Source organism: Arthrobacter sp. PsM3 (assembly GCF_030433895.1).
In the GTDB taxonomy this organism is placed as follows: Bacteria; Actinomycetota; Actinomycetes; order Actinomycetales; family Micrococcaceae; genus Arthrobacter.
Map to the genome: position 1 here is coordinate 1 of NZ_JARUXE010000022.1, position 55,732 is coordinate 55,732.

Consider the following 55,732-nt stretch of genomic DNA (forward strand, 5'->3'; position numbering starts at 1 on the left):
AACCCTTCGATTAACAGTCGAATGCTCTGCCAATTGAGCTAAGGAGGAATGAAGCAGGTATGACATTAGCAAAGGTTTTCCCGCTTAGGAAATCGGCCCGTCCCCTCCCCCGCGAAACACGCCCATACCCCTCCGGGTATAAAAAAGTCCCCGTCCCGGTGACCCGGAACGGGGACTGCGCGCTCCTCCTGCTGGACTTGAACCAGCAACCCTTCGATTAACAGTCGAATGCTCTGCCAATTGAGCTAAGGAGGAATGAAGCGGATACAAGCCTAGCAAACACCCAGCCGGGAAGTGAAATTGAGCCCCGCGCGGCCGGTCAGGCCTCGGAGCGCAGGGACCGTCTCTGCATTTCCAGCTGCATCAGCTCGCGGTTCAGCCGCTGGAACTCTTCGGGGTCTGCGGACGCGTCCAGGCGCTGCAGCTGACCCATCTTTTCGGCCTTGACGCGGGTGATTTGCAGCTCGAACAGCCGCGCGAGAATGTCCCGGCAGTAGCGCAGGACGCCGTCGGCGGTGCTGGCCGGCAGCGGCACGACGGCCAGCTCGGACACGAGCGGGCGCAGCGGCTCGGGAACTTCCTGGAGCAGCTGTTCCACCCAGCGCACCGGGTCGCCCGCGGAGGCCAGTCCGGTGGCCCGGATGGCCTGGTGGATGGCCAGGTACGCCGGCGTCGACAGCCTCGCCTCGGAGAAACGCTGCCAGGTCTCACCTTCCAGCATCGCCGGCTGCTGCAGGGCAACCTCAAGCGCCTGCCGTTCCATCGCGGCCACGGGGTCGCGGGGGTCGGGCCGGTTGAACGCCGGCAGCGCGGCCGACGGCGGCAAAGGTGCAACTCCCGGGGCGGATCCCCCGCCGGTCACCGAAGCGTACCCCGAGCCCTGACCGCGGCCCGCGGTGCTGCCCTGCGCCTGGTAGTGGCCGTTGCCCGAGCCGCCCACCTGCGGCTGGGCCGCACGCTTGGCGGCCGCGCCCACGGCGCGGCTGACCTCCTCGACCGGCATGCCCAGCCAGCCGGACAGTTCCCGCGCGTAGGCGGGACGGATACCTGCGTCGCGGATCTGGGCGACCACCGGCGCGGACTCCCTCAGGGCGGCGACCCGGCCCTCCACCGTGTCCAGGTTGTGCCGTTTCAGCGCGGCACGGATGGCGAATTCAAACAGCGGCCGCCGGGTGCTGATCAGGTCCCGCACGGCAGCGTCGCCCTTGGACTGGCGCAGCTCGCAGGGGTCGGCCCCGTTGGGCTCCACGGCAACATAGGTCTGCGCGACGAAGCGCTGGTCCTCCTCGAAGGCCCGCAGGGCCGCCTTCTGGCCGGCGGCGTCGCCGTCGAAGGTGAAGATGACTTCGCCGCCGCTGCCGTCGTCGGAGAGCAGGCGGCGGGCAATCTTGATGTGCTCGGTGCCGAACGCCGTCCCGCAGGTGGCGACCGCCGTCGTGATCCCGGCAAGGTGGCAGGCCATTACGTCGGTGTAGCCCTCGACGACGACAATCTGGCGGTCCTTGGCGATGTTACGTTTGGCGAGGTCGATGCCGTACAGGACCTGTGACTTCTTGTACAGCGTGGTCTCGGGGGTGTTCAGGTACTTGGGGCCCTGGTCGTCCTCGTAGAGCTTGCGGGCACCAAAACCGATGGTGTCCCCCGCAATGTCACGAATCGGCCAGATCAGCCGGCCGCGGAACCGGTCGTAAATTCCCCGGCCGCCTTCGGAGAACATCCCCGTGAGCTTGAGTTCGGGATCGGTGAAGCCCCTCCCCCGAAGGTGCTTGAGCAGCGAGTCCCAGCCCTGCGGGGCGTAGCCGACGCCGAACTGGTCCGCTGCCGTGCGGTCGAAACCGCGGTCGTGCAGGAAGTTGCGCCCTTCGGTGGCCCCCGGGGTCAGCAGTTGGGCGCGGAAGTATTCGTCCGCGACCTTGTGGGCGTCGAGCAGGCGCTGCCGCCGGCCGACCTCCTCGCGGTTCGGGCCGGACCCGCCGTCCTCGTACCGGAGCTCGAAGCCGATCCGGGCGGCCAGTTTTTCCACCGCCTCGTGGAACGATGTGTGGTCCAGCTTCTGCACGAAGGAGATGACGTCGCCGTCCTCACCGCAGCCGAAGCAGTGATACCGGCCCACCTGGGGGCGGACGGTGAATGAGGGCGACCGCTCGTCATGGAAGGGACACAGGCCTTTGTAGGAGCCCAGTCCAGCGACCTTGAGCGTCACGTAGCCGTCGACAACTTCCTTGATGTCCGTGCGCTGGCGTACTTCGTCGATATCTTCGCGTTTGATCAGGCCGGCCACAGTGCCATCCTAGTACCGGTCCCCGACAGGAACAGCGCAAAGCGGGACAGTGCGGGCAACGTCACCAGAGACGTCACCACAGCGACGGCAGGCTGCCGACGTGCCGCTCGTAAGCGGCCAGCGCGGAGCCGTCCGTCAGCGACGCGACCTGGTCGATCACAACACGCAGCCGCCCGGCGTCGTCCGCCGCGTCGCGCCAGTCGGCGGCGAACATCGGCTCCAGGTGGCGGTCCCCGGTGGCACTCAGGGCAGTGACGAGGGCGTGCAGGACCTCTCGCTGGCGTTCGTAGATGGGCTGCCGGTGCTCGGTGGTCATCACGAAGGTGGTGGCCAGGCCCTTCATCACGGCGATTTCCATCACGGTCTCGTCCGGGACGATCAGCTCCGCGTTATAGCGGGTCAGGTTCTCCGGACCGTAAGCCTCGCGGGTGGACGCCAGCGCACTCTGGCAGAACCGGCCGATCAGCTGGCTGGTCATGTCCTTCAGTGCCGCCATCGATTTGCGGCTGCCGTCGGCCTCGCGGACCCACACGCTGGTGGCCTCGAGCCGGGCAAGGGCTGCATCAATCGCGGCGGGGTCGTTGTGCGGCAGGTACCACTGTTTGGCGTAGCCGACCACGCGGGCACGGTGGTCCGGGTTGTCCATCCAGCGCAGCTGGAAATGCCCGGCGACAATCGCGTCCTCGACGTCGTGCACGGAGTAGGAGATGTCGTCGGCGAGGTCCATGACCTGCGCTTCGAGGCAGGAACGGCGCCCCGGGGCGTCCTCGCGGATCCAGTCGAAGATGGGCAGGTCATCCTGGTAGGCGCCGAACTTGCTGGTCCGCTCGCCATGGATGATGGGGGCGTTCTCGGCCGACCACGGGTACTTCGCGGCGGCGTCGAGGCTGGCGCGGGTGAGGTTGAGCCCGGCAGGACGCCCGTCGGCGGCCAGGACCTTGGGTTCGAGCCGGGTCAGCAGGCGCAGGGTCTGGGCGTTGCCTTCGAAGCCGCCGATCGCGTGGGCAACCTCGTTGAGGGCCGATTCGCCGTTATGGCCGAACGGCGGGTGGCCGAGGTCATGGCTGAGGCAGGCGGTGTCAACGACGTCGGGGTCGCAGCCCAGGGCACGGCCCAGTTCGCGGCCCACCTGGGCAACCTCGAGGCTGTGGGTGAGGCGGGTCCGGACGAAGTCGTCGGTGTCCGGCGCCACGACCTGGGTTTTGGCCCCGAGCCGGCGCAGGGCCGAGGAGTGCAGCACCCGGGCGCGGTCGCGTTCAAAGTCGGAGCGGTACGTGGACTTGGGCGGCTCCTCCACCCAGCGGGCGGTGTCGCGTGCCACATAGCCGTCCAGCACCGGGGCGGTGGTCCTGGTTTCAGCCACCGGACACGTCCAGTTCCGCGTGGCTGATCTCACGCGACTGCTCGGCGTCCATATTGCGGTCCAGCAGCCAGTCCTTGGGCAGGGCGGGCTTCTTCGGCGAGCCCGCACGGCCGCGGGGGCCTTCGGCGTCGACCCCGGGGTACGGGGAATTCAGGTCCAGCTGGTCCAGGGTCCCGCGGAGCACCTCGAGGCTCGTCACCATCGCCAGTTTGGTCCGCAGTTCACTGCCGACCACATAGCCCTTGAAGTACCAGGCCATGTGCTTGCGGATTTCACGCAGGGCCTTGCCCTCGTCGCCGAAGGTTTCGACCATCAGTTCGGCATGGCGGTAGACGCTCGCGGCGACCATCCGCAGGTCCGGCTTGTGCCGCTCCTCGCGGCCTTCGAAGGCCGCCATGAGGTCGCCGAACAGCCACGGGCGTCCCTGGCAGCCGCGGCCGACCACCACACCGTCCACTCCGGTCTCGCGGACCATGCGGATGGCGTCTTCGGCGGACCAGATGTCGCCGTTGCCGAGGACCGGGATGTCCGGCAAGGCTTCGCGCAGCCGGGCGATCGCGGACCAGTCGGCCTGGCCGGAGTAAAACTGTGCGGCGGTGCGGCCGTGGAGCGCGACGGCGGCGACCCCGGAATCACGGGCGATCCGGCCGGCGTCGAGGTAGGTGAGGTGGTCCTCGTCAATGCCCTTGCGCATCTTGATGGTCAGCGGGACGTTGCCCTTGGATGCTTCCTTGACCGCGGTCCGGACGATCGAGGTGAACAGGTCGATCTTCCAGGGCAGGGCGGATCCGCCGCCGCGCCGCGTCACCTTGGGCACGGGGCAGCCGAAGTTGAGGTCGATGTGGTCCGCGCGGTCTTCCTCCACGAGCATCCGGACGGCCTGGCCCACAGTGACGGGGTCCACGCCGTAGAGCTGGACGGACCGGACCTTTTCGTCGTCGTCATGCGAAATGATGCGCAGCGATTCCGGCGTCCGCTCCACAAGGGCGCGGGACGTGACCATCTCCGCGACGTACAGGCCACCGCCGTATTCACGGCAGAGCCTGCGGAACGCGGAGTTGGTAATGCCCGCCATCGGAGCCAGGATCACGGGGGTGTCCACCGTGAGGGGCCCGAGCTTCAGGGGCGGGAGTTCCAGCTTGGGGGCGGGAGGGGTAGCTACAACAGTCACCTGTTCATTGTCTCAAAGCCGGGCAAATCGGTCCGATCCGCGCCTCCTATGTGGAAACCCGCGGTCAGTCCCGTGCGGCGGCGCGCCGCCCGCGGCGCCCGGCCGGCGCCGCGTCGAAGGCACTGGAAGGGTCGACGGCGCCGGCGTCCGGCCGCTCGGCGTCATCCGCGGCAAGGCCGACGGCGGGGCTGCCGGCCGCGGGAACGCTGACGGCGCCGCCCCCGGACGCGCCGCCGGTGGCCAGGACCGGGGCGGTCCTGGCCACCGGTGCCTTCGTTCCCGTTGCTTTGACCACAAGTACCGCGATCAGCGTGGTGACGGGGATCGCCAGGACCAGCCCGATGGAGCCTACGAGGGTGCGGATCACTTCCTCGGACAGCTCGGCGCTGGTGAGGGCGTCACCGAGGGGCCGTTCATAGAGCATCACCAGGATCAGCACCGGCAGCGCGGCGCCGGCATAGGCGAACGCGATGGTGTACACGGTGGAGGCGATGTGGTCCCGGCCGATCCGCATCGCGGAGGTGAAGAGCTGGCGCGCGGACGTTTCCGGGGCCAGTTCCCAGAGTTCCCACACCGCCGAGGACTGCGTGATGGTGACGTCGTTCAGGACGCCCAGGCCGGAGATAATCAGGCCGCACAGGATGATGCCGGAGATGGAGATGTTGTCGGAGATGTTCGCCAGGGCTGCGGAATCGTGGCTGCCCACGCCGGCGAGGTTGGCGGCGTCGGTGGCCCAGGCTGCCAGCAGCGAAGTAATCGCGAGCCCGAACATGGTGCCGAGCAGCGCCGTCGACGTCCGGGCGGAAAAACCGTGGGCGAAGTACAGTACGCCGATCATGATCACCGTTGACCCCACCATTGCCAGCAGCAGCGGGGGCTTTCCCTCCACCAGCCCCGGCAGCATAAAGGACACCAGCACCCCGTAGGCCCCGACGAGTCCGATCAGCGCGCGCAACCCGCGCCAGCGCGCCACGGCGATCACAACAACGGCATAGAGCATGGCCAGGAAGATGATCGGCAGGGTCCGGACGAAGTCCACGAAGACGTAGGCGGGCGCGCCCTGGCCGCCGGCGCCCTGGGCCTTGGAGAGGTTGAGGTAGCGGATGTTGTCGCCGGTCTTCACACCATGGGATTTGGCGACGTCGGGGTTGATGACCACCTTGACGGGGTTGCCGCCCTTGTCCGGGTCCGTGAAGGCAAAGGTGCATTCCGATCCCTGTTGCGGCGCGGCGTCCGCCCCGGCCTGTCCCTGCGGGAGGGCGTCCATGCAGCTGCCGGTGACAACGCGCTGGATCTTCCCGGTGTCGAACGTGACTCCCGGCGCGGCCGCGTAGGGGCTCGCCAGCGTGATCCCCTCCTTGCTGCCCGAGGGCCACAGCATCGCCATCGCCACGAGGGTCAGCAGCGTCAGCGGGATCAGGATGGCGGCGAGGATGAGGTTGGCTTTCTTCCGCGCGGCGAGCGCCTGGGGTGTCGGCTCCGCATGTCCTTGCGGGGTGTGTGAATGTCCGGCGCCCATCAGCAGTTCAACCTCATGCCGAAGACTTTACGGCGTTTCACGGCGCCGTCCCGACGCAGGGACTCACCGGCCCGCGGCTGGCCGCCGTTGGCCCGGGCGTCCGACGCCGGTGTCCGCCGGCCGGGCCGCCTTAGGCCGGCGCGGGCCGCCTTAGGCCGGCGTGATGTTCTGGTTCACGTGGAAGAGGTTCTGCGGATCGTATTTTGCTTTGATCTCGCGCAGGCGCTTGTAGTTCGGCCCGTAGTTTTCCCCGACTTTGGCCAGATCGTCGCCGTCCATGAAATTGATGTAGCCTGCACTCTCCGAGTAGGGCTGCAGGGCCGCCGCGTACTCCCGGACCCAGGCGATGTTCGCCTCGCTGTCCCGGGGATCCTCCCAATGGCACGCAATGACCGGGGAGAACATGGCGTTCCGGTTGGGGAAGGCTGTGTCCGTGGCCCCCACCTGATGAACTGCGCCGTCGATCGGATAGATGTGCACGGCGGTCTGCACGCTGGGCACCCGGCTGCCGTACTCAAGGTGGGCGTTGATGGCCCCGTCGTTGAGTTCCGTCAGGAAGGCCGCCTTCCAGTAGGCCAACAGTCCCTTGGGGTACATCCCGTCAAAGGCGGAGTTCAAGGCCGGATAAGGCATCGGCCCCACCATGGACCCTGCCACGGGCGCAGCGTCCAGGAACGGCTGCCAGCGGGCCTGCCCTTCGGCCGGGTCACCGGTCCACATCCCGACCACAATGCAGACTGGCTTACCGTGCCACTCTTCCGGGAGGAAGGGAACCGGCGGCCCCTGATGGAAGGCGAGGAAAGCGCCCAGCTCACCGGGAGAGGCCGCCAGTTGCTCGCGATAAAACTTCGCAACGGTCTCGGCGTGCTCCACGGGGTAGATGATGATGCCGGCGTGGACCATGTCCACAGGATGGAGGCGGAATTCCAGCGAGGTCACGACGCCGAAGTTCCCCCCTCCGCCGCGCAACGCCCAGAAGAGGTCCTCATTCTCGCTTTCACTGGCAGTGAGGAACCTTCCGTCCGCGGTGACGACGTCGGCCGAGAGAAGGTTGTCGCAGCTCAGCCCGTATTTCCGGTCCAGGTAGCCGATGCCGCCGCCGAGGGTCAGCCCTGAGACACCGGTCGAACCAACGATGCCTCCGGTGGTCGCCAGGCCGAAGGGGTGCGTGGCGTGGTTGAAGTCGGCCCACGTGGCGCCGGCCTCGGTCCTGGCCGTTTTGCTGGCCGGATCGACCCTGACCCCCCGGGTGTTCGTAAAGTCGATGACCAGCGCGTCGTCCGCCGTGCCAAAGCCCGGCCCGCTGTGGCCGCCGCCGCGAATGGCCAGGCCCAGGGAGTTGTCCCGGGCGAAGTTGACGCTGGTGATGACATCCGCCACCTGGGACACCCGGACCACCGCTGCCGGCCGCTTGTCGATCATGCCGTTGTGCACTGCCCGCGCGGCGTCGTAGTCCGCGTCGCCAGCGGTGATGACCTGCCCGCGGACTTGCTCACGCAGGTTGTCGAACATTGTTCCGTTCATTTTCTTTACCGTCGATTTCGTCGTGAGATTCGACCCGGACGGTTCTCCCTGCGCTCCCAGCCCGCGTGGCGCCCGGAGATTTTACGTGCATAGGCTTACTCCTCGGCTCTGTCCCCGTCAAGAGGTCCCGGCCGACTTTTTCCTATCAAGAGGCCGCGGCCGGCACGCGCCCCGGCACACACCCCGCGGGTCCCGGCAGACAGCAACCGCCCTCGCCCCATCTTTTGGGGCCGCTGCTTCGAATGTTGCATGGGGACGTCCCCGCGGCGGGAAGTCCCGTACGGCTGCAGAACAGTGCCTTTCGGCGACAGTGCTGCTTGAACTGGGGGCACAGCGCCCTATGGTTGGAATTGACGGACGAAATGTGGAGGACACGGCGTGGCCATACGCAAGATAGACGACCGCGAACCTGAGGCGGCCGGCCCGGGCGGCACGGCTGCCAGGGCCGTGCTGAGCATTGCCGGGGCCGCCGGGGAAACCCGGGGCGTCGCCCTGGTCCTGCACGGCGGGCGGTCCAACAGTTACGAATCCGTCCGTGGCAGGCACCTGAGTCCCGCGCGGATGCTGCCTTTCGCCCGCGCCCTCCGCAGTGGAGGCGGATCCGACGGGCTGGCCGTCTGGACGCTACGGAACCGCTACCGGGGGTGGAACGGACAGGACATGTCCCCGGTGCAGGACGCCCGCTGGGCACTCTCGCACATCAGCCGCGAACACCCGGGAGTCCCCATCTATCTCCTCGGCCACTCGATGGGCGGCCTGACCGCCCTCTGCGTCGCGGACCACCCGCAGGTGGAGGCCGTCGTTGCCCTTGCGCCCTGGCTCGATGCGAAAACCCCGGTGGAGCCCCTGGCGGGTCGGCGGATCCTGATTGTCCACGGCACTGCGGACCGCTGGACCAGCCCCGCGAACTCGCTGGCCTTCGCCCGACGGGCTGACCGCGTCGCGGAGTCCGTGGAGTATGTCGCCCTCAAGGGAGCCGGACACTTCATGTTCCGCCGGGTGCGCCTGTGGAACTCACTGGCCATCCGATTCATCCTCGATGCCTTCGCCAGCAGTGCGGGCCGCGAACTCCGGGGCAGTTCGGACTCCTTCCGCAGCCTCCTTCCTGCCTCCGGCGCCAGCCTCCCGGTGGTGCTCTGATGCCGTACTTCCCGATCGGCACCTTCCTGGCCAGCCTCCCGTGGGTGGCGGTGGGCCTCGTGTTGCTGCTGGTCCTGACCTTTGCCATTGCCGTCCGCCAGAACCGCCACTCGGTCATCGACACCGTCTGGGGCCTCGGGTTTGTAGTCGTGGCCGCCATCTCCTGGCTGCTCTCCGACGGACACGGCGACGGCGGCCGCCGGCTGCTGCTGCTGGCGCTCGTGGCGGTCTGGGGCATCCGGCTGGCCCTCCACATCGGCGTCCGTGCCCGCGGCGGCCACGAGGATCCACGCTACGTGGACATGCTCTCTTCCGCCCCCGGGTCCCGCAACATCTATGCACTGCGCAAGGTCTACCTGCCCCAGGGCGTGATCCTGTTCTTCGTCTCGCTCACCATCCAGGTGGGGATGTTCAGCACCGGAAGCCTCGGCTGGCTGGCCTGGCTGGGCGTGCTGCTCTGGATCATCGGCTTCGTCTTCGAAACGGTCGGCGACTGGCAGCTGGGGCAGTTCAAGGCGGATCCTTCCAGGCGCGGCACCGTGCTCAACACCGGACTCTGGCGCTACACCAGGCACCCGAATTACTTCGGCGACGCGGCCGTCTGGACCGGGTTCTTCCTTGTCGCCGCTGATTCCTGGCCCGGGGTGCTGACCGTCCTCTCCCCCGTCCTGATGATCTGGCTGCTCGCCGGCAAATCGGGCAAGCCGCTCACGGAAAAAGCGATGTCCGCCCGCCCCGGGTATAAGGAATATGTGGAATCCACCTCGGGTTTCCTGCCTTTGCCGCCCCGCCGGCCGGGTGGCAGCCGGCACCAGCCGGACGGACCAGCGGGGCGGACGCTGACATGACCTGGCAGCCCCGGCCCAGCGACCGCTTCTACCGCGTCATTGTCCGCACCGGGCTGGCGCTGCGAGGGCTGTTCCGGATCCGGGTCATGGTCACCGGCCAGGAGCACCTTCCGGCGCCGGAGCCCCGCCGCGATTCGCCGCAGAGGTTGTCCCGCGGCGTGGCCCCGGGCCGGGGCGCCGTCGTCGCGATCACGCACTTCGGGTACCTCGACTTCGCGTTCGCCGAACTGCTGCTGTGGCGGCACAGCAGGGCCCAGATGCGCTTCCTGGTCACCCAGGGGGCGGCCGACCACTGGTTTGCCGGGCCCGCCGTGAGCGCCGCTGGGCATGTCGTGGTGGGGTACGGGGCCGGCTCCCACGCCTACGATGCCGCTGTTCAGAAACTCCGTGAGGGCGAGTACATCGCGATCCTGCCGGAGGCCGGCGTCAGCCGCAGCTTCCGGGTGCGCGAATGCAAGACCGGTGCGGTGCGGATGGCCGCCGAGGCCGGCGTGCCCATCATCCCCGTCTCCATCTGGGGCTCCCACCGGCTGATGACCCGCCGCCACGGGTTCTCCCCGGCCCGCGCCTGGCGCGCCCCGGTCCGCATCCACGTCGGCGAACCGGTGATCGTCGGCCCGTCCCAGGACGTCCAGCGGGCCACCGAAGCGCTGCGCGGAACGCTCCAGGCCGGCATCGATGCCTGTATCGCCGACTTCCCCCTGCAGCCGGCCCCGGGCGCGTGGTGGATGCCGGCGGACCTCGGCGGCGGAGCACCCACCGAGGAGGAGAGGCAGCGCCTGGATGCCGCCGAAGGTCCGCGGCGCGCAGGCGTCCGGCGCCGATAAGCCCGGTTACCGGGATCGTCTTGGCTAAGCTCCATCGGGTACAAAATCGCACTCAATGGAGAGGTACTCCTCTGTGGCAAACACAGTCCTGACGAAAAGCGGAATCGGCGAAGAACGCGGTCTCGCGCGCATAGCCCAACGGATGGCGGCATGGACCGAAAAATGGTTCCCGGACGCCTACATCTTCGCCCTGGCCGGCGTCATCATCATCGCGGCGGCCGCCCTGGCCATCGGCGCCTCGCCCCAGTCGATCGCCGATTCCTTCGGCAACGGGTTCTGGGACCTGACCGCCTTCACCCTGCAGATGGCCATGGTGGTGCTGACCGGCTACGTCGTGGCGACCTCTCCGCCCGTGGCCAGGCTGATCAACCGGCTGGCCCTCATCCCGGCGACCGCACGCACCGCCGTGAGCTTCGTGGCGCTGATGTCAATGTCAGTGTCCTTCCTCAACTGGGGCCTCAGCCTCATCTTCGGCGGCCTGCTGGCCCGCGCCATCGCCCGCCGCAAGGACCTGACCGTCGACTACCGCGCGCTGGGCGCCGCCGCTTTCATGGGCCTCGGGGCCGTCTGGGCACTCGGCCTGTCCTCCTCGGCGGCGCAGCTGCAGGCCACCGCGGCCTCGCTCCCGCCGGCCCTGCTGAAGATTACCGGCATCCTGGACTTCGGCACCACGATATTCACTTGGCAGTCCCTGCTCACGCTGGCCATTCTGGTCGCGCTCACCACGGTTATCGCGCACTTCTCGGCCCCGACCGGCGGTGCTCTCCGCACCGCGGAGGATCTCGGCGTCGACCTTGACGATGAACCCAGCGAGCCGGCGCCGCGCTCCCGCCCGGGCGAATGGCTCGAGTACAGCATGATCCTGCCGGTCCTGGCCGGCGTCCTGACGCTCGGCTGGCTCGTCTCGCAGTTCCTGACCAAGCCCTTCCTGACCGTTGTGAGCAGCCTCAACGGCTACCTGCTGGTCTTCCTGATCCTGGGCCTGGTGCTGCACGGCACCCCGCGGAACTTCCTCCAGGCCGTCACCAAGGCCGTCCCGGCGACCGCCGGTATCCTGGTCCAGTTCCCGCTCTACGCCGCGATGGCTGCGATCCTGACGAAGGCCACCGGCCATGGCGGCATGACCATCTCGGCCCACCTGGCCGAATTCTTCTCGGAGATCGGCGGCGGCGGCGGGTTCGCCGTCGTGATCGCGCTGTACACGGCCCTGCTGGGCCTGCTGGTCCCCTCCGGCGGCGGAAAATGGCTGGTCGAGGCGCCCTACGTGATGCAGTCCGCCACGGATGTCCAGATGAACCTCGGCTGGACCGTGCAGATCTACAACATCGCCGAGGCCCTGCCGAACCTCGTGAACCCGTTCTTCATGCTGCCGCTGCTCGCGGTCCTGAAGCTGCGGGCCCGGGATCTGGTGGGCTTCACCTTCCTGCAGTTCGTCTTCCACCTTCCGGTGGTGCTGCTGCTCGTCTGGCTCCTCGGGATGACGTTCAACTTCGTGCCGCCGGTGATGCCGCCCGGGCAGTAACCTCGTCCGGTAGAGGAGGCTTCCTGTGTTGTTGCTGCTGTCATGTTGTTGAGGGGCGGTTCCGTGGCCGTTCTAGGAGCCGGGCTCCCCGGGGAGGCGGGTATGGCTTTGTCTGCCGTTGCCGTTCGACGTCGAGCGAGCGCGACGGCTCACAGCTGACCGTACGGCTTCATCTCCCGCCCCTTGACAATATGTAGCGGTTACTGGAAAAAGGAAAGCACCGTCCCGACCCGCCTCCGAGGTGATTCTCCGATGTCCGCCACGTTGTCATCCAGTGCTCCTGCAGTCCTGCGGGACTATTACCGCATCCTCGAAGGAGGTTCCGGGGCATACCAGGACGGCGCCCAGCTGCGGGGGCTGCTCTCGCCCCACCTCGACTTCACCGGCCCTCTGGCCGGACACCGGCCTGACTCCACGGAAGGCTTCCTTCACGGGGTGGCCGGCTTCATTGCGACGGTCCAGAACATAGACGTTGTTCGCGACGTGCACGATGAAACCGGATCGGCGGTGCTGTATGGGGCCACGATGCCGGGCGGGAAGATGACCTTCGCGGAGTTCTTCACCTTCACCGAGGGCCGCATCAGAAACCTTCAGCTGCACTACAACGGCCAGGAGTACATCGACAAGGGCGGTCGCTGAGTGCCACGCAACGCGCTATCGGCCGTTTCTCTCGCTGGCTCGGCGCGGTAGACGGCGATCTTCGCCAGGGCGGTAACTTCCGCGCACCAGACGAACCGGACGGCGCGATCGACCGTACGGCCGCCGTAAACGCAGCTGACCCGCAGTAGTTTCACTACTGCGGGTCAGCTGCGTCAGGGCCTAGGCCGGGTCGGAAACGACCAGAGTCTCGGCGCCCTGGAGGCGCGCCTTGCCGCTCTCCAGCAAGGGCTCGACGACGGCGCGCAGCGCCTCCATCGAGTCGTCCAGTTCGAGAACCACTGGGTGCTGGAACGCAATCAGCGCCAGCAGGTCCCGGACGGCGGCCCGGGCCTCGTCGGCCGGGAGTTTGGGCTCGTGGCCCAGGAACACGTCGGTGGGATGGCCGGATTTGGCCGCGCCCTCCCCCGCCGCCTTGTCGGGGGCGAGCTCGGCGTAGCTGATCGCGAAGGCCTGGAGCTGGCCCTTTTTGCTGGCCGGCACCCCCGGGCCGAACGCGCTCGCCTTGGGCGCCCGCAGCACAATGGCGCCGTGGGCCCCGCTGAGCTCGTCCAGGAACAGGCGCTGGACCGTGCCGATGCTGAGCTCACCGGGGCTGTCCCAGCCGTGCACGGCCGTGTAGTACCGGCCCACCACGTCGCTGAGCTCCACCGAGCCGGTCGCGAGGTCCTCGACCTGTTCGGCGGCGGCAGCCTCCGAACCGTCACCGAAGACCGGCAGCCGGAGGGCCCCCGGCTCGACGACGACGAGCCGGGAACGCTGGATCGGGGCCAGGCCCGCCGCCTCGGCGAAGGCCGCACCGGGGGTGCCCGGCTCCACCTTGGTCCGGAGCCGGGAGACGCCCGACGGCGACTGTGCGGCTTCGTGCCGCAGCATGGTCAGCAGCGTGGAGCCGACGCCCGCGCGGCGGTGGAGCCGGTCGACCTCGAGGTACGCCCACAGGCGTTCGGGGTGCAGCGAGGCCTCGTGGACCACACCGGCCGCGACCGGGATGGCCACGCCGTCGACGACGTCCTCGGCCACGATGCAGCGGCGCCATGGCGCGCTGCCCGAGGGTGCGAGGGTGCCACGGAACTGCCTGGCCTGCTCGGTTTCGGGGCCGCCCCAGATTTCCAGCAGGGCGAGGTCGTCGCCGTCGCGCCATTCACGGTAGGAGATCGCCACGATCAGGCGCCGATCAGCCGTGCGGCCAGGTAGCCCTCCACCTTGTCCAGGGAGACGCGCTCCTGGCTCATGGTGTCGCGTTCGCGGATCGTGACGGCCTGGTCGTCCAGGGTTTCGAAGTCCACGGTGATGCAGAACGGGGTGCCGATCTCATCCTGGCGGCGGTAACGGCGGCCGATTGCGCCGGCGTCGTCGAATTCGATATTCCAGCTCTTGCGCAGCTGGGCGGCGAGGTCCTTGGCCTTCGGGGACAGGTCCTCATTGCGGCTCAGCGGGAGCACGGCTGCCTTGACCGGGGCCAGGCGCGGATCCAGCTTGAGCACGGTGCGGATGTCGACGCCGCCCTTGGCGTTGGGCGCCTCGTCCTCGGTGTACGCGTCGATCATGAACGCCATGAAGGACCGGGTCAGGCCGGCCGCCGGCTCGATCACGTACGGGGTGTAACGCTCGTTGGTGGCCTGGTTGAAGTAGCTCAGGTCCTGGCCGGAGGCCTTGGAGTGCGTGGTCAGGTCGAAGTCGGTCCGGTTGGCGATGCCCTCAAGCTCGCCCCACTCGGAGCCGTGGAAGCCGAAGCGGTATTCGATGTCCGTGGTGCCCTTGGAGTAGTGGCTGAGCTTCTCCAGCGGGTGCTCGAAGAAACGCAGGTTGTCTTCCCGGATGCCGAGGCCGGTGTACCAGGACATGCGCTCCTTCATCCAGTACTGGTGCCACTGCTCGTCGGTGCCGGGTTCGACGAAGAATTCCATTTCCATCTGCTCGAACTCGCGGGTGCGGAAGATGAAGTTGCCCGGCGTGATCTCGTTGCGGAAGGACTTGCCGATCTGGCCGATGCCGAACGGGGGCTTTTTGCGGGAGGTGGTGAGCACGTTGGAAAAGTTGACGAAGATGCCCTGGGCCGTTTCCGGGCGAAGATAGTGCAGGCCCTCCTCATTGGCCACCGGGCCGAGGTAGGTCTTAAGCAGGCCGGAGAATTCCTGGGGTTCGGTCCATTCGCCGCGGGTGCCGCAGTTGGCGCAGGCGATGTCCTTGAGGCCGTTCTCGGCGGGACGGCCTTTCTTCTCCTCGTACTCTTCCTCAAGGTGGTCGGCGCGGTAGCGCTTGTGGCAGGAGAGGCACTCGACCAGCGGGTCGGAGAACACGTCGACGTGTCCGGAGGCTTCCCAGACCTGGCGGGGCAGGATCACGGAGGAGTCGAGGCCGACGACGTCTTCGCGGCCGCGGACCACGGACTGCCACCACTGGCGCTTGATGTTTTCCTTGAGCTCGGCGCCCAGGGGCCCGTAGTCCCAGGCAGAACGCGAGCCGCCATAGATTTCACCGGCCTGGAATACGAAACCCCGGCGCTTGGCGAGGGAAATGATCTGGTCGAGGACGGACTTTGCTGCCATGGGAACTCCACTTTCTACAGGGCCGCTGGGTGCGGTCCGCGGTCTGAGCCCCGGGACCCCGGCTGGTTGCCGGACGGGGCACTGCTGAAACGCAAGACTTAAACGCAGACACAGCACCCGCACAACAATCAGCCGGGGCTCAATGTTGGCGGTGCAGGAAGCTGCGCCTCCTAGCCTACCGGCCTGCTGGCCCCCGGCGCCGCCCGCCGCAGGATGGGGGCGCAGGACGGGCGGGTTCGGGCCGGCGGGGGTCGGGCCCGGGCGGGTTCGGGCCGGCGGGGGTCGGCGTCCCCCTCAGCGCCGCAGGGCGCCTCTGGGCCAGGGCAGGCTCGCGAGCACAATCGCGGCGAGGGTCAGCAGGGTTCCCAGCACGGTGGGCAGCGCCACCACGGTGCCGGGCGCCGGCAACACCAGATCCAGTCCCAGGGAACCCAGCAGCTGGCCCGCGATCATGCCGAGTCCCGTCACCAGCACACCCAGGCTGCGGACCAGCACGGCGCCGACTCCGATGAAGACACACCCGATGGGCCCGCCCAGGTAGTACCACCACTCAGCCGGCAGCGCGTTGCCCGGTCCCGCGACGGCGATCTTGACCAGCCAGGCAGCCCAGAGCATGACCCCGCCGGCGATGAAGTTCATGAGGGTCGCGGCGATGGGCGTGCCGTAGTGCATCGCGGCGGTGCCGTTCATGGCCTGCTGGAAGCTCATCAGGAATCCGGCCAGCACGGGGAGGAGCAGCGGAACCAGCAGCTCCCCCGCCCCTGAACCGGCGGCGGAGAAGCGCGGCGAGACCGCCCAGGCCACGGCGGCGACAGTCAGGATGCTGCCGAGCACCCGGATGCCGGTGATGGATCTTTTGCCGGCCGGTCCGATCCCCATCCGGTCCACGAGCAGCCCGCTGAGGGTCTGCCCGGTCACGCTGGCGACAGTAAAGAGGGCGACACCCAGCAGGCCCACGGTGAAGGACTGCGCGAAGACGAAGAACCCGCCGATGCAGCCGGCCAGGACGTAATAGGGCGGGAAGCGGCGCTCCCGGACCGCCGGCACGATGCGCGCCAGCCCGGCCCGGCCTTTTGGCAGCACGAGCGATATTACGATCATCACCACCAGACCGGTGGTGAAACTCACCACTGCGGCGGCGATTCCATCCTGGAGCGCCGCACCCAGGGCGCCGTTAATCCTGCCCTGGACGGGCATGAACAGCCCCGCTGCCACGGCGAGCGGCAGCCCGGCGAGGAACGGAAGCCGGGGCGTGTGCGTCATTGCTGTCACCTTACGTCAGGCATCATTGCTTGTATGAGCAACCCGGAAATTGAAGAGATCACCATCCGCGACGACATGATCCGTCTCGGTCAGCTGTTGAAGCTGGCCAGTCTGGTCGAGGACGGGGTGGAGGCAGCGGAGCTGGTCAAGAGCGGGCTCGTCAAGGTTAACGGTGAGATCGACGAGCGCCGGGGCCGCCAGCTCCACCACGGCGACACCGTCACCGTGAACGGCAGGACCGTGCGGATCAGCACTCCCGAGGGAGCCTAGAACCCCGCCGGGCGGACTGCCGCCCGGCATCGTCAGCCTACTTGCTCAGCACGCCATGGGTGAGGAACTCCGAGACGTGCCCGATTTCCTGCTGGTTAATGCCGTGCCACATCCCCGTGTAAAGCACCTTGGTGAGCTTCACGTGCTTGCGCACCCAGCCCATGGTGAACTCGACCTTGTCGGGCGAGATCACGGGATCCTGCTGGTCGCGGCCCCAGAACATCGGCACCGTCCCGTCCAGTTCGGCGTCGCGGAAGCTGGGATCCCCGGCGGCGTCGACGGCAAAACCTGATAAGCCGACGACGGCGGCATAGTCCGCGGGCCGCCGCCGCAGCAAGGTGGTGGCCAGCGCCATCCCCATCGAAAAGCCCAGCAGCGTGACGGACGGGTGGTTCGGCCGGACCGAGTCGAGCCAGTCCTCCACATACGAGGCGGCATCCTTGACGGCATCGAGGGAGTACTCGATCGATGCCGTCAGCGGGAACCAGGTGAACCCGGGGCCGGAAACCAGCGGTGCGCGCAGCGATGCCACCACAAACTCCTGCGGCAGCACGTCCGCCAGGCTCAGGAGATCCTGTTCGTTGGCGCCGTAGCCGTGCAACAGGAGCAGCAGCGGCTTGCCTGCACGCTCCTCCTCGGGCTTGGACCATAGGACAACGGGGGCGGGGAAGGCTGCGTGAGTCATGGCTCCATTCTTACAGTTACCCGGAAGTAACAACTTACGGTGGCGTAGCTTTGCACGAAGAGTGCACGATATGAAGGTGAGCGAAACTGAAGCCATGGAGAATGCACCGGAGAACGCCGTCACCCACCCCTGGACCCGCTATGTGGCCATGGGGGACTCCTTCACGGAGGGCATCGGTGACCCCGAGCCGGCGAGTCCTGGCGGCCACCGTGGCTGGGCGGACCGGGTGGCCGAGGAGCTCAGCCGCGGCCACGAGGACTTTGCCTACGCAAACCTCGCCGTCCGGGGCCGCCTCCTGCAGCAGATCGTGGACCAGCAGCTGGCCCATTGCCTGTCCCTCCGGCCCGACCTCGTGACGCTGTCGGCCGGCGGGAACGACCTGATCCGCCCCGGCGGGGATCCGGATGCCCTGGCCGAGAAACTGGACTCGGTGGTGCAGATCCTCACCCTGGCCGGCGCCACGGTGGTTCTTTTCAACGGCCCCGACACCGGCTCGTCCGTGCTGGGCCGGGTGCGCAGCAAGGTGGCCATCTACAACGAGAACCTCCGCACCATCGCGGCGCGCCACGACGCCGTCATTGCGGACATGTGGTCCCTGAGGCAGCTGAACGATCCGCAGATGTGGGATGCGGACCGGCTGCACTTCTCGCCGCTGGGCCACCACACCATCGCGGCCATGGTCCTGGACTCCCTCAACGTCGAGCACACCCTGGAACCCCTCTCCCCCAAACCCCTGCCGCAGCGCAGCTGGCGGCAGGCACGGTCCGGCGATCTGGTGTGGGCGCGCGAATACTTCGTCCCGTGGGTGGTCCGCCGGCTCCGGAACCGATCCTCCGGCGACGGCGTCACGGCCAAGCGCCCCCTCCCGGGGCCGGTCTTCGGCCCCGGGATGCCGCTCGGCTCGGGCGAGGGGCCCCCCGGCGCCGAAGAGCCCGTGCGCCCCTGAGCGTCCTGACCGGCGCCGCCTTGACCAGGGCGCCTGTCCCGGCGTGCACTACTGGGGCACGACGGGACAGGGCACGACGGCGGGGGTGCGGGCGTTAAGCTGGGAGGACACTTCCTGAGAGGCACGGTACCGTGAACAGTCTGTTCTTTTGGATCATCGTTTTGTCATTCCTGATCCCGATGGCGATGCGCTACTACAAGAAGTCGGTGCGCGGGCGGAACCAGAACCAGAACGGCTTCCCGGACCAGTTCGGGCAGTTCCCCGGCAACCCTTCCGGCGGCGGGGCGGGATACCCGGGCCAGCAGAACAAGCAGCCGCGTGACGGGTTCACCCAGCGGGACTATTACGGGGCATTCGGCGAGCTGGGCGCGCCCCAGCAGCCCATGCCGCCGGCGAACCAGCCGTACCCGGGCCAGCAGCCCCCGGTCCCTTATGGGGACAGCCCGGGATACCCCGGCAACCGGCCCCAGGCTTTCCAGCCGCAGGACGCACAGCAGCCCTCCGCCCCGGCGGTGCCCCCGCCGCCGTCGGCCCCGCAGGGCTTCCGTGCACGCAAGCTCGCGGAACTGGACCAGCGGTACAGCGACGGCGAGCTCACCATGGAGAACTACATGGCCCAGCGCGCGGAGATCATGAAGGGCTAACTCTCACCACCACCACCACCACCAACGCGGGGTCACTTACCGCCCATAATCCGGTCACGGATGGGCTGTAAGTGACCCCGCGTTGTTTGTGGGGCGGGGGTGTGGGGGGTCAGTCGACCTGGGGGAAGCCGAGGTCGATCACCGAGGTGGACGGATCCGGCCAGCGGGTGGTGACGACCTTGCCGCGGGTGTAGAAGCGGATGCTCTCGGGGCCGTACATGTGGGTGTCGCCGAAGAGCGAGTTCTTCCAGCCGCCGAAGGAGAAGGTCCCCACCGGAACCGGGATCGGCACGTTGACGCCCACCATGCCGGCCTCGACGTCGAACTCGAACTGCCGTGCGGCGCCGCCGTCGCGGGTAAAGATCGCCACGCCGTTGCCGAACTCGTTGTCGTTGACGAGCCTGACGGCGTCGGCGTAGGTTTCGACGCGGACCACGGAGAGGACCGGGCCGAAGATCTCGTCGTCGTAGACCTTCATGCCGGGCTTGACGTGGTCGACCAGGCTGACGCCGATGAAGAAGCCGTTGGAATCGAAGTTCTGCTCCCGGCCGTCCACCACCACGGTGGCCCCTTCGCTGGCCGCGCCGGCGACATAGGAGGCGACCTTGTCGCGGTGCGCGGCGGTGATGAGCGGGCCCATCTGGGATGAGGGGTCCGTGCCGGGACCGATCTTCAGGGTCCCCATCCGGGTGGTAATCGCGCCGACGAGCTCATCGGCGATGTTCCCGACCGCGACCAGGACGCTGACGGCCATGCAGCGCTCGCCGGCGGATCCGTAGGCGGCGGAGACAGCCGCGTCGGCGGCCATGTTCAGGTCCGCGTCCGGCAGGACCACCATGTGATTCTTGGCGCCGCCCAGGGCCTGGACGCGCTTGCCGTGGTCGGCGGCGCGCTTGTAGATGGACTGGGCAATCGGCGTCGAGCCGACGAAGCTGATGGCCTTGACGTCCGGGTGTTCCAGGAGCACGTCGACGGCTTCCTTGTCACCATGGACGACGTTGAGGACACCGGCGGGCAGGCCGGCCTCGGCGAAGACCTGGGCGATGAAGACGGCCGAGGACGGGTCCTTTTCGCTCGGCTTGAGCAGCACGGTGTTGCCGCAGGCCAGGGCGCTGCCGATCATCCACAGCGGCACCATGGCCGGGAAGTTGAACGGCGTGATGCAGGCGACCACCCCAACCGGCTGGCGCACCGAGTGGACGTCGACGCCGCCGGCCACCTGCTCGGAGCGCTCACCCTTGAGCGCGTGGGACAGTCCGGTGGCGAATTCGATGTTCTCCAGGCCGCGGGTGATCTCGCCCTCGGCGTCGGAGAGGACCTTGCCGTGTTCGCTGGTCAGCAGGGCGGCCAGCTCTGGCCGGCGCTGCAGCAGCAGTTCGCGGACCTTGAAGAAAATGTTGGTGCGCTTGCCGAGGCTGGTGGCGCGCCAGCCGGGCAGGGCCGCGCGGGCGGCACGGATGGCCTCCTCAACGCGGTCGGCGGAGGCGAGGGCAACTTCCTTTTCCTGCTCGCCGGTGGCCGGGTTGAAGACCGGGCCGTAGCGCTCGGCGTCGGAAATCAGGGCGCCGTTGATGAAGTGCGGGATGCGTTCCATGGGGAGGTTCTCTTTCGTGGGGAGCTGATAAGGGCAGCGGTGCGCGGGGACTGCCCGCGCAGGGCCGTTGCGTGGCGGCGTTTGCTCGGCCGTGTTGACCGGGAGGCGCCTACTTGCCGGCCTCCAGGGTGCCGTCGACCAGCTTGACGATCGCGGAGCAGTCCATGCCTGCGTTGCCGGAGTCGATGAGGCGCTGGAAGAGCTGCTGGACGTGCTGGCCGATTTCCAGCGGGGTGCCAGTGTCGCGTGCCGCGCTGATGGCGAGGCCGATGTCCTTGTTGGCCAGCTCGGTGGTGAAGGTCGGGGCGAAGTCGTTGTTGGAGGCCGCGGTGGGGACCACGCCGGCTACCGGGTACCAGGTGCGCAGCGCCCAGCTGTCGCCGGAGGAGACGGACGCGATGTCCCAGAAGACCTGTTTGTCCAGTCCGAGCCGGTCCGCGAGGACGGCACCCTCCGCGGTGGACGCCAGGTTGATGAAGAGCATGAGGTTGTTGCAGATCTTCGCGGCCTGGCCGGTGGTGGCGCCGCCGGCGGGGATGATGTTGGCGGCCATCGGCCTGATGTACTCGGTGGCCTCGGCCACGGCGCCGGCTTCGCCGCCGATCATAAAGGTCAGGGTGGCGGCCTTCGCGCCGCTCATGCCGCCGGAGACCGGGGCGTCGACAAAGCGGAAGCCGGCGGCAGCCGCGGCGTCGTGCAGGGCCTGGGCGGAGGCGATGTCGATCGTGGAGGAGTCCACCAGCAGGGTCCGGGTGTCCGCGTGGGCCAGGACGCCGTCCTCGCCGAGGTAGACAGCGCGGGCGTGCTCGCCCTTGGGGAGCATGGTGAAGACGACGTCCGCACCGTCGACGGCGTCGGCGATACTTGCCGCAGGCTTTACTCCGCCTGCCTCCGCCGCGGCGACGGCCTCGGCATTGAGGTCGAACCCGCGGACATCATGGCCGGCCTTGGCGAGGTTCACAGACATGGACCCGCCCATGTTCCCCAGTCCGATCCAAGCGATAACTGCCATGGCATAAGCTCCTTTGCTTTGCTTCTTGCTGCGCGTAGTGCTGTGGGTGCTGCTTTGCGGCTGCTTGTTGTGCTGCCTGTGGTCCGGCCGTTTCGCCGGACTCTCCATGTCAAGCATCACACCCTGTTACAGTGCAATCAAGGGAAAAAACTACAGATAGTATGTGCATGGATGCACATACCTGATTTCAGAGGAGTCATTGTGGACTTGCGGCGGCTTCCGAGCCCGGACGACCTGCTCATCCTGCTGACCGTGGCCCGGCTGGGCAGGTTCAATGCGGTGGCGGAAGCCCTTGGCACCACCCACACCACCATCTCCCGCCGGATCCTGGCGCTGGACAAACAGCTGGGCGGGCGCACCCTCGAGCGGAGCCCGCACGGCTGGGAGCTGACGGACCTTGGCGCCGAGGCCGTGGCAGCCGCCGAGGCGATCGAGGGCACCCTCGGGGCACTCACGAACCGGATCGCCCGGTCCGACGATGTGCTGTCGGGGCTGGTCCGGATCAGCACCCCCGACGGCTTCGGCGCCGAGTTCCTCGCACCGGCGCTGGTCCGGCTGCAGCGGGGCCACCCGCTGCTGAACGTTGAAATGCTCAGCGCCACCCGCAAGGTCAGCCAGAACCGGTCCGGGGTTGATCTCGAGGTGGTGGTGGGCAATCTGGACGTCAGCAACGCGCAGACCATCTTCCTGTCCAACTACTTCCTCCGGCTGTACGCCAGTCCGCAGTATGCCCGGGAGCACGGCCTGCCGGCGACGCTCGACGACGTCCGGCAGCACGGTTTCGTCTCTTACGTGGAATCGGCACTGCAGGTCGCCGAGCTTGGCCACCGCTCCACCCAGCTTCCCGTCCCGCGCTCCAGCTTCCAGGCCACCAGCATCTTTGCCCAGCTCGAGGCCGTCCGGCGGGGTGCAGGGATCGGCCTGCTGCCCAACTTCCTGGCCGTCGGCGACCCCAACTTCGTGCCCGTGCTGCCGGATGACTTCCAGCGGCAGCTGCCGATCTGGGCGGCGGCACGCGCCGAATCACTGCGTTCGGCCCCGGTGCAGGCGGTGCTCGGGGCGATCCGGACGGAGATCTCCGAACGCCAGGACGTCCTCGCCGGCTGAGCCGTCCTCGCGGGCTGGGCCCCTTCAACAGCGACAGCCCGGTCCCCGCATTGTGGGGACCGGGCTGTCGCTCATCCGCCAATGATTCTTAGCAGGTGGATATCGCCTGTTACTTCTTGACTGCTACCTCTTGCTGGCGGCAAGGAGGTCGGCGGTGCCCTGGGCGTCGGCGGCGTCGACGTCGTGCAGGGAGATGCCGCGGGTTTCCTTAAGGAAGAACACGGCCACCATCGTGACGAGGCAGGCGCCGAGCAGGTAGATCGCCACCGGGGTGGAGGACTTGTACTGGCTCAGCAGGGCGACGGCGATGATCGGGGCCAGCGAGCCGGCGACGATCGAGGTGACCTGGTAGCCCAGCGAGACGCCGGAGTAGCGCATCCGGGTCGGGAACATCTCGGCCATGATGGCCGGCTGGCCGGCGTACATGAGGGCGTGGAAGAGCAGGCCTATGGTGACGGCGGCAAGGATGATGAAATCGTTGCCAGTGTCCATCATGGGGAAGGCAAAGAAGCCCCAGGTGGCGCCCAGGACGGCACCGGCCATGTAGACGGGCTTCCGGCCGAAGTGGTCGGACATGCGGCCGACCATCGGCACGACGGAGAAGTGGATGAAGTGAGCCACGAGCAGCAGGAGCAGGATCCGTGAGGTGTCGGTGTGGACCACCGTCTTGAGGTAGGTGATGGAGAACGTGACCACAAGGTAGTAGAGGATGTTCTCCGCGAAGCGCAGGCCCATGGCGGTGAAGACACCGCGGGGGTAGCGGCGGAAGACTTCCTTGACGCCGTAGCCCTTGTGGCCGGCGTCGACTTCTTTGCGGGCCTCCAGGAAGATGGGGGCGTCGCTGACCTTGGTGCGGATGTAGTAGCCCACGAGCACGATCACGGCGGAGAGCCAGAACGCCACACGCCAGCCCCAGGACAGGAAGTCCGCGGACGAAAGCAGGGCGGAGAGGCCGAACAGCACGGCGGTGGCCAGGAGGTTGCCCAGCGGTACGGCCGACTGCGGCCAGCTGGCCCAGAAGCCGCGGGACTTGCTGGGGCTGTGCTCAGCGACGAGCAGGACGGCGCCGCCCCATTCACCGCCGACGGCGAAGCCCTGGGCGAAGCGCAGGAAGACCAGCAGTGCCGGAGCCCAGTAACCGATCTGCGCGAAGGTGGGGAGGCAGCCCATCAGGAAGGTGGAAACGCCGACCAGGATGATGCTCAGCTGCAGCAGCTGCTTGCGGCCGAACTTGTCGCCGAAGTGGCCGAAGACGATGCCGCCGATCGGGCGGGCGATGAAGCCCACAGCGTAGGTGAGGAAGGCGGCGAGGATGCCGTCCAGCTCGGTCCCGGAATTGGGGAAGAAGGCCTTGCCGAAAACAAGGGTGGCTGCGGAGGCGTAGAGGAAGAACTCATACCATTCGACAACGGTGCCGGCCATGGAGGCAGCAACCACCTTCTTCAGGCCGGACGATTTGACGTCCGGCTCTTCTGCGCGCCTCGCGGCCGCGTTTTCCGTACTCATTGTGACTCCTTCGGTGTCTCCGTCGACACCCTATGGACCATTCGGGAGGAGGGCGCTTGTGATGTAAGACACGCGGCGCCATTACCCACGAGTATGGTCCCTTCCGGAGCGGGCCTCAACGGCCATTAGTGCAGAGCGCATCTGCAAAAATGCACACGGGACGCCGTTTTGGGCCGATGGACTAGCCGAAGAAGTGCTGCCGGAGCTGGTCATTGAGCTGGCCGATCTCGGTCAGGAAGCCGTCGTGCCCGATCGGCGCCTGGATGGTGTGCACCGCAACCTCGCCCGGCAGGGCCTCGGCGAGCGCGTGGGACTGGGCCGGGAAGTACAGCCGGTCCGAGTCGACGGCCGCCACCAGGAACGCCGCCGTGGCCGGAGCCAGGGCCTCCGCGAGGGCGCCGCGGCCCCGGCAGATGTCGTGGCTCATGAGCGCCTCGGTGATGGCGATGTAGCTGTTCGCATCGAAGCGGCGGACCAGTTTGTTGCCCTGGTGGTCGAGGTAGCTTTCCACCTGGTAGCGCCCGCGCCCGGCGAGGGACCCAGCTTCCAGCGGGGCCTCAGAGTCCTGGGCGTTCCGGCCGAAACGTCCGTCCAGCTCCGCGGCCGAGCGGTAGGTGATGTGCGCTATCCGCCGGGCCAGGGCCAGGCCGGCTTCCGGTTCGGGTCCGCCGTAGTAGTCCCCGCCGTTGAAGTTCGGGTCCTGCCGGATGGCCAGCGTCTGGGCCTGGGCGAAGGCAATCTGCTCGGCGGTGCTGCTGGCTCCGACCGAAATCACTGCGCAGCGCTGGACCCGTTCCGGGTGGCTGACGGCCCATTCCAGGGCACGCGCCCCGCCCAGCGAACCGCCGAGCACGGCGTACCAGCTGCGGATGCCCAGGGCGTCCGCCAGCCTGGCTTCGGCCTCGGTCGTGTCCCGGAGCGTGACAAGCGGGAACCGTGAGCCCCAGGGCTTTCCGTCCGGCGCCGTCGACGAGGGGCCCGTGGAGCCGTAGCAACCGCCAAGAATATTGATCGAGACGACGAAGTACTTGTCCGTGTCCACCGGCGCGCCGGGACCGGCGAGCTGCTCCCACCAGCCCGGCTCCTCGCTGGCGCCCCGCGTCACATGAGTGTCCCCCGTCAGCGCGTGCTCGATCAGCACGGCGTTGGAGCGGTCCGCGTTGAGCGTCCCCCACGTCTCGTAGCCGAGGGCGACGTCAGGCAGCCGGGCGCCGGACTCGAGCGCCAGGTCGCCAATCCGGAGGTACCGGACCGTACCATCCGGAACAGTGCCGGCCGGGGCAGCAGCGTCCGGGGCGCCCGGAGAGGGGGCATCGGCGTGGGAGGTTTTGCTTACAGGTGCACCCTGTCGGGTGACGGCAATCGTCATCTGAGGACCTAACTTCGCGCTTGCCCGCCGTCAGCTGACCGGCAGGCCAGGTCTTCACCCGGGGCACCCCGCCGCAAAAGGAGGGTTGCCGGCCAGCAAGCCGGGGCTGTCGCTGGCACTCATGACCTTCACTGAGTGTACGAAATGCGGCGGCCCGGTGGCGAAGATTGTGACGCCCGTATGACACCCCTGGTTAAACCGGCGCCCCGGCCAGGCGTTCAGGCGGTCTTGGCCGCGCGGAATCCGGCGTCAAGGTCAGCGAGGATGTCGTCGATGTGCTCCAGGCCCACCGAGAGCCGCACCAGGCCGGGATTCACGCCGGCAACGGCCTGCTGTTCCGGGGAGAGCTGGCTGTGCGTGGTCGACGCCGGGTGGATGACGAGGGAGCGCACGTCGCCGATGTTCGCCACGTGCGAGTGCAGTTCAAGTGCGTCGACGAAGTGTTTTCCGGCCTCGGCTCCGCCGGCGAGATTGAAGGACACGACGGCGCCGGTACCCTTCGGGCCGTACTTGCGGCCGCGCTCGTACCAGGGGCTGGAGGGCAGCCCCGCGTAGGCGACGGATTCGACGTCGTCCCTCGCCTCGAGCCATCCGGCCACCCTGATGGCGTTGGCGACGTGCCGCTCCATGCGCAGGCTCAGGGTCTCGATGCCCTGGGCGATGAGGAAGGCGTTGAACGGGGACACTGCCGAGCCGAGGTCGCGCAGCAACTGGACGCGCGCCTTGAGGATGTAGGAGAGGTTGGCACCGAGGGCACCGTCCGCGCCGAGGTCGCGGGCGTAAACCAGGCCGTTGTAGGTGGGGTCCGGGGTGTTGAAGCCGGGGAAACGCTCCGGGTCCTTGCCGAAGTCGAAGTTGCCGGAGTCCACGATCACGCCCGCGATCGCGGCGCCGTGGCCGCCAAGGTACTTGGTGGCGGAGTGCACCACGATGTCCGCACCCCACTCGATCGGCCGGATCAGGTACGGGGTGGAGAGCGTGTTGTCCACGATCAGCGGGACACCGGCCTCGTGCGCCACCTGGGAGATGCCCTCGATGTCCAGCACGTCCTGGCGGGGGTTGGAGACCACTTCGCCAAAGAACAGCTTGGTGTTCGGCTGCACGGCGTCACGCCACTGGGCCAGGTTGTCCGGGTCCTCCACGAAGGTGACGGTGATGCCGAACTTCTTCAGGGTGTGCGCGAGCAGGTTGTAGGTGCCGCCGTAGAGGCTGGGGCTGGCCACCACATGGTCGCCGGCCTCTGCGACGTTGAGGATCGCGAAGGTCTCCGCGGCCTGGCCCGAGCTCAGCAGTAGGGCCGCGAGTCCGCCCTCCAGGCTGGCCACCCGCTGTTCGACGGCGTCCTGGGTGGGGTTGCCGATGCGGGTGTAGATGGGCGCCAGTTCGGCAAGGGCGAAGCGGTTGGCGGCGCTTTCGGCGCTGGGGAAGACGAACGACGTCGTCTGGTAGATAGGCAGCGAGCGGGCGCCGGTGGCGCTGTCCGGCTCCTGGCCGGCATGGATCTGGCGGGTTTCGAAAGACCAGGCACTGGACATCGGGAGGCTCCTTTTGGGGACTGGGCACAGGCAACCCCGGACTCGTTCGCCCGGGACAGTACTGGCGCCGCGCTTGCCGTCCGGCGGTCGCCGGCAGGCCAGGTCTTCACCCGGGGCACCCCACCGCGATACGAGGGTTGCCGGCCAGCGAGCCGGGGCTGTGTGCTGGCACTCATGACCTGCCCCCAGTCTAGGAACCGTGTCCGGGCTGTGGATAGCTTTATGACGAAGATGAAGTTGCGCGGGCGGCGGCAGGATCGGGCACCTTAAATAGCCTATTGACAAAGGAAACATTCACGTATCGGTGCCCCCGAACTGGACGTCCCATCACGGTTAGGACTACCTAAGCTGAGAGCCGCATCACAAAGTGTCAAGATGAGGGCATGCGCATGGATCACGTCTCTTACGCCTGTGAACAAGATGGCCTCGCTGCCACCACCGAACGAATTGCGTCTGCCCTCGGCGTGGAAGCCGTGAAGGGCGGAGTACACCCCCGATTCGGGACCCGCAACATGATCATCCCGCTTGCGGGACACAAATATGTCGAGGTCGTGGAGGTTCTAAACCACCCGGCGTCGGACAAAGCACCCTTCGGCCAGGCCGTCCGCGCCCGCTCCGAAGCAGGCGGCGGCTGGATGGGCTGGTGCGTCGAAGTGGACGACCTGGCCCCCTTCGAGGAACGGCTTGGCCGCGCCGCCGTCAACGGCAACCGCAAGTTCCCCGACGGCCGCGAACTGGTCTGGAAGCAGATTGGCATCCTCGGACTCATCTCCGATCCCCAGGTCCCGTACATGCTCAAGTGGGAAGGCGATCCGGAACTCCACCCGTCGAAGGCCTACGAGAGCAACGTCAAGATGTCCGCGCTCACGATTGCCGGCTCGGCAGAGCGCGTGACCGAATGGCTGGGTGTTCCGGTGGAGAAGCCGCTGGAAGACGTGGCCGTGAACTGGCTCGCTCCCCGCGGCACCCCCGGTATCCTCTCCGTCACGTTCGAGACGGCCTCCGGAGCCGTCACCATCTAACGCTTTACCGCCCTACACTTCGGCCGACATCAGCGGGTGCCAATGACGTCACCCACCGATGGCGGCCGAAATCTTTTAACGCCCGGCCCGAGCAACGCGGGGTCACTTAGCGCCCGTCCTGAGGCTTCGGATGGGCGCTAAGTGACCCCGCGTTGCTCGGTGGTTGGGGGTTGGGGGTTGGGGGTTGGGGGTTGGTGCTTTCGCTTAGCCCAGGCCGATGGCCTTGCCGAAGAGGCTGAAGCCAACGAACGCCACGGTGTCGAGCACGGCATGGGCGATCACCAGCGGCATGAGGCGCCGGGTCCTGGTGTAGACCAGCGCGAAGATCACACCCATGATGGCGTTGCCGATGAACGGCCCGAAGCCCTGGTAGAGGTGGTAGCTGCCGCGCAGGATCGAACTGGCGAAGATCGCCAGCGGCAGGCTCCAGCCGAGTTTGGGGAGCCGGTCCAGCAGGTAGCCCACCACGATCACTTCCTCCACGACCCCGTGCCGGACCGCGGAGAGGACCAGCACGGGCACCGTCCACCAGTAGGCGTCCAGCGCGCTGGGGATGATCGACGTCGTAATGCCAAGCGCGCGCCCGGCGGCGTAGATGCCCAGCGACGGGATGCCGATCAGCGCCGCCAGACCGAAGCCCTGCAGCAGGTCCCGGCCGGGGCGCGCAAAATTGAGTCCCAGTTTCTGGAATGCCGTGGCGCCATGGCTGCCGCGGCCGGCCGGGCCCGGCGTCAGGTGGTCGGTCAGGAAGTACAGCGCCAGGACCACCGGCACCAGGGCGAAGAAGATATCCAGCAGCTGGTAGGTGAGGTCAAAGTATTCGCGGGTGCTTTGCGAACGGTTCAGCGTCGAGGTGGCCTCGGACAGCGGCGCCCGGGTCAGCTTGTCGAGCAACTGAACGACCGAATACACGGCGGACTGCCCCAGGGACAGGCCCAGGACGATCCAGACTTCTAGCCGCAGGCGACGGCGGGAGGGAACCAGCATGTTCCTATCTTGCCCGGTCCCGGCTTGCCCTGCCTTACCGGCGTTGCCGCCTATGCTTGGGGTTTATGAGTGCGCCCGGGAAAATCATCATGATCCGGCACGGCCAGTCCGCCGCCAACGCCGACACCTCGATCTACAACCGGGTGCCCGATTACCGGATCCCGCTCACAGAACGCGGCATGGAACAGGCCCGGGCAGCCGGCGAGGAGGTCCGGCGGCTGCTGGACGGGCGCCAGGTCTGTGTGTACGTATCCCCCTATCTGCGGGCCTACCAGACCCTTGAGGCGCTCAACCTCGGTCCGCTGATCGAGCGGGTGATCGAGGAGCCGCGGCTGCGGGAGCAGGACTGGGCCAACTTCCAGATCGCCGGCGAGATCGAGGACCAGAAGGAACTCCGCAACGCCTACGGCCACTTCTTCTACCGCTTCCGGGAAGGTGAGTCCGGCTCCGATGTCTATGACCGGGTCTCGTCCTTCATGGAGACTCTGTACCGGCACTGGTCCAGGCCGGACTACGCCCCGAACGCGCTGTTCGTGACCCACGGGCTGACCATGCGGCTGTTCTGCATGCGCTGGTTCCACTGGTCGGTGGAGTACTTCGAATCGCTCAACAACCCGGACAACGCCGAGGTCCGCACCCTGTACCGCACCGGGGAGGGCAAGTACGGGCTGGACAAGCCGTTCAGCCAGTGGGAGGACCGGCGGGTCGATGAGACCGTGCTGGACGCCCCGCCGATGTTCTTCTAGCGGGCTCGGACGCCCGCCCGCCAGACGGCGTGCGTCAGCGGAATGCCGGGCCGGTAGGCCAGGTGCGTGGCCGAGGGCGCGTTGAGCAGGTGCAGGTCCGCGCGGTGGCCGACGGCGATCGAGCCGACGGCGCGTTCGCCGTCGACGTCGTTCCCGGACTCCCGGCCGAGGGCCAGCGCGCCGCCATACGTCGCGGCCCGCACGGCCTCGTGGACGCTGAGGCGCATCTGGAGCACGGCGGTGGTGACGCAGAACGCCATCGAGCTGGTGTAGGAGGTGCCGGGGTTGCAGTTGGATGCCAGCGCGAGCTGCACGCCGGCGTCGAGCAGTTCCCGGCCCGGTGCCAGCGGCTGGCGGGTGGACAGATCGCAGGCGGGCAGGCAGGTCGCCACCGTGCCGCGAGCAGTTCCTGTGTCGCTGTCACAGCCATCCCAGCCGGACCAGCTGGCCGCGAGGGCCTCGACGTCGGCGGCGGACAGGTAGTTCACGTGGTCCACGCTGGCCGCGCCGAATTCCACTGCGAGCCGGACCCCGGGCCCAACGCCCAGCTGGTTGCCGTGCACGCGCAGCCCCAGTCCGGCGTCCCGGCAGGCCTGGAGCACGCGCCGGGACTGGGCCTCGTCGAAGGCGCCCCGCTCGCAGAACACATCGGCCCAGCGCACGAACGGCCTGACGGCGGAGAGCATGGGGCCGCAGACCAGCTCCGTGTACTCCTCGGCGTCCATCCCGGCCGGCACCAGGTGGGCGCCGAGGTACGTGACCTCGTCGACCACGGTGGAGGCGATCCGGGCGCTGCGGGCCTCGTTTTCAACGTCCAGTCCGTAGCCGGTCTTGGTCTCGAGATAGGTGGTGCCCTGCGAGACGGCCTCGGCCACCCGGCCCATGGCGAGCCGGGTGAGGTCGAAATCGCTGGTGCTCCGGGTGGCGCCGGTGGTCACGGCGATCCCGCCGGCGCTGTAGCTCTCCCCCGCCATCCGGGCCTCGAACTCGGCGGTCCGGTCCCCCGCGAAGATGAGGTGGGTGTGGGAATCGACCCAGCCGGGCAGCAGGGCCCTGCCGCCGGCGTCGACCGACTCGTCGGCGGCAGGAGCGTCGGCCGCCGGCCCCAGCCAGGCGATCCGTTCGCCCTCGAGAAGCACGGCCGCGTTCTTCAGGACGCGGTGTTCGGTGTCCTGGGTCATCAGCTCGGCGATGTTGGTTATCAGGGTACTCATGGGTCCATTCTTCAGCGCCGGATGGACCAGCGTGTCGCCGCCAGCGCCTCCGCTGTCCGGGATGCCGGACCCGCCGCAGCGGCCGCGGCTCCCTGGCCGGCGAGGATAAGTCCGGCGGCCAGTTCGGCGATGCCGGAGGAGGTCTGGAAGCCGTAGCCGCCCTGTCCGGCGAGCCAGAAGAATCCGGGGGCCTCGGCGTCGAACCCCACCACCGGGACACCGTCGGCCGCTTCCGTCCGCAGGCCGGTCCAGGCCTGGCGGACGCCGCGGATGCCAAGCGTGGTGAGGGCGTTGAGCCGGGCGATGAGTGCCTCGATGTCCCCCGGGTGCGGCTGCGCGTCCTCGGGCCCGCTCGGCTCGTGCTCCGAGGGCGAGATCAGGACCTGTTCGCCGTCGCGCCGGAAGTAGAAGGAGTCGTCGGCGGCGGCCACCATGGGGCTGGACTCCGGGAGGGGGTGCTCGACGTCGACAATCGCCGCGGTGCGCCGGTAGGGCTGCAGCTGGACCTTCTCGACGCCGCTGAGCACGGCAAGTTCGTCGGCCCAGGCGCCGGCGGCGTTGACCACGACGGCGGCCTGGAAGCCTTCCTGCCCGGCGCCCAGTTCCCAGCCGAAGCCGAGGCGCTGGGCCGAGTGCACCCTGGCGCCGGTGATGATGTCCACACCGCCGGCTTCCGCGAGCCGGCGGTGGTCCTCGAGCAGCAGGGGCGCATTGCAGGCGAAGGAGCCGGTATCCAGGCCTGCGGCGGAGAAGGAGTCCGGGAGCAGGACCGGGCAGAGTTCCAGTGCCTCGGCATGGGTGATCGGACGCATATGGCCGCTGGCCTGCTCCCGCACGGCGGCATCGTCGCCGATCAGCATGAAGCTGCGCGGTGAGAGCACCGGTTCCGGCCGGTTGGCGTCCTGGGCGGCGATAAGGTCGAGTGTCCGGAGCGTGAGCTCCTGGACCGCGGGAGGCCCGTAGCTGGGGATCAGCTGCCGGGCCGAGCGCGCCGAGGTGTGGTAGGCCAGCGTCTGCTCGGCTTCCACCAGCGCGACGCTGCATTTCCCGGCAAGGGCTGAGGCAAGGGACAGGCCGGCGATACCGCCGCCGACAATCACGACATCGTAATTAGCTGACATGGTCCCATCCTTGCAGACGGAACAGTTGCGGCGCCGTTTGTGGCGCCGCAACCTTGGATCTGCCCGGCCGGTGGAGCTCCGTTCAGCCGGCGACGGCGGCGCGGCTGCGCACGAAGGCCTGCACGCACGCCTCGACGTCTTCGGCGCTGTGCGCGGCGGAGAGCTGCACGCGGATCCGGGCCGCACCTTTGGGCACCACGGGGTAGCTGAACGCGGTGACGAAGACGCCGTTGTGCAGCATCGCATCGGCCACCTTGGCGGCCATCACGGCGTCGCCGAACATGACCGGGACGATCGCGTGCTCGCCCGGGAGCAGCTCGAAGCCCTCCTCGGACATCCGGGTCCGGAACAGCCCGGCGTTGGCGAAGAGCTTGCTGCGCAGTTCGGCGGAGTTCTCCACGAGGTCCAGGGCTGTCAGCGTCGCCGCGACGATGGCCGGGGCCAGCGAGTTGGAGAACAGGTACGGACGGGCCTTCTGGCGGAGCATGGCGACGACTTCGCGGCGGCCGGAGACGTAGCCGCCGGAGGCACCGCCCAGGGCTTTGCCGAAGGTGCCGGTGTAGATGTCCACCCGGTCCGAGACCCCGGCGTGCTCCGGGGTGCCCGCACCGCTGGCGCCCATAAAGCCGACGGCGTGGGAGTCGTCCACCATGACCATGGCGTCGTATTTTTCCGCGAGGTCGCAGATCGCTTCCAGCGGGGCCAGGAAGCCGTCCATCGAGAAGACGCCGTCCGTGACGATGATCTTGCGGCGGGCGGGGTTCTCCTGCGTGGTGGCCTCGATCAGCTTCGATTCGAGGTCTGCCATGTCCTGGTTGGCGTAGCGGAAGCGCTGGGCCTTGCAGAGCCGGATGCCGTCGATGATCGAGGCGTGGTTCAGCGCGTCGGAGATCACGGCGTCTTCGGGGCCGAAGAGCGATTCGAACACGCCGCCGTTGGCGTCGAAGCAGCTGGAGAACAGGATGGTGTCCTCGGTGCCGAGGAATTTCGAGACGCGTTCCTCGAGGGCCAGGTGCAGGTCCTGGGTGCCGCAGATGAACCGGACGCTGGCCATGCCGAAGCCCCTCTCGTCCATGGCTGCCTTGGCGGCGGCGATGATCTCGGGGTGGTCCGCGAGGCCCAGGTAGTTGTTGGCGCAGAAGTTCAGCACGTCGGCGCTGGATTCGCCGATCTGCCCGGCCTTGATGTGGTTGGCCTGGGGCGAGTCGATATGCCGCTCGGTCTTGAACAGGCCGGCGCTGCGGATCTCGTCCAGTTCGTGCTGCAACTGGTCCTTGATGGCTGAATACATGGGTTGTGCTCCTCAGCTGGTGGGGTCGGTGGGCCGAATCGGTGGCGGGTTAGAAGCAGGTCCAGTCGAGGACGACCTTGCCGCCCACGCCGGCGCGGGCGATCTCGAAGCCCTTTTCCCAGTCGGTGGCGGGGAGGGTGTCCGTCACGACGGCGGAGATGCTGGCGCGCAGGACCGGGTTGGAGGACAGCATGGCGCTCATGGCGTACCAGGTTTCGAACATTTCGCGGCCGTAGATGCCCTTCATGGTCAGCATATGCGTGACCACTTTGCCCCAGTCGATGTCGATGGACTGGCTGGGCAGTCCCAGCATCGCGATCCGGCCGCCGTGGTTCATGTTGTCGATCATCTCAGGCAGGGCTGTGGGGTGTCCCGACATTTCCATCCCGATGTCGAACCCCTCGCGCATGCCCAGTTCGCGCTGGGCGTCCTTGACGCGCATCCTGGAGACGTCGATCGCGAGGTCCACGCCGAGGGTGCGGGCCAGTTCCAGCCGCGGGGCGGAGATGTCCGTGATGGCGATCTTGCGGGCGCCGGCGTGGCGGGCGACGGCGATGGCCATCAGCCCGATGGGCCCGGCCCCGGTGATCAGCACATCCTCACCGACGAGGGGGAAGCTGAGCGCGGTGTGGACGGCGTTGCCGAAGGGGTCGAAGATGGCGCCGAGCTCCGGCGTGACCGAGGGGTCCTGGTGCACCCAGACGTTGGTCTCGGGGATCACGACGAACTCGGCGAAGGCGCCGTCGCGCTGGACGCCGACGCTGACGGTGTTGATGCACATCTGCCTGCGGCCGGCGCGGCAGTTGCGGCAGATGCCGCAGACGATGTGGCCTTCGCCGGAGACGCGGTCCCCTACCTTCACGTCCAGGACGTCCTCGCCGGTCTCGACGACTTCGCCGTAGAACTCGTGGCCGGCAATCAGGGGGGCGTTGATGATGCTCTGCGCCCAGGCGTCCCACGACTGGATGTGCAGGTCGGTGCCGCAGATGCCGGTGGTCATGACACGGATCTTAACGTCGCCGGGGCCGGTCTCCGGTTCGGGGCGGTCGAGAAGTTCGAATCCTGCGTGGGCGCCGGCTTTGTACAGAGCCTTCATGGGCGTTCCTAACTGTGTTCTGCTTAGTACACGATTTTGGTCCGCTGCCGTGGGACAGCTTGTGTGGGACAACTCACCCCCATTAGAGCCGCTGCAACGCATTAGCACAACCGGACTTTTCTCAATCGACGATTTAGATTTTCCTTGCGCATATACTGGGCGGCATGGAAATCCACCAGCTGGAGATGCTCCGCGAACTCGGGGCGCTCGGCAGCGTCAAGGCCGTCGCCGAAACCCTGCTCGTCACGCCCTCGGCGGTCTCGCAGCAGCTGGCCGCCCTGCAGAAATCCGTCGAGGTGCCGCTGACCCGCAAGGAGGGCCGGAACCTGGTCCTGACCGAGGCCGGTCAGGTCCTCGCGGATGCCGGGGCCGCCGTCGTCAGCGCCATGGCGGACGCGAGGACGGCGATCGGCGCGTACCACGGCTCCCCGGTGGCGCCGGTGACGCTCAGCGGTTTCCACAGTGCGGGGCAGGCGCTGTTCGCCCCGCTCGCCCGGCTGCTGGCCGGACCGGGGCAGCCGCGGATCCTGCTCTCCGACGAGGACGTGGCCCAGCAGGACTTCCCGGCGCTGACGGCACGCTATGACCTGGTGCTGGCGCACCGGATGGACCACAGCCCGCGCTGGCCGCAGGAGCGCGTCGCGGTGATCCCGCTCGCGCACGAGCCGCTGGATGTCGCACTGCCGGCCGGGCACCGGCTGGCCGGCCGGCGGTCGGTAACGGCGGACGACGTCGTCGGCGAACCCTGGGTGACCAGCCACGCCGGATACTCCCCCGCGGATGTCCTCTCCGCCGTCGCGGCCGTCTCCAGCAAGGAACTGAACATCGTCCACCGGATCAACGATTACTCCACGGTGGCGGCCCTGGTGGCAACTGGCGGCGCGATCGGACTGCTGCCCCGGTACACGGCACGGCCGGTGCTGAACCCGGGCATTGTGCTGCGGCCGCTGGAGGGCATCAGCACCCGGCGCCGGATCGACGTCCTGGCCCGGCCGGAAAACCTCAAGCGCAAATCGGTCATGATGGTCTGCGATGCGCTGCAGACCATCATGACCGGGCTGGTTACCTGACCGGCCTGGGGCGTGTCCCGCGATGGTGTCGGCGATTGACTACCCGCCACCTGGGAGGCCCGCCCAACGGGGCCTGCCCCGTCGCCTGGTCTTTCCGGTGCCCGTTTCCGAGGTGCTTGCCCACTCCGTTGCCCAATCCCCTGCCCTGCCCCGGAACGCCCGGGGCTCCGGCAACAATGTGCATCGCAGTGATGTCCGACCCGTCCTTGACACCTGTGATCCGCACCTGTTCACCGGTCGTGAGGTCCGCTGCGGTGGCTGCGGTGGGCTTGAGCCGCTTGCCAGCACTGTCTCTCTGAATCGTGCCGTCTTCGGCAGGAGGGGGCAGTTTCGTGATTTTTGTTCCGGGGCCGGAACGGCCGGCTGAACATGTCCAGCGTTAACCCAAGTGGCTCGCAGTTGTGGACGTTTTGAGAGCTCAAAACGTCCACAACTGCGAGCCACTTGGGCAGGACGGGGTGTCAGCCTTCGACGCCGAGGCGCTCCAGGATCAGCTCCTTGACGCGGCCGGCGTCGGCCTGGCCCCGGGTGGCCTTCATAACGCTGCCCACGATCGCGCCGATCGCCTGGAGCTTGCCGCCGCGGATCTTGTCCGCGACACCGGGCTGCGCGGCGAGGGCCGTGTCGATGGCTTCGAGCAGCGGCCCGTCGTCGGAGACGACGGCGAGGCCACGCTTCGCCACGATTTCTTCCGGGGTGCCTTCGCCGGCGAGCACGCCGTCGAGGACCTCGGTGGCCATCTTGTTGTTGATCTTGCCGTCCTCGACCATCGTGTTCAGTTCCACGATGGTGGCCGGTGCGACGCCGAGCTGGCCGGGATCGACGTCGGCGTTCTTAGCCCGGCCGACGATCTCGCCCATCCACCATTTCCGGGCCACCGTGGCGGTGGCGCCGGCGGCGATGGTTTCCTCGATCTCGTCCATCACGCCGGCGTTGACGACGTCGCGGAACTCCAGGTCGGAGTAGCCCCAGTCGGCCTGCAGCCGCTTGCGGCGGGCGGCAGGCGGCTCGGGCAGCGTGGCCCGGAGCTCCTCAACCCACTCGCGCGAGGCCACGATCGGCACCAGGTCCGGTTCCGGGAAGTAGCGGTAGTCGTCGGCGTCGGACTTGGGCCGGCCCGAGGTCGTGGTGCGGGTGTCCTCGTGCCAGTGGCGGGTTTCCTGGACTATCGGCTCGCCGGAGTCCAGCACGGCGGCGTGCCGCTGGATCTCGTAGCGGACGGCGTGTTCGACGGCGCGCAGGGAGTTGACGTTCTTGGTCTCGGAGCGGATGCCGAAGCGTTCCCGGCCGTGCGGGCGGAGCGAGACGTTGGCGTCGCAGCGCACGTTGCCGCGTTCCATCTTGGCATCGGAGACGCCGAGGTTCTTGACGATTTCCCGGACCGCGGCGACGTAGGCCTTGGCGAGCTCGGGGGCACGGCTGCCCGCGCCCTCGATCGGCTTGGTGACGATCTCCACGAGCGGCACACCGGAGCGGTTGTAGTCCACGAGGGAGTAGTCCGCGCCCTGGATGCGGCCGGTGGCGCCGCCCATGTGGGTCAGCTTGCCGGCGTCCTCCTCCATGTGCGCGCGCTCGATTTCGACGCGGAAGATCGTGCCGTCGGAGAGCTCGATGTCCAGGTAGCCGTCGTACGCGATGGGTTCGTCGTACTGGGAGGTCTGGAAGTTCTTCGGGGTGTCCGGGTAGAAGTAGTTCTTCCGGGCGAAGCGGCAGGTCTCGGCGATCTTGCAGTTGAGCGCCAGGCCGATCTTGATCGAGGACTCGATCGCGGTCTTGTTCACCACCGGCAGCACGCCTGGCATGCCGAGGTCCACCTCGTTGACGTTGGTGTTGGGCTCGTCGCCGAAGACGTTCGGCGCGGAGGAGAACATCTTGGACTTGGTGTTGAGCTCGACGTGGACCTCGAAGCCCAGCACGGGATCGTACTTCTCCATCGCCTCTTCGAAGCTGAGGGTTGCGTCAGACATTAGTGGGAACCTCCGTGGCTCGAAGCGGCAGCGTCAGAAAGGGCGGAGCCCGTCAGTGCAGGGTCCGTCAGTGACGGGGCACGGTCCAGCAGCGGGCCGCCCCACTGCGCCTCGAGCAGGGACTCCAGCACGGCACCGACGCGGTACAGCCGGGCGTCCTGGCGGGCCGGAGCCAGCAGCTGGACGCCGACCGGCAGCCCGTCCTCATCGGCCAGGCCGCCGGGCAGCGAGAGCCCGGGAACGCCGGCCATGTTGGCGGGGATGGTGGCGACGTCGTTGAGGTACATCGCCAGCGGGTCGTTGAGCTTCTCGCCGAGCTTGAACGCCGTGGTGGGCGCCGTCGGGGAGATCAGCACGTCGGCCTTCGCGAACGCGGCGTCGAAGTCGCGCTGGATCAGGGTGCGCACCTTCTGGGCCGAACCGTAGTAGGCGTCGTAGTACCCGGCGCTCAGCGCGTACGTGCCCAGGATGATGCGGCGCTTGACCTCGTCGCCGAAGCCGGCGGCGCGGGTGGCACCCATGACGCGCTCGATCGTCATCGGGCCCTCCTCCGGCAGGACCCGCAGGCCGTACCGGACGCCGTCGAACTTGGCGAGGTTGGAGGACGCCTCGGAGGGCATGATCAGGTAGTAGGCGCCCAGGGCGTACTTGAAGTTGGGGCAGGAGACCTCGACGATTTCGGCACCGGCGCCCCTAAGCAGCTCGAGGGATTCGTTGAAGCGGTTCTCGACGCCGGCCTGGTAGCCCTCGCCGTGGAGCTCCTTGATGATGCCGATCTTCATGCCCGCCACGTTGCCGATCGAGGCGGCGGCAACGAGGTCCTCCAGCGGGTCCTGCAGCGACGTGGAGTCGCGCGGGTCGTGGCCGCCGATGACCTGGTGCAGCAGTGCGGAGTCCAGCACAGTGCGCGAGACCGGGCCGATCTGGTCCAGCGAGGAGGCCATCGCGATCGCGCCGTAACGGGAGACCCCGCCGTAGGTGGGCTTGACGCCGACGGTGCCGGTGACGGCGCCGGGCTGGCGGATGGAGCCGCCGGTGTCGGTGCCGAGGGCCAGCGGGGCCTCGAAGGCCGCGACGGCGGCCGCGGAGCCGCCGCCGGAGCCGCCGGGGATCCGGTCCAGGTCCCAGGGGTTGTGGGTGGGGCCGAACGCGGAGTGCTCGGTGGAGGAGCCCATCGCGAATTCGTCCAGGTTGGTCTTGCCCAGGATCGGCATCTTCGCGGCGCGCAGGCGCTTGACCACGGTGGCGTCGTAGGGGCTGTGCCAGCCTTCGAGGATCTTCGAGCCGGCCGTGGTGGGCTGGCCGATCGTGACGATCAGGTCCTTGACGGCGATCGGCACACCGGCCAGGGCGTGGAGTTCCCCGGCTGCGTCACCGCCGGCGGCACGGATGGCGTCCACTTCGGCGGCGACGGCGAGCGCCTCGTCCGTGTTGACGTGCAGGAAGGCGTGGACCTTGCCGTCGACGGCGGCGATGCGGTCCAGGTGCGCCTGGGTGACCTCGACGGCAGAGACCTCGCGGGCGGCCAGCTTGCCGGCGAGCGCTGCGGCGGAGGAGCGGATCAGTTCGTTGTTCTCAGTCATGTGTTTAGCCCTCATCCAGGATTGCCGGGACCTTGAAGCGGCCTTCGTACGCGTCGGGGGCGCCGGAGAGTGCCTGCTCGGCGGTGAAAGTGTGGCCCACAACGTCCTCGCGGAACACGTTCGTCAGCGGGATCGGGTGGGACGTGGCCGGGACGTCATCACCGGCGGCTTCACTGACGGATTTCACTGACTCGACGATGACGGCGAGTTCGCCCGCCATCCTGTCCAGCTCTTCAGCACTCATCTCGATGTGCGCGAGATGCGCGAGATGCGCGACGTCGTCGCGGTTGATCGCAGCCATGGATCTCCCCTGCAAGTAAAGGATTATTTTCCGTCCCAGTCTACGTGGGTTGGGCTCCTGTTACTGTCCGCCCCCACCCCAAACAACGCGGGGTCACATCCGGCCCATCCGGAGGGCCGGAATGGGCGGTAAGTGACCCCGCGTTGCTGGTGGTGGTGGGGTTAGCCGATGCCGATGGCTCCGGTCAGGACGCCGACGGCGAGCATGACCAGGGACACGACGGCGGTGCGCCAGAGGACCTTCTTGTGGTGGTCGCCCAGTTCCACCTTGGCGAGGGAGACCAGGAGCAGGATCGCGGGGACCAGCGGGCTCTGCAGGTGGAACGGCTGGCCGGTGATCGAGGCGCGGGCCATGTCCGCGGCGCTGACGCCGTAGTGGGCCGCGGTCTCGCTGAGGACCGGCAGGACGCCGAAGTAGAAGGCATCGTTGCTCATGAAGAACGTCATGGGGATGCTCAGTACGCCGGTGATGATCGCCATGAACGGGCCCATGTCGGCGGGGATGATCGCCACGAGCCACTCGGACATGGCCTTGACCATGCCGGTGCCGTTCAGGACGCCGGTGAGGACGGCGGCGGCCATGACCATGCTGACGACGGCGACGATCGACGGAGCGTGGGCGATCAGCTGGGCACCCTGGTCCTTGACCTTCGGGAAGTTGACCAGCAGAGCGATGGCGGAACCCACCATAAAGACGAACGGGAGCGGAATGACGTTGGCGACGAGCGTCATCATGACCGCCACCGTCAGGCCGAGGTTGAACCAGAACAGCTTGGGACGCAATGTCTTACGGTTGGGGTCCAGTGCGGTGTCCGCCATGGCGGAATCGCGGTCGTCCACGAGCTCCCCCGTGCGTTCCAGAACCGCCACGGAGGAACCGCCTGCCGAGGGAGTTTCGGCGGCGGAGGTCCCCCCGGCAGGGCCGGAGGACTTGCGGCCGAAACCGAAGCGGCCGGAGCTGCCCAGGGGCGAGCCGCCGTCGAACGTGTTGGCGGTATCCCAGATTTCCGGGGCGACGGCGCGGAGCCGGTTGCGTTCCTGCAGGCCCAGGAGCCAGGAAAAGACGAAGACCACAACGAGGCCGGCAATGAGCGAGGGGATCATCGGAACGAAGACATCGTTGACGTCGAGCTTCAGCGCGGTTGCGGCACGGGCAGTGGGGCCGCCCCACGGCAGGATGTTCATGGTGCCGTTGGCGAGGCCCGCCACACAGGTCAGGACCACGGGGCTCATTTTGAGGCGCAGGTAGACCGGCAGCATGGCCGCGGTGGTGAGGATGAAGGTGGTGGAGCCGTCGCCGTCGAGAGACACTGCCGCGGCGAGGATGGCGGTGCCGAGGACCACCTTGGCGGGGTCGTTGCCGAGCTTGCGCAGGATGAACCGGACCAGCGGGTCAAAGAGCCCGACGTCGATCATCAGGCCGAAGTAGATGATGGCGAACATCAGCAGGGCTGCGGTGGACGTCATCGACTTCATCGAGTCCATGACCATAGGGCCGATGCCGAGGCCTGCGCCGGCGAAAAGTCCGAAAACGGTGGGGACGATGATGAGCGCCAGGACTGGCGTCAGCTTCTTCGTCATGATCAGCACCATGAATACCGCGATCATGGCGAATCCTAGTAATACCAGCACGGCCGGCTCCTTCTTCATTGAATCGCACCACCCCGGTGTGATGCGTACAACAGACGTTAGAGTGGCGCCCGTCACGGCTGGGCCTTTGCCTCATTTGATTGGCATACTGCTTATTGGACGCATTTTGCGCATTTTGCTCACACATCTTGGGAGGACCGCTGTGCCACGTTTGAGCCGCCGGGCTCCCCTGCGCTTCTCCACCCAGACATTGCTGCTCCAGCTGGGGGTCGTGGCGCTGGTGGTGCTCCTGACCAGCGCCGTCCACATCTGGCTCACCTGGGAGCGGCTGGGCCGCGAGGCGGAGAACCAGGCGCTGACGCTGGCCCGGACCGTGGCCTCGGACCCGCAGGTGCGGGCGGAGGTCCAGCAGATCAGCGCCCAGCCCGGCACTCCCCCGGCCGCCGAACTGCTCGGCGGGCCCCTGATGGCCGCCGCCGAGGGTGCCCGCACCCGCACCGGCGCCCTGTTCGTCGTCATCACCGACGAAACCGGCTTGCGCCTCGCACACCCCGATGCCGAGCGGCTCGGCGAACGGGTCAGCACTGACCCGTCCGAGGCACTGGCCGGCAAGGAAGTCACCACCCGGAACACCGGCACCCTCGGCCCCTCCGCCGGGGCCAAAGTTCCGGTGTTCGCCCCGGATTCGGGCACCGTGGTGGGCGAGGTCAGCGTGGGCTACTCCACCGAAACCATCGGCCAGAGCCTGGCCCGGGACGTCGTCCCGATCGCCCTGACCGCCGCCGGGGCACTGCTTGTCGGCGTTCTGGCCTCGTTCCTGCTCCGGCGCCGGCTCCAGCGACTGACCCTGGGGCTGGAACCGGAGGAAATCAGCACCCTGGTCCACGACCAGGTGGCGGTCCTGCAGGGCGTCGACGACGGCGTGATCGGCATCGCCGCGGACGGCCGGGTCAGTGTCTTCAACGCCGCCGCCCGGCGCCTGCTGGGACAGCCCGACCTCACCGGGACCCCGTGGGCCGACGCCCCGGTTCCGGCCCAGCTGCTCGCCCTGACCCGGGCCGACGCCGCCGAAGGTGACGCGGTGGAATTCGTCGCCGGCGGCCGGGTGCTGGTGGCCAGCGCCCGCAAGGCCCTGCACGGCCGCGAGGACCTGGGCTGGGTGGTCATGCTGCGGGACCGGACCGAACTCCAGCACCTGACCCGCCAGCTCGACGCCGTGGGCACCTTGTCCACCGCGCTCCGGGCCCAGCGGCACGAGTTCGCCAACCAGCTGCACACCATTGCCGGCTTCATGAGCATCGGCCAGCACCAGCAGGCGCGGGAGTACCTGGCCCGGCTGGCCGCCACCGGGCCGCTGAAGTTCCCCGTGGACCAGGCGGAGCTGCTCCAGGACCCGTACCTGCAGGCCTTCCTCGGCGCCAAGGGTGTGGAGGCGGACGAACGCGGTGTGAGCCTGCGGCTCGGCCCGGAAACCCTGGTCCGGGGCCAGGTCACCGAGCCGCAGGAAGTCACCACGGTCCTGGGCAACCTGATCGACAATGCCGTGAACGCCGCCGTCGCGGGCTCGGCGCCGGAGCGCTGGGTCGAGGTGGAGGTGCTCGACGGACCTGGCACCGGGGCCGTCGGCGGCACGCTGCACATCGTCGTCGGGGACTCCGGCGACGGCCTCCCGGCCGCTGCGGCGGGCAGCGCCGGCGCCGACATGGACCCGGAGGCCGACGCCGACGCAGTGTTCGCGGAGGGATTCACGACCTCCGAACGCCCGGCCCGGGCGGGCGCCGGCCAGGGCCTGGGCCTCGCGCTGGCCCGGCAGCTGGCCCGCCGCCGCGGCGGGGACGTGCGGGTGCTGGACCCGGGCTCCCCCGGCGGTCCCGGCGCGGTGTTCATGGCAACCCTGCCGGGGACGACGGCGCCCCATGACACAAAGCCCAACGAGACAAAGCCCAACGAAAGAGACAACGATGTCTGAGGACTTCAGGGTGTTGATTGTCGATGACGATTTCCACGTCGCCAAGCTGCATGCCGCCTATGTGGATTCCGTGGCGGGGTTCCTGGCCCTGCCTCCGGCCGGGTCGGCGTCGCAGGCGCTGCAGGCCATCCACAGCCTGCGCCCGGACCTGCTGCTGCTGGACGTCTACCTGCCGGACGCTTCCGGGCTGGACCTGCTGCGCCAGCTGGATGTGGACACGATGATCCTCAGCGCCGCCTCGGACACGGCCTCGCTGCGGCTCGCGTTCCGGCGCGGCGCGCTGGGCTACCTGCTGAAGCCGTTCACGGCCGAATCACTGTCCCAGCTGCTGCGCTCCTATGCGCGCTACCGGCGGATCCTGGCCCAGCCGGGGAACGTCAGCCAGGACACGGTGGAACGGGCCAAGCGCGCCCTGATCCCGGGGGATGTCATTGCCTCGGCCAGGCCCCGGTCCGCCACCGAGGCAGCCGTGCTGGAATCGCTGGTACCGGGCGAACAGTATTCGGCGGCCGAGGTCGCCACCCGGGTCGGCGTTTCCCGGGCCACCGCCCAGCGGTACCTGTCGGCGCTCGCCGACGACGGCGCCGTCGACATCCAGCTGCGCTACGGCACCACGGGCCGGCCCGAGCACCGCTACGGGCTGCCCCCGGCCGCAACGGCCTGAGCCCGCCCCCACCAAGACAACGCGGGGTCACCTACGGCCCATCCGGAGCCCCGGGACGGGCCGTATCTGACCCCGCGTTGTGGTTGCGGTTAGTTGGTGCTCTTGTGGGCCACCAGTTCGATCTCGACCAGCATCTTGGGGTCCAGGAACGGCAGCACGTGGACCAGGGCCAGGCTGGGGCGGATCTCGCCGAAGACTTCGCCGTGGGCGCGCCCGGCTTCCTCCCACTGGCTGATGTCCGTCAGGTACAGCTTGGACTGCACGACGTCGGCATAGTCGAAACCGGCGTCGGCCAGGACGGTGCCGAGCTTGTCCAGGATGAAGCGGGTCTGGGTGTAGAAGTCCTCGCCGACCACGCCGTCCTCGCCACTGGCGGCAGTAGCGGAGATGTAGAGGGTGTTGTCCACCTGAACCGCCCGGGAGTAACCGACCTTCTGTTCCCAGACGGAACCGGTGCCGAATGTCTTGCGCATGGAGGTGCCTTTCGCGGTGTGGGGTGGAGTCGGCACCACTTTAGGGCGGCGGAAGGCGCCTCGGGTAAACCGGCGGAAATGTGTCGGACCGGAGCGGTCCGGGTCAGCTGCCGATGTCCCGGTTCGTCCGGAAGGCGTTGCGGCGGGCGTGCTCGTGGACGCGGCTCAGGGCCTCGATCTGGGACCGGGCTTCGTCGCCGAGGGCGGTGAAGGTGTCCGGGTTGAGCCCGAGCTCGGGCGCCAGCTCTTCCAGGGTCTGCCAGCCGCCGAGCTTGCCCAGGACCGCGGCACGCATCAGCTCGGCCTCCAGCACCATGGTCATCGGCGACCGGCGGACGATGCGCCCGTTCAGCTTGAGCCGGCCGGCGTGCTCGGCCAGCCAGGCCGCGGCCTGGCGGTGCGGGCGCTGCCGGAGGCCGAGGTCGTAGATCAGGCCGCGGAGCATGTCCCGTTCCCGGGTGATTTCCGCGCTGACCCGGGCGAGATCGGCGGACACCGGGGTGTCGGCGAAGGCCTCGGCCATGCGCTGGATGCGGGAGACGCCGGCGGTGGAGCCGGTGAGGTGGTCCGAGAGGTACAGACCGAGGAGTTTACCGTCGATAGAGCCGGGGATGTGCGGTGCCATGGTTCCTCCAGGGTGCCTGTAGCTGAGCGTTTCGGTTGACCCACACCCTACCCGACGGCGGCCTTACAGCTCCTGGCGGTAAACCAGCAGTTTGATGTCGGTGTCCGGCACCACCCAGTCGCGCTCGGGGGCCCGCTGGAAGCCGGTCTTGAGATAGAGTCCGTGGGCGCTTTCCCAGGTCAGGCCCGTGGTCAGCGCCACGGCATGGATCCCGGGCAGCGACCGGGCATGGTCGAGGATGGCGTGGACCATGGCCTTGCCGGCGCCACTGCGCTGGACGGCCGGGTCCACCACGAGCATCCGGAATTCCAGCTCATCGCTCCGGGCGATGTCGGCGTAGGGTTCGCCGGCGACGGCCAGGGTCACGGAACCGACGATGCGGCCCGCGCGTTCCGCCACCCAGATGGTGGCCTTCGCGGCCCGCCGGGCCACGTCCTGGATCTGCCGCATGTAGGGGTGGTCGGCGCTCTCGAAGTAGCCGGCGGCAAGGTAGGCGTCCCGGGTGATGCGCGCAATCGCGTCGTAGTCGGCCGGAACGGCAGGGCGGATGATGATCTGGGGATGCACCTGTCCATGCTACGGGCGGGTACGCCTGACGGGCGGCGGAACTGCAGTTTCCGTGACCGAACTATCAGAACGGGCCCGCCCGTGCAGATCGGCCCGCAACGGCCGGGTCAGAGCGGGAACTTGCCCGAGAGCTCCAGGGTCCCGGCGCAGGTCCAGGCCGAGAGGCGTTCGTCATCGGAGGGGCCGCCGGCCAGCGGGCTGGTCAGCCGCGGGCGGCGCACCCAGCAGCCGGCCTCTTCGGCGATCAGGGCGCCGGCGGCGAAGTCGTGTTCGTTGAGGCCGCGTTCACCGTAGGCGTCGTGGGTACCGTCGGCCACGAGGCAGAGGTCCAGGGCGGCGGAGCCGAGGCGGCGGACATCGGCGAAGCCGTCCATGATGCCGACCAGTCCGGCGGCCTGTTCCGCCCGGACGGCCGGGTCGTAGCTGAACCCCGTGGCCAGGATCTGCCCGGTGCGCCCCGGGACGGGTCCGGACAGCGATGTCAGCCGGCCCGCTTCCTCAAGCCAGGCGCCCTGCCCGCGGAGCGCGTAGTACCTCCGGCCCAGGGCCGGTGCGTTGACGACGCCGGCCAGCCAGACGCCGTCGGGGTCCGCCACAGCCACGGACGTGCCGTAGTAGACGATGTTGCGGATGAAGTTGGTGGTCCCGTCCAGCGGGTCGATGGACCAGCGGTAGCCGCTGGGCGTGGCCGGAAGGACGGTTCCGCCCTCCTCGCCGGTGATGGTGTCGAACGGCCTCGCCGCGGTGATGACGTTCCGGACGGCGGTTTCCGCTGCGAGGTCGAAGGCTGTGACCCAGTCCCCGGACTCGCCCTTGTTGCTGACGCCGAGCTCTGCAGCGTTCCGGCCGGCCAGAACCGCAGCCCCGGCTGCTGCGGCCCGTTGCGCGAGTTCCAGCAGCGCAGCCGGGAGTTCGGCGGTGCGGTCAAGGGCATTGGCAGTCATTCGGTCACAACTTCCTGGTGGTCTTCTTCGGATTCCTCACGGGCGCCGTCCCCGGCGTCGTCCTGGACCCCGGCGGCCCCTGATTCCGCGGCAGAGTCAGCCGGACCGCCCGCGGAACCGTCCGCCGGGCCGTCGGCCAGCAGTGCGCGGAAGCCGTCCTCATCAAGGACCGGCACGCCGAGTTGCTCGGCCTTGTCCAGCTTGGTTCCTGCGTTCTCGCCGGCCACAACGTAGTCGGTCTTCTTCGAGACCGAGCCGGCCGCCTTGCCGCCGCGGAGCAGGATCGCTTCCTTCGCCTCGTCCCGGCTGAAGCCCTCCAGGCTGCCGGTCACCACGATCGTCAGTCCTTCCAGGGTCCGCGGCATAGACTCGTCGCGTTCGTCCTCCATCCGGACGCCGTCCGCCGCCCAGGTGTCCACGATCTCGCGGTGCCAGTCCTCGGCGAACCATTCGGTCAGGGCGGCCGCGATCACCGGCCCGACGCCGTCGACGTGGGCGAGCTCCTCCTCGGAGGCCTGCCGGATGGCGTCCATGCTGCCGAATGCCGTGGCCAGGGCACGGGAGGCCCGCGGCCCGACGTGCCGGATGGACAGCGCCACCAGGACGCGCCAGAGCGGCTGGGTTTTGGCCTTCTCCAGCTCGCGGAAGAGCTTCTCCGTGGTGGCCGTCGGCTTGGACGGCGTCTTGGCGGTGCCCTTGCTGTAGAAATACGGCACCAGTTCGAACGCGCCGGTGGCGACCCCCTTGGACCGCTTTTCCCGCCGGATGCGAACGTCGGCCAGGTCAGCGGGTGTCAGCCGGAACAGGTTCGCCTCGGTGGTCAGCGGCGGGGTCTCCGGCTCCGCGGGCTGGGTCAGGGCAATCGCGGCTTCCCAGCCCAGGGCCTCGATGTCGAAGGCGCCGCGGCCGGCGAGGTGGAACACCCGCTCACGCAGCTGCGCGGGGCAGGAGCGGGAGTTGGGGCAGCGGATGTCCACGTCCCCCTCCTTGGCCGGCGCCAGCGCGGTGCCGCAGGCGGGGCATTCAGTGGGCATCACAAAGTCCCGGACCGGCGGATCCTGCTGCTCGCGCAGGGCCAGGACCGGCCCGACGATTTCCGGGATGACGTCCCCGGCCTTTCGCAGCACCACGATGTCGCCGATTTTGACGCCTTTGGCCTTGACGACCTCCTGGTTGTGCAGGGTGGCCATCTCCACGGTGGAGCCCGCAACCTTGACGGGTTCCATCACGCCATACGGGGTGACGCGGCCGGTGCGGCCGACGTTGACCGCGATGTCCAGCAGCTTGGTGTGGACTTCCTCCGGCGGGTATTTGTAGGCGACAGCCCAGCGCGGAACCCGGGAGGTGTAGCCGAGCGCGCGCTGGGTGGCGAAGTCGTCGACCTTGACCACAATTCCGTCGATTTCGTGACTGAGGCTGTGGCGCTTGTCGCCGTAGCGGGTGATGAATTCCAGCACGTCCTGCAGCCCGGGCAGGACCTCGAAGTAGGGGCTGGTGGGCAGCCCCCACTCGGCGAGCTGCCGGTAGGTGTCCGACTGGCTGGTGGTTGCGAGTCCCTCGCGGGCGCCGATGCCGTGCACGTACATCCTTAGCGGGCGTTTGGCGGTTTCCGCCGGGTCCTTTTGCCGCAGCGAGCCGGCGGCGGCGTTGCGGGGGTTGGCCAGCGGCGCCTTGCCGGCCTCGATCAGGGCCTCGTTGAATTCGGCGAAGGCCTTGGACGGGATGAAGACCTCGCCGCGGACCTCCATCTCGGCCGGGAAACCGCTGCCGCTGAGCTGCTGCGGGATCTCCTTGATGGTGAGGACGTTGTGGGTGATGTCCTCCCCCGTGGTGCCGTCGCCGCGGGTCGCGGCCCGGACCAGCACACCGTCGCGGTAGAGCAGGTTGACGGCGAGGCCGTCGATCTTGAGTTCGGTGAGCCAGGCCGGCGTCCCGTTGCCGAGCTTGGCGATGTTGGCTTCGGCCCTGGCAATCCAGGCCTCCAGCTCCTCGAGGGAAAAGACGTCCTCCAGGCTGTACATGCGCTGCAGATGTTCGACGGCGGCAAAGGCGGCGGACACTTCGCCGCCCACCTCCTGGGTCGGGGAATCGTTGGCCACGAGTTCCGGATGCATGGCCTCGATCGTTTCCAGCCGCCGGTAGAGTTCGTCGAACTCGGCGTCCGAAATGATCGGCGCGTCCTCCTGGTAGTACGCGAAACGGTGCTTGCGGACCTCCTCGACGAGGTCCTCATACTCTTCGCGCACGGCCTCGGAGGGGGTTCGTGTTTCGGCGTCTGCTGCAGTGTTCCCTGTGCTCACAGACCTATCCTGCCTTAGATCGCCGACATTGTCCGGTCAGGATTGCCCGGTGCCGTGCCACCCCAGGGCCGGGGCCGCACCAGGCGGCCGGCGCGCAGTTTGTCGATCGCGCCAGGGATCTCCGCCTGGGTGATGAGGTTCATGGGCGGGTTCAACTGGCCGGATTTCATCAGCTCGTAGATACCCTCGAGGTCTTCCTTCGTGCCGGACTTGGAGCCCTTGATCGAGAGCTGGTCGACTGTCCCTTAACAAGCTGTGGCCGTTGCAGCTCCCGCTATCAAGGGGTGTTGCAACGGCCACAGCTACCCCGGAGGTGCGTCCGGGCCGTGTGCTGAAGGTGCTGGGCTTAGCGGGAAGCGCTTTCCTGCTCGGTGGCGTTGCGGCTGGCGTGCTTGCCGGCCTCCTGCAGCGCCTGGGACACCTTGGCCAGCGCGGCGACGTGCTGGCCGTTCCACTCGCTGCGGAATTTGTCCGCGTCCGGGCCCTTCCAGTCGGTGCCCTCAAGCACCTTGGTCAGCATCGACTTCTGCTTGTCGATCTCCGACGAACCCGCCTGCAGCTTCGTGCCAAGAGTCTTGAGCTGAGCAATGTCTGCGCCCCAAATAGCCATTCGAATATCTCCTCAAATAAGTGAACGGACCCGGGCCCTGCCGGCGTCCCCCAAAGGCCCCCGGCTGTTCCCGGAAGTCCATTGCCTCGAACCTACCCTGTCCGCCGAAAAAGTGTCGATGGGCACCCCTCCCCATCCCGCCGGGTCAAGCCGGCAGGTTGTAGACGTCGAGTCCGAACCGGTTCAGCCCGGGTGTGCCTGCGTAGCCGAGGTAGGGCAGTCCGAAGGTGTCTTCGATGCTGGCCAGCAGGCTGTAGTGGTTGTAGGGGGTGGTGGACCAGGTGCCGCCCTTCGTGAACGGGGAGAGGACAAGGGCTCCGACCCTGCCTCCGCCGGGGCCAGTGATGCCCGGCTGCGGGGAGTTTGGTCCGGGGCCTTCCCCGCAGCAGGCGGCAGCATCGGACTGCGGGCCGTCGGATTCGTCGAACGTAATCACCAGGATGCCGTCCTGCTTGAAGGCCGGGGAGGAGGTGATGGCCGGCACCCACTGTTGGAGCCACTCGTCGGCGCTGGGCAGCCCGCCGGGCTGCCCGTCCACACACGGGGAGTCGTGGCCGTCGTGGCAGAGGTTCGGCGTGATCATGGACAGGTTGGAGGTGGTGGCGGTCGAGGCGAGGTCCGTCTTCAAGGCGCTGAGGTCGACGTCGTTCCTGGCGCAGTCCGGCGAGCCGGTGATCCCGGCGAAGTAGACGAACGGGTTGTGGCGGGCCGCGTACTGGTCTCCTGCTTCTGCCTTTTGGGTGTCATCGACCGCGCCGGGGGCGGGATGCCGGCAGGGGGTTCCCATGTCCTCCATATAGCCCTTCCAGGTCTTTCCGGCGGCCGTTAGCTGTCCAGCGACGGTGGGGACGCTGGACGGGAAGACGCAGCCGTCGCCGACGGCCTGGCCCGGGCTGGCCGTGCCGGTGCCGACGAACGGTGTGTAGCTCTGGCAGTCGGCCTGCATCTGGGGGTTCGGCCCCTGTCCGGAAATCTGTGCCACGTAGTTGGGCTGGGAGTTGTGGGCTGTTCCGGAGTACTGGTTCAGCAGCACCCCCTGGGCCCGGAGGGTCCGGGACAGATACGGGGCGGCCGACGCCGGACCCCAGGTTTCGTCGTAGCCCTTGTTCTCGAGGTTGATGACGAAGACGTGCTTCGCGCCGGGCAGGTAGCTCTGGGCCTGTGTAGCCGCCGGAGCGCTTGCTGTGGCGGCCGGCTGGGCAGGCCCGGAGGCCATCGCTGCCGCGGCGAGCAGGACGACGGCCGAGGCGGAGGCACGCAGGGCGAGCCACCGGCGGCGCTTGCGGGAGCCAGAGGTCGCCGTCGTGTGATCTGTGGTGGTGTTCAAGGGAACTTCCATCCGTCGGCGAGGGCTTTCTCTTTCAGGCCTGACCATTCCTCGGCCGGGGGCGGCCCGACAGGGCTGCAGGCGGGTCCGGCAACGAACGGCGGGACCAAATATTTGGGGGCCGCGAGATTGGCGGGCACGGCGAAGTCGAGGACTTCAGCGATATTGCGGGCGGCCTTGTCCCGGGGGGTCAGCGGCGGCAGGCTCCACCGCCACTCGATGGCCTTCAGGACCGAAGTGTGGTCGTAGACGTCGTGGGCGACGTACCGTCGTCGGGCGCGCGGCGAGATCACGACGGACGGCACCCGGAAGCCGCGCAGTGCCGTGTCCGGGCTCGTGTCCGGGGCGCTGGCCGGGGGGACGTGGTCGTAGAAGCCGCCCCACTCGTCATAGTTAATCACCAGCATCGTGTTGGCCCATCCAGGGCCGGTGGTGACGGCGTTGTAGACCTCTGCCAGGAAAAGTTCGCCGGCGCGGATGTCCGCGTGCGGGTGGTCATCCCCGGAGGTGCCGGAGCCTTCATCGGTGAAGCGGGGGTCCACGAACGACACTGCGGGGAGGCTGCCGGCGGCACAGTCCGTGAGGAATTCGGAATAGTGGTGCGAGATTCCGAGGTACTTCGGGCCCCAGAGCGCGGTGAAGGGGATGTCGCCGTAGTAGTACTTGCCGGACACTCCGGCGGTGGACAGCCGGTCCCAGATGGTAGGGAGCGTGGACGTCACGGTGGAGTTATGAAGCCTGTCCGTTGCGGCGGCGTGCTGGTAGAACCTGTTCGGGTAGGTTTCGGCCATCGTGGCGGCGAAGTACCGGTCGCAGACCGTCCAGTCCGGTCCCGCCTGGCGCCAGAAGTCGAGGTCGGCGCCGGCGTAATAGCCCACGGCGAACTCGTCGTTCTCGCCTGCGCGCAGCCAGCCGTTGTTTTTGCCGTCGTTGTACTCGATCCGGCCACCCTCGTAGGAGTGGTCCGGGTCCGGGTGCCCGCAGCCCTGAAAATCCGTCAGATGATACGTGGTGTGCGGAATGCCGTAGCGGTCCGTGTAGCTCAGGCCGGCCTGTTTGCCGTCCGCACCCGGCATCCACCCCACGAAGTGGTCAAAGGAACGGTTTTCCATCATCACGACGATGATGTGGTCGATCCCTGAGCTGGCGGCAGCCGGCAGCGGGGGCGTGGCCGCATCGGCGGGCCATGCCGAGGCCCCCGCGACCACCGCGCCGGCCGCGGCCGTACCTGCAACACCCAAAAAACTGCGTCTCGAAACGTTCACGTCGGATACTTTCCTTGTCAGGTCCGGCTTCCAGTGCCACCAAGGGTGGTTTGGCCAGCCAGGGGTCTAATCGATCTCGGGGCGGGAAGAGCTACGCGCTGCCGGCCCCGTCGCCGCAGCCGCGGCGGACGGTGTCCGGGTGTTGGCTGGCTCCACAGCAGCGCAGAGGAAGGGGCGCATGCGTGGCAGCCGGCTGGATAAAGCGGGAAGTTACTGACGGGTTTAGTTCACGCCCAAAAGTAGATCACGGAATGGTTACGGTCCGGGTCGATATAGGGATCCGTTCATGCAGTGTTCACGGCGCGTTCGTGTCAATGCCTTGGGGTTCATCTGGCGGCAAATCGCCGCCCGGAGACGGGCTTCCGTCAGAGTTCCTGCGCCGCGCCGCGCCGGCGGCCGCAAAGGCGGGCACCCGTACAAGGTGACGCCCGCGAAAATCCGCCTTGCCCTGGCCCCCCATGGGCAAGCCCGGAACCAACGTCAGTGACCCAGGCAACGACGAACATGGGGCGGCAAGATCGGGACATCGTCCGGTGACAGGATAATTGCATGACCATTGCCCGATCGATTCTGTTGTTTGTGCTTGCTGCGGCCGCCGAGATAGGCGGTGCCTGGCTCGTGTGGCAGGCAGTCCGGGAGGACAAGGCATGGTGGTGGGCCGGGCTGGGGGTCATCGCGCTGGGAATCTATGGTTTCGTCGCGACCCTGCAGGCGGACGCGCACTTCGGCCGCATCCTTGCGGCATACGGCGGGGTGTTCGTGGCTGGGTCTCTCGCGTGGGGCATGATTTTTGACGGCTTCCGCCCGGACATCTGGGACATCATCGGATCGGGGATATGCCTGGTCGGCGTGGTTGTCATCATGTTCGCACCCCGGGGCGTCTGATGACCGTTCACCGGCGGGAAGCCAGCAGGTTGCGGACAGGCGGCCCGGGAGCCCCATTAATTCACGACATCGAACGGGCAGGTACCCGCGTTCAGGACGGTGGCGAACCCTGTGCGGGCGGCCGGGGAGGCGGCTGACGACCCGGACCAGCGGCAGGAGAGCGCGGACAACCGTGTAGCCGAAGACCATGTGGAACAGCGGTGAAGCTCCGCGGACGTTGCGCCTGCATGCGCCGGGTCCTCAGCCGGCCACGTGGCCCGACGCCGCGGATTGCATTGCGGCGGGATTCCAGGTCTGGTTGCCCTCTGAATCCTCGTTGCTTGGATACACCCGGCAGGTGAGGGCCGGCGCCCCGTTTGAGGGGAAGAGATCTGTTTTCCCGGTGAGCTCCGCATACAGCTTCTGGACCCGTGCCTTGATGTCATCCCGGACCAGGCGCATGCGTTCCATGCCTTCGATGCCGCGTTCGGAGGGCTCGTCCGTATCCCAGACCTCGAGCCGCTTGCCCTCGGGGGCTTCGACTTTTGCCTCGTTGCCCAGGACGATCACGGCGTCGGCCGCGTCCAGGACTTCGTCGGTGACGGGTTTGGGGTATTCCCCGGCGATGTGGATGCCGAGTTCTGCCAGGGAGTCCACGGACTGGGGGTTAAGCGACGTGCCGGGTTTGGTCCCGGCGGAGTGTACCGTGACGGTCCCGTTCGCGAGTTGGTTCATCAGGCCGGCGGCGAGCTGGGACTTCCCGCCGTTCTTGCTGCAGATGAACAGGACGCTGGGCTTTTTCGTGGTCTGGGTCATGCGTTTGATTCAGCCTTGTCTGCGTCGGGGGTGTTGAGCAGTGATGCTGCCAATGCCTTGACCCGGTGGTGGATCTCATCGCGGATGATCCGCACGGCCGCAACGGACAGGCCGGCCGGGTCTGCAAGCTCCCAGTCCTCGTAGCGTTTGCCAGGGTAGATCGGGCAGGAGTCGCCGCAACCCATCGTGATCACGACGTCGGAGGCGCGCACGACGTCGTCGGTGAGGGGCTTGGGATAGTCCTTGGTGAGGTCCAGGCCCATTTCGGACATCGCCGCGACGACGGCGGGGTCCAGTTCGGCGGCTGGGAGGGAACCCGCGGACCGGACGCGGATCCTGCCCTTGGCCTCGACGGTGAGCAGGGCTGCGGCCATCTGGGACCGGCCGGCGTTCTGCACGCAGACGAACAGCACCTCCGGGACGTCGGACGTGACGGCGCCCTTGGATTTCGCCAAAGCGTTGAGCCGGTCGTTGGCGAAGTGTTCGGTGGTGGAGGGCAGGTACGTTTTGATCTTCGCGGTCCGGGCCAGGGCGGCGTAGGACTCGAAGACGTAACGTTCAACCGTCTCTGCGGCGAACACACCGGCGAACCGGTCGGCCAGGCGCGCGCTGATCCGGTGCAGGAGTTCGGTGTTGTCCTGCAGGCCCAGGCCGTGTTCGGGGTGGTCAGTCATGTCAGCTCTCCAGTGTGTTCAGTGGATGCAAGCAGGGAAAAGGAGCTCAGTTTTCGCCGGAGCGGCCGTGGGCCAGGCCGGTGGGGAATCCGACGAGGACCGGTTCGGGTGCCCCGCAGCAGCCGCCGGAGGTGTCGGCGACGAACCCTGCGGGTACGGCCGCGGGGACGTCGCAGCTGGTGCCGACGTCGGAGGAGCAGACGCCGGTCTCGGGAAGCTCCAGCTGGACGGCGTCGGCCGCTTCACGGTCACCGGCCAGGGCGGCCGCGACGGAGCGGACCTGCTCGTAGCCGGTGGCCAGCAGGAAGGTGGGGGCCCGGCCGTAGGACTTCATACCCACGATGTAGAAGTCCTGCTCCGGGTGGGCCAGCATCCTGGCGCCATGGGGTTCGACGGTGCCGCAGGAGTGGAATTCGGGGTCGATCAGCGGGCCGAGCTCACGCGGGGCTTCCACAGCCGGGTCCAGGTCCAGCCGTAGTTCCCGGAGGATGTCCAGGTCGGGGCGGAATCCGGTGGCCGGGACCACGACGTCGGCTTCGAGGGTGCGGCCGTCGGTGGAGGTCAGGGTGACGGCTCCGTCGGCCCCGGCGAGGGCGGCGATCCCGAATCCGGTGTGCAGTTCGATGGTTCCGTTCTCTACCAGTGTGCGGAGCCGGCTGCCCAGCTGGCCGCGCGCGGCCAGCTCATCGGCGGCTCCTCCCCCGTAGACCTTGGCGGCGGAGGCGCCGCGGACCGCCCAGACGATCTTCGTCCCGGGCACCTGGGCTGCGAGCCCGGCGAGGTTGATCAGGGTGTTGGCGGCCGAGTGGCCGGCGCCGACCACGAGCGCCGTGCGGCCCTCGAACGTCCGGCGGTGGCGGCCCAGGACGTCCGGCAGTGGTGGGGAAATCCTGTCAGCTGCGGCGTTTTCGCCAAGGGCGGGCAGGCCGGAGGTGCCGAGCGGGTTGCGGGTGGACCAGGTGCCGGAGGCGTCGATGACACCGGCGGCCTGGTACTCGCGGACCTCGCCGTCGGTGTGTTCGACCCGGACGACAAAGGGTGTGGTGTTGCGGTTTCGGCTGTGGGTTTTATCCATGCCCTGCCGGGTCACTGCCACGACGCGGGCGCCGGTGTGGAGGCGGGACGCGATCGCCGGGAGCGCGGCGAGCGGGGTGAGGTAGCCGTCGATGAGTTCGCCGCCGGCGGGCAGCGCCGTCGGCTCAGGTGATTCCCAGCCGTTGGCGGCGAGCAGGCGGACGGCGGCGGCGTCGGTGTTGTACCGCCACGGGGAGAACAGGCGGATGTGGCGCCACTGTTCGATGGCGGCACCCGC

49 protein-coding genes, 1 tRNA gene, 1 pseudogene and 2 riboswitches (1 of these 53 cut by a window edge) are annotated in these 55,732 nt (G+C 68.1%); of the genes and pseudogenes, 15 read left to right on the plus strand and 36 right to left on the minus strand.

Annotated elements, in window-relative coordinates; translation table 11 throughout:
* Positions 1 to 182: 182 nt before the first annotated feature.
* The 6 genes from QCD75_RS12705 to QCD75_RS12730 form a co-directional block, all read right to left on the minus strand.
* A tRNA-Asn gene (locus tag QCD75_RS12705) sits at positions 183 to 255 on the minus strand.
* Positions 256 to 319: 64 nt separating this feature from the next.
* Positions 320 to 2,281, minus strand: coding sequence for a DNA primase (gene dnaG / locus QCD75_RS12710; RefSeq protein WP_301229113.1), 1,962 nt, complete (start codon positions 2,279 to 2,281; stop codon positions 320 to 322).
* A 73-nt stretch (positions 2,282 to 2,354) separates the two neighbouring features.
* Positions 2,355 to 3,644, minus strand: coding sequence for a deoxyguanosinetriphosphate triphosphohydrolase (locus QCD75_RS12715; protein WP_301229115.1), 1,290 nt, complete (start codon positions 3,642 to 3,644; stop codon positions 2,355 to 2,357).
* Positions 3,637 to 4,815: a tRNA dihydrouridine synthase DusB gene (gene dusB, locus QCD75_RS12720; protein ID WP_301229117.1), complete on the minus strand. Its 1,179-nt coding sequence runs from the start codon at positions 4,813 to 4,815 to the stop codon at positions 3,637 to 3,639. Before dusB ends, QCD75_RS12715 begins: the two co-directional genes overlap by 8 nt.
* 64 nt (positions 4,816 to 4,879) lie before the next feature.
* On the minus strand, positions 4,880 to 6,334 hold the full coding sequence (locus tag QCD75_RS12725; RefSeq protein WP_301229119.1) for a YibE/F family protein: 1,455 nt from the start codon (positions 6,332 to 6,334) through the stop codon (positions 4,880 to 4,882).
* 150 nt (positions 6,335 to 6,484) lie between these two features.
* Entirely contained in the window at positions 6,485 to 7,858 is a 1,374-nt protein-coding gene (locus QCD75_RS12730) for an FAD-binding oxidoreductase (protein ID WP_301229121.1), read from the minus strand.
* A gap of 378 nt (positions 7,859 to 8,236) precedes the next feature.
* Here QCD75_RS12730 and QCD75_RS12735 point away from each other — a divergent pair, with 378 nt between their 5' ends.
* From QCD75_RS12735 to QCD75_RS12755, 5 genes are all read left to right on the plus strand, one after another.
* Positions 8,237 to 8,998 carry an alpha/beta hydrolase gene (locus QCD75_RS12735; RefSeq protein WP_367400655.1) on the plus strand — a complete coding sequence of 254 codons (762 nt, stop codon included), beginning with the start codon at positions 8,237 to 8,239 and terminating at the stop codon, positions 8,996 to 8,998.
* Positions 8,998 to 9,846, plus strand: coding sequence for a DUF1295 domain-containing protein (locus QCD75_RS12740; protein WP_301229123.1), 849 nt, complete (start codon positions 8,998 to 9,000; stop codon positions 9,844 to 9,846). The genes QCD75_RS12735 and QCD75_RS12740 overlap by 1 nt, the downstream gene beginning before the upstream one ends.
* A complete protein-coding gene (locus QCD75_RS12745) occupies positions 9,843 to 10,673 on the plus strand; it encodes a lysophospholipid acyltransferase family protein (protein ID WP_301229125.1) in 831 nt (276 codons plus the stop codon). Before QCD75_RS12740 ends, QCD75_RS12745 begins: the two co-directional genes overlap by 4 nt.
* Before the next feature lie 73 nt (positions 10,674 to 10,746).
* Entirely contained in the window at positions 10,747 to 12,195 is a 1,449-nt protein-coding gene (locus tag QCD75_RS12750) for a short-chain fatty acid transporter (protein ID WP_301229127.1), read from the plus strand.
* Positions 12,196 to 12,447: 252 nt separating this feature from the next.
* Entirely contained in the window at positions 12,448 to 12,834 is a 387-nt protein-coding gene (locus QCD75_RS12755; RefSeq protein WP_301229129.1) for a hypothetical protein, read from the plus strand.
* A 180-nt stretch (positions 12,835 to 13,014) separates the two neighbouring features.
* Here QCD75_RS12755 and QCD75_RS12760 read toward each other — a convergent pair whose 3' ends face one another.
* The 3 genes from QCD75_RS12760 to QCD75_RS12770 form a co-directional block, all read right to left on the minus strand.
* Positions 13,015 to 14,016, minus strand: coding sequence for a GNAT family N-acetyltransferase (locus QCD75_RS12760; RefSeq protein WP_301229131.1), 1,002 nt, complete (start codon positions 14,014 to 14,016; stop codon positions 13,015 to 13,017).
* Positions 14,017 to 14,018: 2 nt separating this feature from the next.
* Complete coding sequence (locus tag QCD75_RS12765; RefSeq protein WP_301229133.1) at positions 14,019 to 15,404, minus strand: glycine--tRNA ligase; 1,386 nt, start codon at positions 15,402 to 15,404, stop codon at positions 14,019 to 14,021.
* Between the two features lie 294 nt (positions 15,405 to 15,698).
* Positions 15,699 to 16,667 (minus strand): DMT family transporter, encoded by a 969-nt coding sequence (locus tag QCD75_RS12770; RefSeq protein ID WP_301229135.1) that lies wholly within the window; start codon positions 16,665 to 16,667, stop codon positions 15,699 to 15,701.
* A 33-nt stretch (positions 16,668 to 16,700) separates the two neighbouring features.
* On the opposite strand from QCD75_RS12770, the gene QCD75_RS12775 reads away from it, so the two are divergent.
* Positions 16,701 to 16,937 carry an RNA-binding S4 domain-containing protein gene (locus tag QCD75_RS12775; RefSeq protein WP_301229137.1) on the plus strand — a complete coding sequence of 79 codons (237 nt, stop codon included), beginning with the start codon at positions 16,701 to 16,703 and terminating at the stop codon, positions 16,935 to 16,937.
* Positions 16,938 to 16,974: 37 nt separating this feature from the next.
* Here QCD75_RS12775 and QCD75_RS12780 read toward each other — a convergent pair whose 3' ends face one another.
* Positions 16,975 to 17,622, minus strand: coding sequence for an alpha/beta hydrolase (locus QCD75_RS12780; protein ID WP_301229139.1), 648 nt, complete (start codon positions 17,620 to 17,622; stop codon positions 16,975 to 16,977).
* Between the two features lie 70 nt (positions 17,623 to 17,692).
* On the opposite strand from QCD75_RS12780, the gene QCD75_RS12785 reads away from it, so the two are divergent.
* On the plus strand, positions 17,693 to 18,568 hold the full coding sequence (locus QCD75_RS12785; RefSeq protein ID WP_441005483.1) for an SGNH/GDSL hydrolase family protein: 876 nt from the start codon (positions 17,693 to 17,695) through the stop codon (positions 18,566 to 18,568).
* A gap of 131 nt (positions 18,569 to 18,699) precedes the next feature.
* Positions 18,700 to 19,212, plus strand: a complete 513-nt coding sequence (locus QCD75_RS12790) for a hypothetical protein (protein WP_301229141.1) — start codon at positions 18,700 to 18,702, stop codon at positions 19,210 to 19,212.
* 109 nt (positions 19,213 to 19,321) lie between these two features.
* On the opposite strand, the gene QCD75_RS12795 is transcribed toward QCD75_RS12790, so the two are convergent.
* Together QCD75_RS12795 and mmsB are read right to left on the minus strand one after the other, a co-directional pair.
* Entirely contained in the window at positions 19,322 to 20,806 is a 1,485-nt protein-coding gene (locus tag QCD75_RS12795; RefSeq protein WP_301229143.1) for a CoA-acylating methylmalonate-semialdehyde dehydrogenase, read from the minus strand.
* Between the two features lie 109 nt (positions 20,807 to 20,915).
* Complete coding sequence (gene mmsB / locus QCD75_RS12800; protein WP_301229145.1) at positions 20,916 to 21,818, minus strand: 3-hydroxyisobutyrate dehydrogenase; 903 nt, start codon at positions 21,816 to 21,818, stop codon at positions 20,916 to 20,918.
* A gap of 207 nt (positions 21,819 to 22,025) precedes the next feature.
* On the opposite strand from mmsB, the gene QCD75_RS12805 reads away from it, so the two are divergent.
* Positions 22,026 to 22,925: a LysR family transcriptional regulator gene (locus QCD75_RS12805; protein WP_301229241.1), complete on the plus strand. Its 900-nt coding sequence runs from the start codon at positions 22,026 to 22,028 to the stop codon at positions 22,923 to 22,925.
* Positions 22,926 to 23,048: 123 nt separating this feature from the next.
* Here the strand turns inward: QCD75_RS12805 and QCD75_RS12810 are convergent, their stop codons facing one another.
* The 3 genes from QCD75_RS12810 to QCD75_RS12820 all read right to left on the minus strand — a co-directional run bounded on the left by QCD75_RS12810 (position 23,049) and on the right by QCD75_RS12820 (position 27,335).
* The gene (locus tag QCD75_RS12810) at positions 23,049 to 24,431 is read right to left on the minus strand and encodes an MFS transporter (RefSeq protein WP_301229147.1); all 1,383 of its coding nucleotides are present in this window, start codon (positions 24,429 to 24,431) and stop codon (positions 23,049 to 23,051) included.
* Positions 24,432 to 24,612: 181 nt separating this feature from the next.
* On the minus strand, positions 24,613 to 25,800 hold the full coding sequence (gene metX, locus QCD75_RS12815; protein ID WP_301229149.1) for a homoserine O-acetyltransferase MetX: 1,188 nt from the start codon (positions 25,798 to 25,800) through the stop codon (positions 24,613 to 24,615).
* An 11-nt stretch (positions 25,801 to 25,811) separates the two neighbouring features.
* Positions 25,812 to 25,927, minus strand: a riboswitch (SAM riboswitch).
* 91 nt (positions 25,928 to 26,018) lie between these two features.
* Positions 26,019 to 27,335, minus strand: a complete 1,317-nt coding sequence (locus tag QCD75_RS12820; protein WP_301229151.1) for a bifunctional o-acetylhomoserine/o-acetylserine sulfhydrylase — start codon at positions 27,333 to 27,335, stop codon at positions 26,019 to 26,021.
* A gap of 64 nt (positions 27,336 to 27,399) precedes the next feature.
* A riboswitch (SAM riboswitch) is annotated at positions 27,400 to 27,515 on the minus strand.
* 203 nt (positions 27,516 to 27,718) lie between these two features.
* On the opposite strand from QCD75_RS12820, the gene QCD75_RS12825 reads away from it, so the two are divergent.
* Positions 27,719 to 28,357 carry a VOC family protein gene (locus QCD75_RS12825; RefSeq protein ID WP_301229153.1) on the plus strand — a complete coding sequence of 213 codons (639 nt, stop codon included), beginning with the start codon at positions 27,719 to 27,721 and terminating at the stop codon, positions 28,355 to 28,357.
* A gap of 204 nt (positions 28,358 to 28,561) precedes the next feature.
* On the opposite strand, the gene QCD75_RS12830 is transcribed toward QCD75_RS12825, so the two are convergent.
* The gene (locus QCD75_RS12830; protein WP_301229155.1) at positions 28,562 to 29,344 is read right to left on the minus strand and encodes a CPBP family intramembrane glutamic endopeptidase; all 783 of its coding nucleotides are present in this window, start codon (positions 29,342 to 29,344) and stop codon (positions 28,562 to 28,564) included.
* Positions 29,345 to 29,409: 65 nt separating this feature from the next.
* On the opposite strand from QCD75_RS12830, the gene QCD75_RS12835 reads away from it, so the two are divergent.
* Positions 29,410 to 30,090, plus strand: coding sequence for a histidine phosphatase family protein (locus tag QCD75_RS12835; RefSeq protein WP_301229157.1), 681 nt, complete (start codon positions 29,410 to 29,412; stop codon positions 30,088 to 30,090).
* Here QCD75_RS12835 and QCD75_RS12840 read toward each other — a convergent pair.
* The 4 genes from QCD75_RS12840 to tdh all read right to left on the minus strand — a co-directional run bounded on the left by QCD75_RS12840 (position 30,087) and on the right by tdh (position 34,812).
* Complete coding sequence (locus QCD75_RS12840; RefSeq protein ID WP_301229159.1) at positions 30,087 to 31,304, minus strand: amidohydrolase family protein; 1,218 nt, start codon at positions 31,302 to 31,304, stop codon at positions 30,087 to 30,089. The two genes, QCD75_RS12835 and QCD75_RS12840, sit on opposite strands and share 4 nt — an antisense overlap.
* 11 nt (positions 31,305 to 31,315) lie before the next feature.
* A complete protein-coding gene (locus QCD75_RS12845) occupies positions 31,316 to 32,425 on the minus strand; it encodes an NAD(P)/FAD-dependent oxidoreductase (RefSeq protein WP_301229161.1) in 1,110 nt (369 codons plus the stop codon).
* An 82-nt stretch (positions 32,426 to 32,507) separates the two neighbouring features.
* Positions 32,508 to 33,716, minus strand: coding sequence for a glycine C-acetyltransferase (locus QCD75_RS12850; protein ID WP_301229163.1), 1,209 nt, complete (start codon positions 33,714 to 33,716; stop codon positions 32,508 to 32,510).
* 49 nt (positions 33,717 to 33,765) lie between these two features.
* Complete coding sequence (gene tdh, locus QCD75_RS12855; RefSeq protein WP_301229165.1) at positions 33,766 to 34,812, minus strand: L-threonine 3-dehydrogenase; 1,047 nt, start codon at positions 34,810 to 34,812, stop codon at positions 33,766 to 33,768.
* Between the two features lie 164 nt (positions 34,813 to 34,976).
* On the opposite strand from tdh, the gene QCD75_RS12860 reads away from it, so the two are divergent.
* Entirely contained in the window at positions 34,977 to 35,882 is a 906-nt protein-coding gene (locus QCD75_RS12860; protein ID WP_301229167.1) for a LysR family transcriptional regulator, read from the plus strand.
* A 461-nt stretch (positions 35,883 to 36,343) separates the two neighbouring features.
* Here the strand turns inward: QCD75_RS12860 and gatB are convergent, their stop codons facing one another.
* From gatB to QCD75_RS12880, 4 genes are all read right to left on the minus strand, one after another.
* A complete protein-coding gene (gatB, locus tag QCD75_RS12865; RefSeq protein ID WP_301229169.1) occupies positions 36,344 to 37,849 on the minus strand; it encodes an Asp-tRNA(Asn)/Glu-tRNA(Gln) amidotransferase subunit GatB in 1,506 nt (501 codons plus the stop codon).
* Complete coding sequence (gene gatA / locus QCD75_RS12870) at positions 37,849 to 39,432, minus strand: Asp-tRNA(Asn)/Glu-tRNA(Gln) amidotransferase subunit GatA (RefSeq protein ID WP_301229171.1); 1,584 nt, start codon at positions 39,430 to 39,432, stop codon at positions 37,849 to 37,851. Before gatA ends, gatB begins: the two co-directional genes overlap by 1 nt.
* A 4-nt stretch (positions 39,433 to 39,436) precedes the next feature.
* Entirely contained in the window at positions 39,437 to 39,733 is a 297-nt protein-coding gene (gatC, locus tag QCD75_RS12875; protein ID WP_136323498.1) for an Asp-tRNA(Asn)/Glu-tRNA(Gln) amidotransferase subunit GatC, read from the minus strand.
* Positions 39,734 to 39,894: 161 nt separating this feature from the next.
* Positions 39,895 to 41,364 carry a CitMHS family transporter gene (locus QCD75_RS12880; protein WP_301229175.1) on the minus strand — a complete coding sequence of 490 codons (1,470 nt, stop codon included), beginning with the start codon at positions 41,362 to 41,364 and terminating at the stop codon, positions 39,895 to 39,897.
* 160 nt (positions 41,365 to 41,524) lie between these two features.
* Between QCD75_RS12880 and QCD75_RS12885 the strand changes: the two genes are divergently transcribed.
* A complete protein-coding gene (locus tag QCD75_RS12885; RefSeq protein ID WP_301229177.1) occupies positions 41,525 to 43,291 on the plus strand; it encodes a sensor histidine kinase in 1,767 nt (588 codons plus the stop codon).
* Positions 43,284 to 43,955 (plus strand): response regulator, encoded by a 672-nt coding sequence (locus QCD75_RS12890; protein WP_301229179.1) that lies wholly within the window; start codon positions 43,284 to 43,286, stop codon positions 43,953 to 43,955. The genes QCD75_RS12885 and QCD75_RS12890 overlap by 8 nt, the downstream gene beginning before the upstream one ends.
* Positions 43,956 to 44,044: 89 nt before the next feature.
* Here QCD75_RS12890 and QCD75_RS12895 read toward each other — a convergent pair whose 3' ends face one another.
* From QCD75_RS12895 to QCD75_RS12935, 9 genes are all read right to left on the minus strand, one after another.
* Positions 44,045 to 44,428, minus strand: coding sequence for a RidA family protein (locus QCD75_RS12895; protein WP_301229181.1), 384 nt, complete (start codon positions 44,426 to 44,428; stop codon positions 44,045 to 44,047).
* Positions 44,429 to 44,531: 103 nt separating this feature from the next.
* Positions 44,532 to 45,053, minus strand: coding sequence for a hypothetical protein (locus QCD75_RS12900; protein WP_301229183.1), 522 nt, complete (start codon positions 45,051 to 45,053; stop codon positions 44,532 to 44,534).
* Between the two features lie 63 nt (positions 45,054 to 45,116).
* Positions 45,117 to 45,620: a GNAT family N-acetyltransferase gene (locus QCD75_RS12905; RefSeq protein WP_301229185.1), complete on the minus strand. Its 504-nt coding sequence runs from the start codon at positions 45,618 to 45,620 to the stop codon at positions 45,117 to 45,119.
* 107 nt (positions 45,621 to 45,727) lie between these two features.
* Positions 45,728 to 46,564, minus strand: coding sequence for an inositol monophosphatase family protein (locus QCD75_RS12910; RefSeq protein WP_301229187.1), 837 nt, complete (start codon positions 46,562 to 46,564; stop codon positions 45,728 to 45,730).
* Positions 46,561 to 48,864, minus strand: a complete 2,304-nt coding sequence (gene ligA, locus QCD75_RS12915) for an NAD-dependent DNA ligase LigA (protein WP_301229189.1) — start codon at positions 48,862 to 48,864, stop codon at positions 46,561 to 46,563. Before ligA ends, QCD75_RS12910 begins: the two co-directional genes overlap by 4 nt.
* A gap of 14 nt (positions 48,865 to 48,878) precedes the next feature.
* Positions 48,879 to 49,007, minus strand: a complete 129-nt coding sequence (locus tag QCD75_RS12920) for a hypothetical protein (RefSeq protein ID WP_301229191.1) — start codon at positions 49,005 to 49,007, stop codon at positions 48,879 to 48,881.
* 203 nt (positions 49,008 to 49,210) lie between these two features.
* Complete coding sequence (locus QCD75_RS12925; RefSeq protein WP_301226137.1) at positions 49,211 to 49,474, minus strand: hypothetical protein; 264 nt, start codon at positions 49,472 to 49,474, stop codon at positions 49,211 to 49,213.
* A gap of 145 nt (positions 49,475 to 49,619) precedes the next feature.
* On the minus strand, positions 49,620 to 50,801 hold the full coding sequence (locus QCD75_RS12930) for an alkaline phosphatase family protein (protein ID WP_301229193.1): 1,182 nt from the start codon (positions 50,799 to 50,801) through the stop codon (positions 49,620 to 49,622).
* Positions 50,798 to 52,066 carry an alkaline phosphatase family protein gene (locus QCD75_RS12935; RefSeq protein WP_301229195.1) on the minus strand — a complete coding sequence of 423 codons (1,269 nt, stop codon included), beginning with the start codon at positions 52,064 to 52,066 and terminating at the stop codon, positions 50,798 to 50,800. Before QCD75_RS12935 ends, QCD75_RS12930 begins: the two co-directional genes overlap by 4 nt.
* A 549-nt stretch (positions 52,067 to 52,615) precedes the next feature.
* Between QCD75_RS12935 and QCD75_RS12940 the strand changes: the two genes are divergently transcribed.
* Positions 52,616 to 52,951, plus strand: coding sequence for a YnfA family protein (locus QCD75_RS12940; RefSeq protein WP_301229197.1), 336 nt, complete (start codon positions 52,616 to 52,618; stop codon positions 52,949 to 52,951).
* A gap of 378 nt (positions 52,952 to 53,329) precedes the next feature.
* Here the strand turns inward: QCD75_RS12940 and QCD75_RS12950 are convergent.
* The 3 genes and pseudogenes from QCD75_RS12950 to QCD75_RS12960 all read right to left on the minus strand — a co-directional run.
* Positions 53,330 to 53,746 (minus strand): annotated as a pseudogene (locus QCD75_RS12950) (arsenate-mycothiol transferase ArsC); the annotation flags it as partial.
* Positions 53,743 to 54,420, minus strand: coding sequence for an arsenate reductase ArsC (locus QCD75_RS12955; protein WP_301229199.1), 678 nt, complete (start codon positions 54,418 to 54,420; stop codon positions 53,743 to 53,745). The gene QCD75_RS12955 and the pseudogene QCD75_RS12950, both read right to left, overlap by 4 nt.
* Positions 54,421 to 54,466: 46 nt before the next feature.
* Positions 54,467 to 55,732, minus strand: the 3' portion of a protein-coding gene (locus QCD75_RS12960) for an FAD-dependent oxidoreductase (RefSeq protein ID WP_301229201.1). Its footprint extends 120 nt past the window's final position; the window shows 1,266 of its 1,386 coding nt (coding positions 121–1,386); its start codon lies off the right edge, out of view; its stop codon occupies positions 54,467 to 54,469.

Excerpts from the sequence above, each read along its gene's own strand:
- QCD75_RS12890 (WP_301229179.1), top strand. The coding sequence starts at position 43,284 with ATGTCTGAGGACTTCAGGGTGTTGATTGTCGATGACGATTTCCACGTC.
- QCD75_RS12940 (WP_301229197.1), top strand. The coding sequence starts at position 52,616 with ATGACCATTGCCCGATCGATTCTGTTGTTTGTGCTTGCTGCGGCCGCC.
- QCD75_RS12955 (WP_301229199.1), bottom strand. The coding sequence starts at position 54,420 with ATGACTGACCACCCCGAACACGGCCTGGGCCTGCAGGACAACACCGAA.
- QCD75_RS12895 (WP_301229181.1), bottom strand. The coding sequence starts at position 44,428 with ATGCGCAAGACATTCGGCACCGGTTCCGTCTGGGAACAGAAGGTCGGT.
- QCD75_RS12780 (WP_301229139.1), bottom strand. The coding sequence starts at position 17,622 with ATGACTCACGCAGCCTTCCCCGCCCCCGTTGTCCTATGGTCCAAGCCC.
- QCD75_RS12785 (WP_441005483.1), top strand. The coding sequence starts at position 17,693 with ATGAAGGTGAGCGAAACTGAAGCCATGGAGAATGCACCGGAGAACGCC.
- gatB (WP_301229169.1), bottom strand. The coding sequence starts at position 37,849 with ATGTCTGACGCAACCCTCAGCTTCGAAGAGGCGATGGAGAAGTACGAT.
- QCD75_RS12795 (WP_301229143.1), bottom strand. The coding sequence starts at position 20,806 with ATGGAACGCATCCCGCACTTCATCAACGGCGCCCTGATTTCCGACGCC.
- QCD75_RS12910 (WP_301229187.1), bottom strand. The coding sequence starts at position 46,564 with ATGACTGCCAATGCCCTTGACCGCACCGCCGAACTCCCGGCTGCGCTG.
- QCD75_RS12925 (WP_301226137.1), bottom strand. The coding sequence starts at position 49,474 with ATGGCTATTTGGGGCGCAGACATTGCTCAGCTCAAGACTCTTGGCACG.
- QCD75_RS12920 (WP_301229191.1), bottom strand. The coding sequence starts at position 49,007 with ATGAACCTCATCACCCAGGCGGAGATCCCTGGCGCGATCGACAAACTG.
- QCD75_RS12745 (WP_301229125.1), top strand. The coding sequence starts at position 9,843 with ATGACCTGGCAGCCCCGGCCCAGCGACCGCTTCTACCGCGTCATTGTC.
- mmsB (WP_301229145.1), bottom strand. The coding sequence starts at position 21,818 with ATGGCAGTTATCGCTTGGATCGGACTGGGGAACATGGGCGGGTCCATG.
- QCD75_RS12900 (WP_301229183.1), bottom strand. The coding sequence starts at position 45,053 with ATGGCACCGCACATCCCCGGCTCTATCGACGGTAAACTCCTCGGTCTG.
- QCD75_RS12765 (WP_301229133.1), bottom strand. The coding sequence starts at position 15,404 with ATGGCAGCAAAGTCCGTCCTCGACCAGATCATTTCCCTCGCCAAGCGC.
- QCD75_RS12825 (WP_301229153.1), top strand. The coding sequence starts at position 27,719 with ATGCGCATGGATCACGTCTCTTACGCCTGTGAACAAGATGGCCTCGCT.
- QCD75_RS12730 (WP_301229121.1), bottom strand. The coding sequence starts at position 7,858 with ATGAACGGAACAATGTTCGACAACCTGCGTGAGCAAGTCCGCGGGCAG.
- QCD75_RS12850 (WP_301229163.1), bottom strand. The coding sequence starts at position 33,716 with ATGTATTCAGCCATCAAGGACCAGTTGCAGCACGAACTGGACGAGATC.
- QCD75_RS12845 (WP_301229161.1), bottom strand. The coding sequence starts at position 32,425 with ATGTCAGCTAATTACGATGTCGTGATTGTCGGCGGCGGTATCGCCGGC.
- QCD75_RS12740 (WP_301229123.1), top strand. The coding sequence starts at position 8,998 with ATGCCGTACTTCCCGATCGGCACCTTCCTGGCCAGCCTCCCGTGGGTG.
- QCD75_RS12840 (WP_301229159.1), bottom strand. The coding sequence starts at position 31,304 with ATGAGTACCCTGATAACCAACATCGCCGAGCTGATGACCCAGGACACC.
- tdh (WP_301229165.1), bottom strand. The coding sequence starts at position 34,812 with ATGAAGGCTCTGTACAAAGCCGGCGCCCACGCAGGATTCGAACTTCTC.
- QCD75_RS12835 (WP_301229157.1), top strand. The coding sequence starts at position 29,410 with ATGAGTGCGCCCGGGAAAATCATCATGATCCGGCACGGCCAGTCCGCC.
- QCD75_RS12725 (WP_301229119.1), bottom strand. The coding sequence starts at position 6,334 with ATGGGCGCCGGACATTCACACACCCCGCAAGGACATGCGGAGCCGACA.
- QCD75_RS12830 (WP_301229155.1), bottom strand. The coding sequence starts at position 29,344 with ATGCTGGTTCCCTCCCGCCGTCGCCTGCGGCTAGAAGTCTGGATCGTC.
- QCD75_RS12810 (WP_301229147.1), bottom strand. The coding sequence starts at position 24,431 with ATGAGTACGGAAAACGCGGCCGCGAGGCGCGCAGAAGAGCCGGACGTC.
- QCD75_RS12775 (WP_301229137.1), top strand. The coding sequence starts at position 16,701 with ATGAGCAACCCGGAAATTGAAGAGATCACCATCCGCGACGACATGATC.
- QCD75_RS12755 (WP_301229129.1), top strand. The coding sequence starts at position 12,448 with ATGTCCGCCACGTTGTCATCCAGTGCTCCTGCAGTCCTGCGGGACTAT.
- QCD75_RS12860 (WP_301229167.1), top strand. The coding sequence starts at position 34,977 with ATGGAAATCCACCAGCTGGAGATGCTCCGCGAACTCGGGGCGCTCGGC.
- metX (WP_301229149.1), bottom strand. The coding sequence starts at position 25,800 with ATGACGATTGCCGTCACCCGACAGGGTGCACCTGTAAGCAAAACCTCC.
- QCD75_RS12820 (WP_301229151.1), bottom strand. The coding sequence starts at position 27,335 with ATGTCCAGTGCCTGGTCTTTCGAAACCCGCCAGATCCATGCCGGCCAG.
- gatC (WP_136323498.1), bottom strand. The coding sequence starts at position 39,733 with ATGGCTGCGATCAACCGCGACGACGTCGCGCATCTCGCGCATCTCGCG.
- gatA (WP_301229171.1), bottom strand. The coding sequence starts at position 39,432 with ATGACTGAGAACAACGAACTGATCCGCTCCTCCGCCGCAGCGCTCGCC.
- QCD75_RS12770 (WP_301229135.1), bottom strand. The coding sequence starts at position 16,667 with ATGACGCACACGCCCCGGCTTCCGTTCCTCGCCGGGCTGCCGCTCGCC.